Annotated in this window: 43 protein-coding genes, 2 tRNA genes and 2 pseudogenes (2 of these 47 cut by a window edge); 12 read left to right on the forward strand and 35 right to left on the reverse strand. The window is 70.6% G+C overall.

The annotated features are described in order from the left end of the window. The 3 genes in view from ACIA8K_RS03220 to ACIA8K_RS03230 are tightly spaced (at most 25 nt apart) and all read right to left on the reverse strand, a layout consistent with a single transcriptional unit that may run on beyond the window. Positions 1 to 253, reverse strand: partial view of an adenylosuccinate synthetase gene (locus ACIA8K_RS03220; RefSeq protein WP_396054360.1) — the 5' portion only. 1,097 nt of this gene lie to the left of the window's left edge; only the first 253 of its 1,350 coding nucleotides appear in the window; it begins with the start codon at positions 251 to 253; its stop codon lies beyond the left edge, outside the window. Continuing rightward, positions 254 to 1,297 carry a hypothetical protein gene (locus tag ACIA8K_RS03225; protein WP_396054362.1) on the reverse strand — a complete coding sequence of 348 codons (1,044 nt, stop codon included), beginning with the start codon at positions 1,295 to 1,297 and terminating at the stop codon, positions 254 to 256. A 25-nt stretch (positions 1,298 to 1,322) separates the two neighbouring features. Continuing rightward, positions 1,323 to 2,162, reverse strand: coding sequence for an NUDIX domain-containing protein (locus ACIA8K_RS03230; protein ID WP_396054364.1), 840 nt, complete (start codon positions 2,160 to 2,162; stop codon positions 1,323 to 1,325). A 179-nt stretch (positions 2,163 to 2,341) separates the two neighbouring features. On the opposite strand from ACIA8K_RS03230, the gene ACIA8K_RS03235 reads away from it, so the two are divergent. The 3 genes from ACIA8K_RS03235 (at position 2,342) to ACIA8K_RS03245 (ending at position 7,829) form a co-directional block, all read left to right on the forward strand. Beyond that, positions 2,342 to 4,648 (forward strand): putative bifunctional diguanylate cyclase/phosphodiesterase, encoded by a 2,307-nt coding sequence (locus tag ACIA8K_RS03235; protein ID WP_396054366.1) that lies wholly within the window; start codon positions 2,342 to 2,344, stop codon positions 4,646 to 4,648. 54 nt (positions 4,649 to 4,702) lie between these two features. Beyond that, a complete protein-coding gene (locus ACIA8K_RS03240; RefSeq protein WP_396054368.1) occupies positions 4,703 to 6,451 on the forward strand; it encodes a bifunctional metallophosphatase/5'-nucleotidase in 1,749 nt (582 codons plus the stop codon). Between the two features lie 127 nt (positions 6,452 to 6,578). Next, on the forward strand, positions 6,579 to 7,829 hold the full coding sequence (locus ACIA8K_RS03245) for an acyltransferase (protein ID WP_396054369.1): 1,251 nt from the start codon (positions 6,579 to 6,581) through the stop codon (positions 7,827 to 7,829). Between the two features lie 28 nt (positions 7,830 to 7,857). Here ACIA8K_RS03245 and ACIA8K_RS03250 read toward each other — a convergent pair whose 3' ends face one another. From ACIA8K_RS03250 to ACIA8K_RS03295, 10 genes are all read right to left on the reverse strand, one after another. Then, a complete protein-coding gene (locus ACIA8K_RS03250; RefSeq protein WP_396054370.1) occupies positions 7,858 to 9,942 on the reverse strand; it encodes a sigma-70 family RNA polymerase sigma factor in 2,085 nt (694 codons plus the stop codon). Positions 9,943 to 10,135: 193 nt separating this feature from the next. After that, a complete protein-coding gene (locus ACIA8K_RS03255) occupies positions 10,136 to 11,992 on the reverse strand; it encodes a carbohydrate-binding module family 20 domain-containing protein (RefSeq protein ID WP_396054371.1) in 1,857 nt (618 codons plus the stop codon). Between the two features lie 163 nt (positions 11,993 to 12,155). Beyond that, on the reverse strand, positions 12,156 to 13,790 hold the full coding sequence (ptsP, locus tag ACIA8K_RS03260) for a phosphoenolpyruvate--protein phosphotransferase (protein WP_396054372.1): 1,635 nt from the start codon (positions 13,788 to 13,790) through the stop codon (positions 12,156 to 12,158). Continuing rightward, complete coding sequence (locus tag ACIA8K_RS03265) at positions 13,783 to 14,070, reverse strand: HPr family phosphocarrier protein (RefSeq protein ID WP_396054373.1); 288 nt, start codon at positions 14,068 to 14,070, stop codon at positions 13,783 to 13,785. The genes ptsP and ACIA8K_RS03265 overlap by 8 nt, the downstream gene beginning before the upstream one ends. A 27-nt stretch (positions 14,071 to 14,097) precedes the next feature. Next, entirely contained in the window at positions 14,098 to 15,138 is a 1,041-nt protein-coding gene (locus ACIA8K_RS03270; protein ID WP_396054374.1) for a zinc-dependent dehydrogenase, read from the reverse strand. A gap of 85 nt (positions 15,139 to 15,223) precedes the next feature. Further along, entirely contained in the window at positions 15,224 to 15,670 is a 447-nt protein-coding gene (locus ACIA8K_RS03275) for a PTS sugar transporter subunit IIA (RefSeq protein ID WP_396054375.1), read from the reverse strand. Then, on the reverse strand, positions 15,663 to 15,971 hold the full coding sequence (locus tag ACIA8K_RS03280; RefSeq protein ID WP_396054377.1) for a PTS lactose transporter subunit IIB: 309 nt from the start codon (positions 15,969 to 15,971) through the stop codon (positions 15,663 to 15,665). Before ACIA8K_RS03280 ends, ACIA8K_RS03275 begins: the two co-directional genes overlap by 8 nt. Positions 15,972 to 16,067: 96 nt before the next feature. Beyond that, positions 16,068 to 17,237: a mannitol-specific PTS transporter subunit IIC gene (gene mtlA, locus ACIA8K_RS03285; RefSeq protein WP_396054379.1), complete on the reverse strand. Its 1,170-nt coding sequence runs from the start codon at positions 17,235 to 17,237 to the stop codon at positions 16,068 to 16,070. A 126-nt stretch (positions 17,238 to 17,363) separates the two neighbouring features. After that, positions 17,364 to 18,308 carry a 1-phosphofructokinase gene (pfkB, locus tag ACIA8K_RS03290; RefSeq protein WP_396054381.1) on the reverse strand — a complete coding sequence of 315 codons (945 nt, stop codon included), beginning with the start codon at positions 18,306 to 18,308 and terminating at the stop codon, positions 17,364 to 17,366. Continuing rightward, on the reverse strand, positions 18,305 to 19,066 hold the full coding sequence (locus ACIA8K_RS03295; protein ID WP_396054383.1) for a DeoR/GlpR family DNA-binding transcription regulator: 762 nt from the start codon (positions 19,064 to 19,066) through the stop codon (positions 18,305 to 18,307). Before ACIA8K_RS03295 ends, pfkB begins: the two co-directional genes overlap by 4 nt. 252 nt (positions 19,067 to 19,318) lie before the next feature. Between ACIA8K_RS03295 and eis the strand changes: the two genes are divergently transcribed. Further along, on the forward strand, positions 19,319 to 20,515 hold the full coding sequence (eis, locus tag ACIA8K_RS03300; protein WP_396054385.1) for an enhanced intracellular survival protein Eis: 1,197 nt from the start codon (positions 19,319 to 19,321) through the stop codon (positions 20,513 to 20,515). 72 nt (positions 20,516 to 20,587) lie between these two features. Here eis and ACIA8K_RS03305 read toward each other — a convergent pair whose 3' ends face one another. The 3 genes from ACIA8K_RS03305 to ACIA8K_RS03315 all read right to left on the reverse strand — a co-directional run bounded on the left by ACIA8K_RS03305 (position 20,588) and on the right by ACIA8K_RS03315 (position 25,735). Beyond that, positions 20,588 to 21,211: a hypothetical protein gene (locus tag ACIA8K_RS03305; protein ID WP_396054387.1), complete on the reverse strand. Its 624-nt coding sequence runs from the start codon at positions 21,209 to 21,211 to the stop codon at positions 20,588 to 20,590. A 492-nt stretch (positions 21,212 to 21,703) separates the two neighbouring features. Beyond that, positions 21,704 to 22,717: a LacI family DNA-binding transcriptional regulator gene (locus ACIA8K_RS03310; protein WP_396054388.1), complete on the reverse strand. Its 1,014-nt coding sequence runs from the start codon at positions 22,715 to 22,717 to the stop codon at positions 21,704 to 21,706. Positions 22,718 to 22,861: 144 nt separating this feature from the next. After that, on the reverse strand, positions 22,862 to 25,735 hold the full coding sequence (locus tag ACIA8K_RS03315; RefSeq protein WP_396054390.1) for a glycosyl hydrolase: 2,874 nt from the start codon (positions 25,733 to 25,735) through the stop codon (positions 22,862 to 22,864). A gap of 200 nt (positions 25,736 to 25,935) precedes the next feature. On the opposite strand from ACIA8K_RS03315, the gene ACIA8K_RS03320 reads away from it, so the two are divergent. Together ACIA8K_RS03320 and ACIA8K_RS03325 are read left to right on the forward strand one after the other, a co-directional pair. Continuing rightward, complete coding sequence (locus tag ACIA8K_RS03320) at positions 25,936 to 26,712, forward strand: hypothetical protein (RefSeq protein WP_396054392.1); 777 nt, start codon at positions 25,936 to 25,938, stop codon at positions 26,710 to 26,712. Positions 26,713 to 26,965: 253 nt separating this feature from the next. Further along, positions 26,966 to 27,700: a hypothetical protein gene (locus tag ACIA8K_RS03325; RefSeq protein WP_396054394.1), complete on the forward strand. Its 735-nt coding sequence runs from the start codon at positions 26,966 to 26,968 to the stop codon at positions 27,698 to 27,700. Between the two features lie 429 nt (positions 27,701 to 28,129). On the opposite strand, the gene ACIA8K_RS03330 is transcribed toward ACIA8K_RS03325, so the two are convergent. Next, positions 28,130 to 28,792, reverse strand: coding sequence for a cutinase family protein (locus ACIA8K_RS03330; RefSeq protein WP_396054396.1), 663 nt, complete (start codon positions 28,790 to 28,792; stop codon positions 28,130 to 28,132). A 186-nt stretch (positions 28,793 to 28,978) separates the two neighbouring features. On the opposite strand from ACIA8K_RS03330, the gene ACIA8K_RS03335 reads away from it, so the two are divergent. Beyond that, complete coding sequence (locus ACIA8K_RS03335; protein ID WP_396054398.1) at positions 28,979 to 29,620, forward strand: DedA family protein; 642 nt, start codon at positions 28,979 to 28,981, stop codon at positions 29,618 to 29,620. Positions 29,621 to 29,623: 3 nt separating this feature from the next. On the opposite strand, the gene ACIA8K_RS03340 is transcribed toward ACIA8K_RS03335, so the two are convergent. From ACIA8K_RS03340 to ACIA8K_RS03355, 4 genes are read right to left on the reverse strand one after another with little or no spacing between them, the layout of a single operon-like run. Continuing rightward, entirely contained in the window at positions 29,624 to 30,268 is a 645-nt protein-coding gene (locus ACIA8K_RS03340) for a response regulator (protein ID WP_396054400.1), read from the reverse strand. Further along, complete coding sequence (locus ACIA8K_RS03345) at positions 30,259 to 31,437, reverse strand: sensor histidine kinase (protein WP_396054402.1); 1,179 nt, start codon at positions 31,435 to 31,437, stop codon at positions 30,259 to 30,261. The genes ACIA8K_RS03340 and ACIA8K_RS03345 overlap by 10 nt, the downstream gene beginning before the upstream one ends. A gap of 34 nt (positions 31,438 to 31,471) precedes the next feature. Beyond that, a complete protein-coding gene (locus ACIA8K_RS03350; RefSeq protein WP_396054404.1) occupies positions 31,472 to 32,329 on the reverse strand; it encodes an inositol monophosphatase family protein in 858 nt (285 codons plus the stop codon). After that, positions 32,326 to 32,865, reverse strand: a complete 540-nt coding sequence (locus tag ACIA8K_RS03355) for a MarR family winged helix-turn-helix transcriptional regulator (RefSeq protein ID WP_396054406.1) — start codon at positions 32,863 to 32,865, stop codon at positions 32,326 to 32,328. The genes ACIA8K_RS03350 and ACIA8K_RS03355 overlap by 4 nt, the downstream gene beginning before the upstream one ends. Before the next feature lie 99 nt (positions 32,866 to 32,964). Between ACIA8K_RS03355 and ACIA8K_RS03360 the strand changes: the two genes are divergently transcribed. Beyond that, the gene (locus tag ACIA8K_RS03360) at positions 32,965 to 33,462 is read left to right on the forward strand and encodes a hypothetical protein (RefSeq protein ID WP_396054408.1); all 498 of its coding nucleotides are present in this window, start codon (positions 32,965 to 32,967) and stop codon (positions 33,460 to 33,462) included. Between the two features lie 272 nt (positions 33,463 to 33,734). On the opposite strand, the gene ACIA8K_RS03365 is transcribed toward ACIA8K_RS03360, so the two are convergent. The 9 genes from ACIA8K_RS03365 to ACIA8K_RS03405 all read right to left on the reverse strand — a co-directional run bounded on the left by ACIA8K_RS03365 (position 33,735) and on the right by ACIA8K_RS03405 (position 48,814). Continuing rightward, positions 33,735 to 34,283, reverse strand: coding sequence for a hypothetical protein (locus ACIA8K_RS03365; protein ID WP_396054410.1), 549 nt, complete (start codon positions 34,281 to 34,283; stop codon positions 33,735 to 33,737). Positions 34,284 to 34,312: 29 nt separating this feature from the next. Further along, positions 34,313 to 38,416, reverse strand: coding sequence for a TIGR02680 family protein (locus tag ACIA8K_RS03370; protein WP_396054412.1), 4,104 nt, complete (start codon positions 38,414 to 38,416; stop codon positions 34,313 to 34,315). Further along, positions 38,413 to 39,600 (reverse strand): TIGR02678 family protein, encoded by a 1,188-nt coding sequence (locus tag ACIA8K_RS03375; protein WP_396054414.1) that lies wholly within the window; start codon positions 39,598 to 39,600, stop codon positions 38,413 to 38,415. The genes ACIA8K_RS03370 and ACIA8K_RS03375 overlap by 4 nt, the downstream gene beginning before the upstream one ends. Continuing rightward, complete coding sequence (locus ACIA8K_RS03380; RefSeq protein WP_396054416.1) at positions 39,597 to 41,177, reverse strand: TIGR02677 family protein; 1,581 nt, start codon at positions 41,175 to 41,177, stop codon at positions 39,597 to 39,599. Before ACIA8K_RS03380 ends, ACIA8K_RS03375 begins: the two co-directional genes overlap by 4 nt. Before the next feature lie 193 nt (positions 41,178 to 41,370). Then, on the reverse strand, positions 41,371 to 42,717 hold the full coding sequence (locus tag ACIA8K_RS03385) for an AAA family ATPase (protein ID WP_396054418.1): 1,347 nt from the start codon (positions 42,715 to 42,717) through the stop codon (positions 41,371 to 41,373). Continuing rightward, on the reverse strand, positions 42,714 to 44,243 hold the full coding sequence (locus tag ACIA8K_RS03390; protein WP_396054420.1) for a hypothetical protein: 1,530 nt from the start codon (positions 44,241 to 44,243) through the stop codon (positions 42,714 to 42,716). Before ACIA8K_RS03390 ends, ACIA8K_RS03385 begins: the two co-directional genes overlap by 4 nt. Next, positions 44,240 to 45,328, reverse strand: coding sequence for a hypothetical protein (locus ACIA8K_RS03395; protein ID WP_396054422.1), 1,089 nt, complete (start codon positions 45,326 to 45,328; stop codon positions 44,240 to 44,242). Before ACIA8K_RS03395 ends, ACIA8K_RS03390 begins: the two co-directional genes overlap by 4 nt. A 94-nt stretch (positions 45,329 to 45,422) precedes the next feature. Beyond that, complete coding sequence (locus tag ACIA8K_RS03400) at positions 45,423 to 46,292, reverse strand: dienelactone hydrolase family protein (protein WP_396054424.1); 870 nt, start codon at positions 46,290 to 46,292, stop codon at positions 45,423 to 45,425. 248 nt (positions 46,293 to 46,540) lie between these two features. Beyond that, on the reverse strand, positions 46,541 to 48,814 hold the full coding sequence (locus ACIA8K_RS03405) for a putative bifunctional diguanylate cyclase/phosphodiesterase (RefSeq protein WP_396054426.1): 2,274 nt from the start codon (positions 48,812 to 48,814) through the stop codon (positions 46,541 to 46,543). 91 nt (positions 48,815 to 48,905) lie between these two features. Here ACIA8K_RS03405 and ACIA8K_RS03410 point away from each other — a divergent pair, with 91 nt between their 5' ends. Next, positions 48,906 to 49,967 (forward strand): YihY/virulence factor BrkB family protein, encoded by a 1,062-nt coding sequence (locus ACIA8K_RS03410; RefSeq protein ID WP_396054428.1) that lies wholly within the window; start codon positions 48,906 to 48,908, stop codon positions 49,965 to 49,967. Positions 49,968 to 50,030: 63 nt separating this feature from the next. On the opposite strand, the gene ACIA8K_RS03415 is transcribed toward ACIA8K_RS03410, so the two are convergent. Continuing rightward, positions 50,031 to 50,345: a hypothetical protein gene (locus tag ACIA8K_RS03415; protein WP_396054430.1), complete on the reverse strand. Its 315-nt coding sequence runs from the start codon at positions 50,343 to 50,345 to the stop codon at positions 50,031 to 50,033. A 231-nt stretch (positions 50,346 to 50,576) separates the two neighbouring features. On the opposite strand from ACIA8K_RS03415, the gene ACIA8K_RS03420 reads away from it, so the two are divergent. The 3 genes from ACIA8K_RS03420 (at position 50,577) to ACIA8K_RS03430 (ending at position 53,502) form a co-directional block, all read left to right on the forward strand. Further along, positions 50,577 to 50,649: transfer RNA gene (locus ACIA8K_RS03420), tRNA-Asn, on the forward strand. A gap of 572 nt (positions 50,650 to 51,221) precedes the next feature. Next, positions 51,222 to 53,318, forward strand: a complete 2,097-nt coding sequence (locus ACIA8K_RS03425; protein ID WP_396054432.1) for an MMPL family transporter — start codon at positions 51,222 to 51,224, stop codon at positions 53,316 to 53,318. A 107-nt stretch (positions 53,319 to 53,425) separates the two neighbouring features. After that, positions 53,426 to 53,502: transfer RNA gene (locus tag ACIA8K_RS03430), tRNA-Ile, on the forward strand. 285 nt (positions 53,503 to 53,787) lie between these two features. On the opposite strand, the pseudogene ACIA8K_RS03435 reads toward ACIA8K_RS03430, so the two are convergent. From ACIA8K_RS03435 to ACIA8K_RS03450, 4 genes and pseudogenes are all read right to left on the reverse strand, one after another. Further along, positions 53,788 to 55,361 (reverse strand): annotated as a pseudogene (locus tag ACIA8K_RS03435) (ISL3 family transposase). Positions 55,362 to 55,373: 12 nt separating this feature from the next. Next, positions 55,374 to 55,886, reverse strand: a pseudogene (locus ACIA8K_RS03440) (transposase); the annotation flags it as partial. Positions 55,887 to 56,094: 208 nt separating this feature from the next. Beyond that, complete coding sequence (locus ACIA8K_RS03445; protein WP_396054434.1) at positions 56,095 to 56,589, reverse strand: SUKH-3 domain-containing protein; 495 nt, start codon at positions 56,587 to 56,589, stop codon at positions 56,095 to 56,097. Then, on the reverse strand, positions 56,586 to 57,671 hold the 3' portion of the coding sequence (locus tag ACIA8K_RS03450; protein ID WP_396054436.1) for an RHS repeat-associated core domain-containing protein. Its footprint extends 5,490 nt past the window's final position; the window shows 1,086 of its 6,576 coding nt (coding positions 5,491–6,576); its start codon lies off the right edge, out of view; the stop codon is at positions 56,586 to 56,588. The genes ACIA8K_RS03445 and ACIA8K_RS03450 overlap by 4 nt, the downstream gene beginning before the upstream one ends.

Below are 57,671 nucleotides of genomic sequence, written 5' to 3' on the forward strand. Positions count from 1 at the left end.
CAAGCGCGTGCCGGGTGAGCAGCGTCGGCACCCCGGCGAACGTCCCGGCTCCGAACTGCGCGAACGTGTGCGACCGCCGGTCCGCCCGCACCACCGTGTGCGCCGCCTGCGCTCCCCCGTTGAAACGCAGCACGGCGCGGACCGGGCGGCCCGTTGCCGCGGACCGCCCGGCGAGCCAGTCGACGATCGTGCCTTTCCCCGCGTCGCCGAAGCCCAGGTCCGCCACGATCACGTGACGCGCCTCCGCAGGCATCTAGACCCACCTGGCTCCGCGCGTGTCCCGGCGGCGGACGACGCTGCGCCGCGCCACCGGGACCCGGCCCGCACCGTCGGCCCGGCCGGCGACCCCGGACAGCGCCCGCTCCACCGAGCGCCCCGCACCGGAGCCCTGCCGGCGCAGGTCGTCAAGCCCCTCGTCCAGGCCGATCGTGCCCTCGCCGATGCCGATGGTGAGCGCGATCGTCTCGCTTACCGCGTCCAGGTCGTCGAGCTCGATGACGTTCTGCCCGAGCAGGTCGCGCCAGTGGTCGAGCACCTGGCGATCACCCGCGTACGACGTACCGCTGGGCAGGATGTAGTAGGTGTCGTACATCTCGCGGACCTCGTCGAAGATGGCCCGGGTGTCGATGTCGCCCTGGAGGCGGTCGCCGATCACCTCGGCGACGCCGCGGCGGCCTCCCCGGTCGTACCCGGTGACCGGGGTGTTGGCGCCGCGGGCGTAGACGCGCGGGTACGCCATCTCGTCGCCGATCACGAAGAGGTAGCCACGCCTGCCGCGCTTCTCCCAGCAGTCGATCGAGGTGTGCCGGGCCATGAAGTACGCCGCGAGCTCGTAACTCTCCGTCTTCTGCCCGCCACCGCCGCCCTCAAGCAGAATCCGGCCGAGCTGCTCGTCCATCCGGTTGTCGGACTCGAACTGACCGACCTGCAGCGGCACCCGGTCGCAGGTGGCATCGCCGATCGCGCCGAACATCAGCTGCGGGTGCTGCACGTAGCCGCGGTCGAGGAGCAGGTCGAACAGCTGGGGAAGCTTCTCCTGGAGTCGGCGGGGCACGTAGCCCATCGAGCCGGTCACGTCGAACAGCACGGCGATGGCCAGGCTCTCCGGGTGCTCGGCGGAGTCGCGCGACTCGCGGACCTCCACCTGGTACGGGTCGAGGTCCGGGTGCGCGGTCCAGTCCTGCCTGCGGCGCGAGGAGCGCACACCGGCGTCGTAGTCGAAGGCGTCCCGCCCGGTGCGGGCCCGGTGGTCCTCGGCCGCGCCGTAGGCGTCGACCGACCAGCGTCCACTTCCCATGACAACTCCTCCTTGAATAGCGTTGTTACCGGATCTGTTCCTCGGTGACGGTCCGCAGCAGCGCGGGGTGCAGCAACGTGGCATCACCGGCGCGGTAGAGCTGGGAGCGCGGGCCGCCGCGTGCGCCGCCGCGCTCGGTGGTGGCACCGACGGACTCGACGAAGCCGGGCACCGAGAGGATCTTGCGGCGGAAGTTGGGGCCGTGCAGCTGCTCGCCCCAGACCGTCTCGTAGACCGCGCGCAGCTCCGCGATCGTGAACGTCTCGCCGACGAACGCGGTGGCGAGCGCGGAGTACTCAAGCTTGGCGCGGGCGCGCTCAAGACCGTCGAAGAGGATCTGCGCGTGGTCGAACGCGAGGCGGCGACTGGTGCCGGGCCGCTGCTGCACGGCACGGCCGGGAATCGCATCAAGCCCCTCCGGCAGGCCCAGGTCCGCGACCGGCACCCAGTCGGCGGACCGCGCGTCGGAGCCGGGCTCCGGGTCGGGCATCTGCGGGCCGAAGCCGAGATATGCGACGCTCACCACCCGCATGCGCGGGTCGCGGCCGGGGTCGCCGTACGTGCCGAGCTGCTCCAGGTGGACGCGGCCGAGACGCTCCGCATCAAGCCCGGTCTCCTCGGCCAGTTCGCGGCCGGCGGCCTCGACGAGCGTCTCCGCGAACGGCTCGCCGTCGTCGGACTGCTGCTTCAGGAAGCCGCCGGGAAGGCTCCACAGTCCCTCGTACGGCGGGGCGTCGCGCTCGACAAGCAGCACGCAGAGCCGGTCGTCGCGGATGGTCAGCGCCACCACGTCGACGGTCACCCCGACCGCGGGATAGTCCCGGGGGTCGTAGGCGGCGAGGAACTCGGCCTCGGAATCCGGCATGTCACGCTCCATCAATCTCAACGTCAGATTTTCTCTTTATGAGTCCATCTCGTTCTGAGCACAACCCTACTACCCGAGGGAGGCGCACGCAACGCCGATCACACCGGGATGTCCTCACCCGCGGCGACCACGAGTCGATACGACACTCAGCGACACGGCGACAGGAGGAGGCGGCCCGCGTGCGTACAGCGCTGTGGCGGGACCCGATCCTGCTCGGCATGATCGGCATCGTGCTGCTGGCCACGGCCGGCTTCTACCTGTGCGCCGGCACGCCGGACTGGCAGGTCCAGATCTTCTGGGTGGCACAGGTCCCGATGGACGCCGCGCTCGCCTACCACGCGTACCGGATGTTCCAGGCCACCTCGGCGCCGCGCCGCCGCTTCTGGGCCGTGGTCGCCACCGCCGGCGTGCTGTTCACGATCGCGGACACCATCCAGACCACCGTCAGCCAGCTCGAACCGGACTCGCACACGCTCGACGGCGGGCCGATCCAGTCCGCCCTGTTCGCGATCGGCCTGGGCAGTGTGGTGGTCGCGATGATCCTGCAGCCGCAGAACACCCGGACGCACCGGGAACGGCTTGCGCTGTGGCTCGACTCCACCACCGTGCTTGTCGCCGGCGCCGTACTCACCTGGTGTTTCGTGATCGACCTGGACGCGCCGGTGGACGCCGCGATGATCACTGTGATCGTGGCCGCGAGCGTCGTGATGGTCTCCGCGTTCGCGGCAGTCAAACTGATCCTCAGCGGCGGGCGGCCGATGAGCAAGCTCGCCGCGTGGCCGATGGCGTTCGCCGGCGTCAGCCAGGGCGTCGGCATCCTGATCCGGCCGGACACCCTCACCCCGGACTCGAACCCGGCCTACCTGGTGCTGGCCCTCCTCCCGTCGCTGCTGATCGCGGCCGGGCCCCGCATCCAGGTGGTGCAGACCCGGCTCAACCCCGAGGTGAACACGCCGCGCCGCCGGAAGCCCTACAGCCTGCTGCCGTACGGCATGGTCGTGCTCACCTTCGGCGTGCTGATCGCGGTGCTGCCGCGCGGCACCAGCCACCAGCTGTGGGGCGCGGTCGCCGGCGTCGCCATGATCACCGTGTTGGTGGCGGCCCGGCAGCTGGCCGCGCTGTACGACAACGGCATGCTCATCGAGCGGCTGGACACCACGCTCGACGAGCTGCGCAGCCACGAGTCGCGGTTGCGCGAGGCCGCGTCCGTGGACGGGCTGACGCTGCTGTCGAACCGTACGCACTTCGGCGAGCAGGTGGTGGCCACGCTGCGGGGCACGACCGATCCCGGCACCGTGGCGCTGCTGCTGATCGACCTGGACGACTTCAAAACGATCAACGACACGCTCGGGCACCCGGCCGGCGACGCGCTGCTTGTCAGCGTGGCCGAGCGGCTCCAGCAGGCGGTCCGCGAGCAGGACCTGGTCGCGCGACTCGGCGGCGACGAGTTCGCGGTGCTGCTGCGCGACGCGGACACGGACACCGCGTCACAGACCGCGCAGCGCATCCTGACCCTGCTCGGCAGGCCGGTGCGGGTGCACGACAACGACCTGATCGTGCGCGCCAGCATCGGCCTCGCAACGGCCGACTGCCAGGACGACCTGGACTCGCTGCTGCGCGACGCGGACATCGCGATGTACGCGGCCAAGGACCGGGGCAAGAGCAACTGGGTCGCCTACACGCGCGAGATGGGCGTGCGGATCCGGGACGGCGCGGAACTCGCCAGCCAGCTCCGCACGGCGATCGACGAGGACCAGCTCTACCTGGTCTACCAGCCGGTGATCCGGCTCGGCACCGGCGAGATCTCCGGCTGTGAGGCGCTGGTCCGCTGGCGGCACCCGGTCCGCGGCCAGGTGCAGCCGTCAGACTTCATCCCGGTCGCGGAGTCGAGCGGCCTGATCGTGCCGCTCGGCCGCTGGGTGCTGCGCGAGTCGGTCCGCCAGGCTGCCCGGTGGCGGGAGCAGGGCATCCGGATGAACGTGAACGTGGCCGGCCGCCAGCTGCGCGAGCCCGGCTTCGTGGACGAGGTGGCGGCAGTACTGTCCACCTCCGGCTACCCGCCGGAGCTGCTGACCGTCGAGGTGACAGAAACCGCGGTACTCTCCGACGACGAGGCGATCGCGGCGCTGCACGCGCTCCGGGCGATCGGCGTGAAGCTGGCGCTCGACGACTTCGGCACCGCCGCCTCCTCACTCGGCCTGCTGCTCACCTGCCCGATGACCACGCTGAAGCTGGACCGGTCGTTCGTCGAGGGCATCACCACAGTCACCCGGCAGGCCGCCGTGGCTACAGCGGTCGCGCAGATGGCGAACGCGCTTGACCTGAACGCGGTCGCGGAGGGCATCGAGACGCCTGACCAGGCCCGGCTGCTGAGCGGGCTCGGCTACGAATTCGGCCAGGGCTTCCTCTTCTCCCGCCCGCTCTCCCCCGCCGACTTCGAGAAGCTGCTGCTCACCGGCGTACCCGGGGAATTGATCTTCTCCTGAGGGGTTATCCACAGGCCTTGCCATCGATGTGCGCCCACGGCCAGGATCGAGGACATGAATTTCTCCCGTCGAAACGTGATCGTCGGATCGATAGCCGCTGGGGCGGCCACCGCCATCCCCGGCACCGCGCAGGCGCACGGCAGGACCACCTACGACCTGACCGTGCTCGGCACCTCGGACATGCACGGCAACGTCTACAACTGGGACTACTTCAAGGACGCGGAGTTCGACGACACCGCGCACAACGACGTCGGCGTCGCGAAGCTGGCCGCGCTCGTGAACACGATCCGGCGCGAGCGGCGCGGCAAGGCCACGCTTGTGCTTGACGCGGGCGACACGATTCAGGGCACGCCGCTGGCCTACTACTACGCGGTCCAGGAGCCGATCACCACCACCGGAAAGACCCATCCGATGGCCAAGGCGATGAACATCCTGCGGTACGACGCGGTGACGCTCGGCAACCACGAGTTCAACTACGGGCTGCCGCTGCTGGCGACGTGGATCAAGCAGCTCGGCTTCCCGGCGCTCGCCGCGAACGCGATCAACGCGAAGACCGGCAAACCCGCCTTCCAGCCGTACGTGATCAAGCAGGTCTCGCCCGGCCGTGGTGCGCCGACGCTGCGGGTGGGCATCCTGGGCCTGACCAACCCGGGCACCGCGATCTGGGACAAGGGCCACGTCGAGGGCACGCTTACCTTCGCCGACCTGGTGGCGACCGCGAAGAAGTGGGTCCCGGAGATGAAGCGCAAGGGCGCGGACATCGTGATCGTCTCCGCGCACTCCGGCGACAGCGGCACATCGTCCTACGGCCCGGGGCTCCCGGTGGAGAATGCGGCCGGCCTGGTCGCCACCACGGTACCGGACATCGACGCGGTGCTCTTCGGCCATGCGCACGTGGAGATCGCGCAGAAGTTCTACACCAACGAGGTCACCGGCAAGCAGGTGCTCACCTCCGAGCCGTCCAAGTGGGGGCAGCGGCTGACCAGGATGGACTTCACGATCTCCCGCGAGCGGGGACGGTGGGTGGTGGCGAGCGCCAGGTCCGCCACGCTGAACACGAACACGGTGGAGGCCGATCCGGTCGTGCTCGCCGCCGTGAAGGAGCAGCATCAGAAGACTGTCGCCTACGTCAACCAGGTGGTCGCCACGTCCACCGGGGAGCTGTCCGCGGCGGAGTCCCGCTACCGCGACACGCCGATCATCGACTTCATCAACCACGTGCAGACCGAGACCGTCGCGGCCGCGGTGGGCACGGCGCTGCCGGTGCTGTCGATCGCGGCGCCGTTCAGCCGGACGGCGGTGTTCCCGGCCGGTGACGTGAAGATCCGCGACGTGGCCGGGCTGTACGTCTTCGACAACACGCTTGAGGCGGTGGAGCTGAGCGGTGCCGAGGTGCGGGCCTACCTGGAGTACTCCGCGAAGTACTTCGTCACGCTCGCGCCCGGCGCGCCGGTGAACCCGGCCGCGATCAGCGACCCGGCCGTGCCTGACTACAACTACGACATCCTGTCCGGCGTCGACTACGACATCGACATCGCGAAGCCGGTGGGCTCGCGGATCACCCGGCTGGAGCGGGCCGGCGTCGCAGTCGCGGACACGGACCGGTTCGTGATCGCGGTGAACAACTACCGGCGGTCCGGCGGCGGCGCGTTCCCCGGCATCACGAAGACGCCTGTCTACAACGAGCAGAAGGAGATCCGTCAGCTGCTGATCGACTGGGCGCAGGCGCGCGGCACGATCGACCCGGCCGACTTCTTCGTACCGAACTGGAAGCTGGTCCGCGAGGGCGTGTCGGTCTTCTAACACCGGAAGGATCGTTCGTCCCCCTCGCCCGGGGGACGGACGGTATCCAACGGATTACTCGACCTTCCTCGGCGTCACGCGGCACGGCTACCGTTGCGCGGCCACAGCCCCGAGCACGAAGGACACCATGGCCGCCCGCGAACGCTACTTCGACCTGTTGCGAGCGATCGCGATCGCCCGTGTCGTCACGTACCACATGTTCCCGCTCACCGCGCTTGAGCTCGGCTTCCCGTCGATGGGCGTGATGTTCGCGCTCGGCGGCTCGCTGATGGCGCTGTCCCTGGACAAGGCCGCGGCCCGCGCGGCGCAGGGCCACACTGTGATCATCAGTCGGCTGCGGCGCCTCCTGCCCGCGCTCTGGGTGCTCGGCGCGGTCGCGGTCCCGGTCATGCTGCTGCACGGCTGGGAAGACCCGCCCTGGGCGCAGCTGCTCTTCTGGGTGCTGCCGCTCGCCGACCCGCCGTCCAACGAGTTCGGCGCGGAGGCGGCCGGTCCGCTCTGGTACCTGGTGACGTACCTCTGGCTGGTCGTGTTCTCCCCCGGCCTGCTCTGGCTCTACCGCCGCGCGCCGCTGCCGGTGCTCGTCGCGCCGCTTGTGCTGCTCGGGCTCATGCTTGTCACGCCGCTCGGGCTGCCCGAGCTGGTGGAGCGCACCGCCGGCACCGTGCTGGCGTTCGCGACCAGCTGGATGCTCGGCTTCGCGCACCGGGACGGGCATCTGCGCCGGCTGCCGGGCGCGGCCACTGTCGTCATCGCGGTGGCCTGCGTCGTCGGCGCGCTCGCCTGGTGGCAGGCCTACCCGGACGACGAGGGCGGCGGCATCACCGACCTGCCACTCGCCTACGCGGTCTTCTCGGCCGGGTTCACGCTGATGCTGCTGCGCTGGACGCCGCCGACCGGGTGGCTGGCCCGCGCGCGGTTCCTCGACGCGCTGGTCACGTTGATCAACGCGCGGGCCGTGACGATCTACCTGTGGCACAACGTGGCGATCACCGCCGCGATCGTCGCCGGAAACGCGCTTGAGCTGTGGAATCTCGGGCCGGTCGGCGAGCAGGGCGGCACGTTCCTGATCGCGCTCGGGCTGCTGTCCGCGGTGGTGCTGATGATCGGCTGGGTCGAGGACGTCTCCGCCAAGCGGCCGCCCCGCCTGCTCCCCCGGCCGACAGCGGCATCGACACCGGAACCGGCACCGGCACCGGCACCACACCAGCCGCAGGCAGCTCACGGACCGGCGGCACATCACGGATCGGTAGCCACACACGGGCCGGCCGCCGCACACGGGCCGGCCGCGCCACATCAGCCGTCCCCGCCGGGCCCGGCGCCGGCGACGGCACGGATCGAGGATCAGCCCACGCAGCGACTGACGCCCCGGCCGTGAGGACCGGGGCGTCAGGAGCGACAGTCGATCAGCCGGCTTCGGCGTACGCGCGGCCGCCCTCGGTAAGCGTCTTCGCGCCCGGGTCGTAGAGCCCGTTGCCGAAGTCGGCCGCGACCGGCAGCGAGAACCAGGCGTACCGCTCGACGTACGGCAGGCGCTCCATCATCGCGGTGGACGCGTCGATGAACGCGGCCTGCTGCGCGCCGGTCGGGAACTTGGGCGTGCCGGAGAAGTTGATCAGGCCGTACTCGGTGACCCAGATCGGCAGCCCGTACCTGTCGTGCACGCTCTTGATGTACTGCTCCAGGTGCCCGGCAGCGGCCACGCTGAAGTCCGAGCCGTACCAGTGCAGCGTGATGAAGTCGACCTTGTAGCCCTTCGCCTTCGCGCCGGTCATGAACCGGTCCAGCCAGCCGCCGGCCGCGTCGCCGCCGTAGGCCACGGACGGGCTGCCAAGCCGCTTGCCGGTCGCCTGGATCTGCGGCCACAGCTCCAGCGCGCGCTCGACGCTCATCTCCGCCTGCCCGGCCAGGTCCGGCTCGTTGAAGCCGAGGATCGTGTCCCCGTTCGCCTTCGCCTGCGCGAGGTTGCCGGCGTTCACCGAGTCAGCGCCCCAGATCATCGGCACGAACTCGACACCGGCCGGCGCCTTGACCTGGTCGGGTCCCGCGCCCCAGGTGTAGTACCAGGACGCGCCGACAGCTGTCATGCCCGGTCCGACGCCGGCGACCTGCCAGGTGCTCACGCCCTTCTTCGACGACGCCTCCACGGCCACCGGCGCGGCCGGGACCTTGGTGCTCGGCGTCGCGGACGGCGTCGGGCTCGCGCTTGGCGACGCCGACGCCGACGGGCTGGCCGACGGGGACGGCGACGGGCTGGCGCTCGCGGACTCGACCGGCAGCACCACGGCCGGCGGCGGCTCCTGCGCCGTGGTGTCCGGCTCCTCGTTCCCGGTCAGCGCGAAGACGCCGCCCGCGGTGATCACGGCGGCCGTCGCGATCGCCGCCGCGATCGGCTTCAGGGTCAGAAAACCCCCAAAAGCAGCCTTCGCGGGTACGGCGTGCACGCTCGCCTGCCCGGCGGAGGCGAACTCCGGGCGGGCGAGCACGTGGGTGGCGGTGGTGCCGGGGTCCCCGGCCATGCTTATCGGCGTGGTCGCATCGTGCGGCACCGCCTCGTACCCCGGGTGGTGGCCGAAGGCCTGGTCATGCCCGAAGGCCTGGTCATGCCCGAAGGCCTGGTCGTTGCCGAAGGCCTGGTCGTAGCCGTGGCCGTCGAGCCCGGGACCGCCGGCGTGCGCCCCCGCCGCGGCCGCCGCGCTCTGCAGCGCCGGCTCCAGCAGGTAACCCGGGATCGGCACCAGCGCGAGACCGGCCAGCAGCCGTTCCGCGTCGACAAGCTCGACCCAGGCGCGGGCGCACTGCTCGCACTCGCGGGTGTGCCGGGCGAAGCGCTTCCGCCACAGCGGCTCGGGCCGGCCGTCCCAGCCGATCGCCAGCAGTGTCAGGTCCGGGCAGGCCGGGTGGGCGCGCAGCGCACGGACCACCACGCGGGCGGCCTCCAGCTGCGCCTTCATCCGCTGGACGCGGACCGCGGTGTGCTGCTTGGTGAGGCCGAGCGCGGCGGAGACCTCCTCGCGGTCCAGCTCGCCTGCCGCCTCCAGCCACCAGAGCGACAGCAGCTCACGGTCGTCCGGGTCGAGCCAGCGGGTGGCCTGGGCGACCTCCTGCCGCTGGCCGGACAGGCCGAGCCGGACGATTGTCAGGTCGACGAAGTCCGCACCCGGGTCCGCCACGTCGTCCGGCATCGCGTCCGCCGGGTAGGCGCGGGTCAGGTCGCGGTGCCGGTCGCGGACCAGCCGCATCGCGATCGCCACCACCCACGACCGGAACGCGGACGGGTCGCGCAGCTCGGGCAGGCTGTGCACGACGCGGAGCATGGTCTCCTGGACCACGTCGTCCACGTCCGCGTGGCCCTGCAGCGACCGGCCGACGATGTTGTAGACGAGCGGCAGGTAGCCGGCGATCAGCCGGTCCAGTGCCGCCGCGTTGCCCGCCCGGGCCGCCTGCACGGTCGCCGGATCGACGCCGTCACGCCCCTCTGGAGTCCACATCCCGCACCCTCTCCTCGGTTGGCCATCCTGGCGCAACTCGCTGGAACTGACCAGGGCCGCGCGGACAGGAGACGGGTCGCCCCGGCACCGATAACAGGAAACTGGACGAGATTTTTTCGCGGGACGTACGACGGTGGCCGTCTCCGGTCCGGAAACGGCCACCGCCCTCGAGCCGGGATACGGAGCGTTTCCGCTACTTCCAGGTGTCGCTGCGGGTCAGGGCGCCGCCCGCGCCGGTGGTGAAGGTGCGGTTCGCCCCGGATTCCCAGGTGACGGTGCCCGTCCCGTCCTTTTTGAGGTATTTGTACTCCACCGCGGTGTTCGGCGGCAGGCTCACCGTCCCGGACCAGACCGGGTAGGCGGCCGAGGAGAGCGGCACCGCGGCCGCGGTGTTCCAGGCGCCGAGCGCGGACACGCTTCCGACCACGAACACGTTCTGGCCCCAGATCGTGGTCGCGTTCGCGTTGAACGTGACCGCGACGTTCGAGGCCGGCGGCGGGGTGGTGCTTCCCCCACTTGACCGCGAGCCCGCGTGGATCGCGAACGCGCCGTTCGCCGGAATCGTGACAGCGGCGTTCCCGCCGGAGACCGCGACCGATGAGCCGGTGCAGCCGCTGCCGGTCGCGGCGCCGGAGATCACGTCGCAGTAGACACCGTCCGGCAGCCCGGTCCGGTAGGAGGCGGTGGACGCGCTGCCTGACGCGTTCAGCCCGAACCAGCCGAGCGCGCCGCGCCGGAACCCGATCACGTTGCTCGCCGTGGTGGTGAAGTCGGAGACAGTTGTGGCGGCCGCTGTCGCGTTGTGCCAGCCGACCATGCCCTTGATCGCCGGCGACCGGTGCAGGCACTGCCATGTGCCGTTCGCGCAGTTCGCGTTCGTGACGACGCCGTTGCCGCCCGCGGGCGGGGACGCGCCGGTGTTCGAGGTGCTGAACGTGAATCCGTCGTAGAGGAACGGCTGCCCGTACGGGTAGGCGAGCAGGAAGTAGTTCGCAAGCGTGTACCGCGCGCCGTCCTGGTAGCGCAGCGTGGTGCCGTCCCGCTCCAGGTCGTGGTTGGTGATCATCGCGGCGGTCTGGTCACCTGTCGCGTCCAGGCTCCAGGACGGGATGCTCGCCAGGTTGTTGAGCGTGCCGTTGGTGAACTGCGTCTTCAGCCCCATCGCGTAGGAGAAGCCGAGCACGTCGCCGTTGGACGTGAACGCGGCCGGCTTCAGCTCCGGGTTGGTGGCGCCGGTGAAGATCTCCTGCGCGATGTACGGCGCCCGGCCCTCCGCCGTGGTGGTGCGCAACTGCGCCCGGATCGCGGCGAAGTCGGCGAGCGCCACGTGCTTGGCCGCGTCCACCCGGAACCCGTCCACACCCAGCCCGATCAGGTCGTTCAGGTAGGCGGCGATCTTCGTGCGTACCGTGGCGCTCTGGGTCTTCAGGTCCGAGAGCGAGAGCAGCATGCAGTTCTGCACCTCGGACGTGTTGTTCCAGTCGTCGATCACCGCGTCCTCGTCCGCGCAGTAGCCGTCGTTCGCGTGGTGGAAGTCGTCATACGCGTACGGCACCGCGGGGTAGCTGTACGCCGACGGGTTGAACGTGGACCCGCCGTACGTGCCGGTGGTGGTGTTTGTCGCGCCGGCCGTGTGGTTGATCACCGCGTCCACGTAGACGCGCACGCCCGCGGTGTGGCAGGCCGTGACCATGGCGGCGAACCCGGCCCGGGTGCCGAGCCGGCTGGTCAGGTTGTACGAGACCGGCTGGTAGACCTCCCACCACGGGTGTGCGCCGCCGTCGCTCGTGGGAAGGCTGATCGACTCGGCGGGCGGCGCGACCTGGACCGCGCCGTAACCGGCCGGGCCGAGGTGGTCGGTGCACGCGGCCGCGACCGAGCCCCAGTTCCACTCCCAGAGATTCGCGGTGACGTCGCCGCCGTTCAGGGTCGCGGCGGCGGGCGCGGTGCTGGTGCCGGCGATTCCGGTGGCGTGCGCGGTGCCGATGCCGGCAAGTCCGGCGGTCGCCACGGCCAGCGGGACGAGTGCTCGTGCGATGAGTTTCTTCATGTGCGGACTCCGTCCACGGAAACTTCTTGCAGGAACAGTGCAAACCTTGCAAGGCGTTTCAGCAAACTACCGCAACTGTTACCGGCACGTAAAGATGCCCATCCATAAATAAACCCCGCCCCGCCGAGGGGGGATTCGGCGGGGCGGGGCGGGTGAGGAAGGGTCAGGAGACGAGCTTGCGCGCCTGCGCCGGGTCGTCCGCGTCGAGCACGGCCGCGGCCAGCTGCTCGCACTCGGCAAGCGTGCGGGATGCCAGCGAGGCACGCACCGCGGGCAACGACCGCGCCGACATGCTCAGACTGGAGATGCCGAGCCCGGCCAGCACCGGCGCGAGCGCCGGGTCGGACGCGGCCTCGCCGCAGATGCCGACGGACTTGCCGGTCTTCTTGCCGGCCGCACCACAGGCCGCGATCAGCTGCAGCAGCGCGGGCTGCCACGGGTCGAGCAGCTCGGCAAGGGTGCCCACCTGCCGGTCTGCCGCGAACGTGTACTGGCTCAGGTCGTTGGTGCCGATGCTGAGGAAGTCGACCACGCCGAGCAGGCGCTCGGCCCGCAGCGCCGCGGCCGGCACCTCGATCATCACGCCGGCCTTCGGCAGGCCCGCCTCGTGCACGAGCGCGGCGAACTCCGCGGCCTCGGCCACCGTGGAGACCATCGGCGCCATCACCCAGACGTCCGCGTCCGTCTGCATCGCGGCCTGGGCGATCGCGGCCAGCTGGGTGGTGAGCACCTCCGGACGCTGCCGGGCGATGCGCAGGCCGCGCACGCCGAGCGCCGGGTTCGGCTCGCCGTCCTGGTGCAGGAACGGCAGCGGCTTGTCCGCGCCCGCGTCAAGCGTGCGGATCACCACGCGCCGGCCGGCCATCGCGGCGAAGACCTCACGGTATGCGCTTACCTGCTCGTCCAGGCCGGGCTCGCGGGTCCGGTCCAGGAACAGCAGCTCGGTGCGGAACAGCCCGACGCCCTCGGCCTCGGTCGCCTTGGCCGCGTCCTTGCCGGAGCCCACGTTCGCCAGCAGCGCGACCGCGTGGCCGTCGGAGGTGCGGCCCGGGCCGGTGGAGCCCTCGATTGCCGCGGCCTTCTCCTCGGCCGCGGCCCGGACCGATTCCACGGTCTCGGCGGAGACCCCGGTCTCGACGCGGCCGCTCGTCCCGTCAAGCGTGACGAGCGTGCCGTCCTCGATGTCCAGGACGCCCTTGCAGGACACCACCGCGGGCAGCCCGAGCGCGCGGGCCAGGATCGCGGTGTGGCTCGTCGGCCCGCCGTCCGCGGTGATCAGGCCGACGACCTGCTCCGGGTCGAGGTCCGCGGTGTCGGCCGGGGCCAGGTCACGGGCGGCCAGCACGTACGGGTGGCCCGGCTGCGGCACGCCCGGCATCGGCCGGCCGAGGCAGACCGCCACGGCCCGGTCGCGCAGGTCGTCCAGGTCCGCGACGCGCTCGGCGAGGTAGCCGCCGGCCGCCTCGAACGCCTCCCGGTGGGTGGCGAACGCGGCGTCGATCGCGTGCACCGCGTCCGTACCGGCCTCGATGCCCTCCTGCACGGCCTCGCGAAGCATCGGGTCGTCCGCCATCATCGCCTCGGCGCGCAGCACCTCGGCGACTGTGGCGTCCTTCGCCCGGTCGGCCCGCCGGCCCAGGTCGGCGACGACCTCGGCCAGCGCGGCGAACGCCTTCTCGACCTCGGCCGCGGTGTCCGCGACCGGCGCCGGCTCGGGCAGCGCCGGAACGGCGGCGATCCGCAGCAGCGGACCGGCGGCCGCACCGGCGCTGACGCCTATGCCGGTCAACTCAGCCATTGGCCGGCTCCTCGGCGTCCAGGTCGCTGGCGAGCAGGTCGGCGAGGCTGTCCAGCGCCGCGTCGGCGCCCTCACCCTCGGCCGCCAGGACCACCTCGGTGCCCTTCTTCGCGCCGAGCGACAGCACGGAGAGCATGCTGTTCGCCGGGACGGCGCGCTTCTCCCCGACCTGGATCGTCACCTTGACCGGCGCCGCGGCGGCAGCGGCCTGAACGAAGAGCGCGGCCGGGCGGGCGTGCAGGCCGCTGGCGGATCCGACGGTAACGGTGCGCGTAGGCATCGGTGCCTCCTAAAAGTGGTGGACGGCTCAGGGCTCGATCGTGACCTTGATGGCTTCGCCGCGCGCGACGATGCCGAACGCGTCGATCGCGCTGTCCAGCGGCAACCGGTGCGTGATCAGGTCGGCGACCGGGACGGCGCCGGTGGCGATCAGGCGCAGCGCCTCCGCGTTGTGCGCCGGGCTGGAACCGTTCGCGCCGACGATTGTCAGCTCGCGGTAGTGCACCAGGTTCGAGTCGACGGTGACGGTCGGCTTGTCCTTGGGCAGACCGCCGAAGAAGCTGATCCGGCCCTGGCGGGCGACCATCTGCAGCGCCTGCTCCTGGGCCGCGCCGGAGGCGGCGGCCGTGATGACCACGTCCGCGCCACGGCCGTCTGTGGCGTCAAGCACGGCCTTGACCACGTCGACCTCTTCGCCGGCGATCGCCAGGTCCGGCTTGACCAGGTCGGCGGCCATGTCCAGCCGGGCCCGGTTCAGGTCGACGAGGAAGACGCGGGCCGCGCCACGCGCCTTCGCCAGGCGGACGTGCAGGCAGCCGATCGGGCCGGAGCCCACGACCACCACGTCGTCGCCCTCGCCCACCCGGGCCAGCTCCTGGCCGTTGAGCACGCAGGCAAGCGGCTCGGCGACGGACGCCTCCGCGAAGCTGACGCCCTCCGGGATCCGGTTCAGGCCGTCAACAGCCAGAACCTTCGCGGGTACGACCATGAACTGCGCGAAGCCACCCTCGTAGTGGTAGCCCATCGACTCCTGGTTCGGGCAGATGGTCATCCGGCCGCGCTTGCACTCGTCGCACTTCCCGCACGGGATCGCGGCGATAACCTGCACGCGGTCGCCCTCGGCCCAGCCCTCGACGCCGTCGCCGAGCGCGACGATCTCGCCGGCGATCTCGTGGCCCATCACCCGCGGCGGGTGGATGTGGTGGTGGCCGAACTTGGAGATCTTGACGTCCGTGCCGCAGGTGGAACAGTTGCGCACCCGGATCTTGACCTCGCCCGGGCCGGCCTCCGGCTCGGCGACGTCCTCGAAACGGATGTCGCCCGGGGCGTGAAAGCGCACTACCTTCATGGTGAACCTTTCCTCATCGCGGCCCCAGCGGGGGACGCGAGTACGCGGGAACCTGTCGCGAGGCACTGTGGCCCCGCGAAGAGGCTCACTCCTGTTCCGCTCCGACCGGCTGCAGAAGCCGGAGTACCTCGTCGACCTCGGTGGCCTCGCGCAGCGCGGCGGCCTGGTCCGGGTCGAGCAGGATCTCGGCAAGCGCGGAGAGCAGCTCGACGTGCCCATCGCCCTTGGCCGCGATCGCCACGCAGACGGAGACGGGGTTGCCGTCCCAGTCCACGCCCTTCGGGAAGCGCAGTACCGCAAGCGCGTCCCGGTTCACCAGTTCCTTGCCGCCGAGCGTGCCGTGCGGGATGGCCACGCCCTCGCCGACGAACGTGGAGACGGACTGTTCACGCGCCAGCATCGTGTCGATGTAGCCGGCCTCGGCCGCACCGATCGCGACGAGCGTCTCGCCGCAGAGCCGAATCGCCGCGTCCCGGTCGGCCGCGACCGCGTCGAGGCGGATGGCGCGCCGGTCGAGCAGAGAGTCAGCCATTGATGTCGGCACCCGTCTGGATGGCCTTGACGACCTTGGCGACGGCCGGGTCGCCAAGGAACACCTGGAACGGCACGATGATCTTGTCGGGCGCACCGGCCCGGGCGCGGGCGGCCAGCCCGTTGTGACAGACCACCACGTCGGCGTCGGCGGGGATCGAGTTCACCGGGGTGTGCTCGACTGTCACGTTGTTCTTCACCAGCTGCTTGCGAAGCGTGCTGGCCAGCATGACGCTGCTGCCCATGCCCGCGTCACAGGCCACGACGAGCTTCTTGACGTCGCTGCCGTTGATCGTTGCCATTGGTCGTGCCTTCCGTTGTAGGTGCGGCGGATCCGCCGGTCCGCCCCCGTCGTGCACAAGCGTGCGCCGAACGGGAGCGGACCGGCGAGTGAGCTGTCAGGCAGTGCCGGGCTCGGCGACGCGGTGCGCGACGACCGGGCTGTCGGACTTGGTGGAGTCCTCGACCGGCTCGGCGCCCATGGCCTCGGCCGTGGCGTCGTCGACCTCCTGGTCCTCCTTCAGCCGGCCGAAGCCGAGCAGCGCGGAGGCCACGATGAACGAGACGGCGGCGGCGATCAGGATGCCGGCGATCATGCCGATCCAGTTGCCGACGCCCTTAGGCGTGACGGCGGCGTAGGCGAAGATCGAGCCCGGCGACGGGCTGGCGACCAGGCCGGCGCCGGTGATCATGAACGTGGTCACGCCGGCCGCGCCACCCGCGATGGTGGCCAGGATCAGGCGCGGCTTCATCAGCACGTACGGGAAGTAGATCTCGTGGATGCCGCCGAAGAAGTGGATGATCATCGCGGCCGGGGTGGACGGGCGCAGCAGCTTCGGGCCGAAGAAGAAGTAGGCCAGCAGCAGACCGAGACCCGGGCCGGGGTTCGACTCGATCATGAACATGATCGACTTGCCGTTCTCGGCGACCTGCTGGACGCCGAGCGGGGTGAACACGCCGTGGTTGATCGCGTTGTTCAGGAACAGCACCTTGGCCGGCTCGACAAGGATCGACACCGCGGGCAGCACGCCCAGGTCGACAAGCCAGTCCACGCCGTTGCCCAGCCAGGTCATGATGTTCTGGGTGACCGGGCCGATGATCCACTTCGCCAGCAGCGCGAACGCGCCACCGATGATGCCGGCCGAGAAGTTGTCGACGAGCATCTCGAAACCGGGGCGGACCTTGCCCTCGATCAGCTTGTCGAACATCTTCAGGACGAACGCGGCGAGCGGGCCCATCAGCATCGCGCCGATGAACATCGGCATTTCCGCACCGACGACGACGCCCATGGTGGCGACCGCGCCGACGACCGCGCCGCGCTGGCCGTGCACCAGACGACCACCTGTGTAACCGATGAGGATCGGCAGCAGGTACGTGATCATCGGGCCGACGAGCGCGCCGAAGTTCTCGTTCGGGATCCAGCCGGTGGGGATGAACAGGGCGGTGATCAGGCCCCACGCGATGAACGCGCCGATGTTGGGCATGACCATGCCGGCGAGGTAGCCGCCGAGGCGCTGGACCCCGGCTCGGAAGCCCGAGCCCTGTACTTGTGGGGTGTATGTGCTCATTGGAGGGGGACTCCGTTTCTGGAGGGAGACGCGCGGTGCCGCGCGGGTTGATGCAGGTCTTGCCATTCCCCGTAATGCAGTTGTGTGTAGTGCTGTGGTGCGGCTGGAGTTGAGCGCTGCCGGCGCTCAGCCCCGGGGGTGAAGCCGCCGGCCCAGATCGGGCCGGGGATCGAGGTGAACGGTCTCCCGTTCCATGTCGGCCGGACCCGGCATCCGGCTGCCCGGCTGACGCACCGCAGCGGCGCCCCAGGCCAGGCCCTCGGCCAGGGCGGACTCGCCGGTCGCGCCCGCGGAGAGGAATCCTGCCAGTAGTGCGTCGCCGGCGCCGACCGTACTGCGCGGCGCACTCACCGGGGACTTGCCGGTGACCACGCCGGAGTCCTCGATCAGCACCGCGCCGTCCGCGCCGAGGCTGGCCAGGACCGCGCCCGCGCCGGCCTTACGCAGCTTGTTCGCCGCGTCGACCACGTCGCCGAGCGTCAGCAGCTCCTCGCCGGCCGCCTCGGCCAGCTCCTCGCGGTTCGGCTTGACCAGGGCGGCGCCGGCCGCGGCCGCGGCGCCGAGCGCGGGACCGCTGGTGTCGACAGCGAGTCGCACGCCGGCTGCCACGAGCCGGGCGCACAGCTCGCCGAACGCCGCCACGGACGGCCCCGGCGGCAGGCTGCCGCAGAGCACGACCCATTCGGCGGTACGCGCGGCGTCAAGCACTGCGTCGGTGACCGCGACGAACTCGTCGGGCGCCAGCTCGGGACCGGCCTCGTTGATCTTCGTAACCGTGCCGTCCGGCTCGGCAAGCGTGATGTTGGACCGGGTGCGGCCGGCGATCGGCACCGCGACCATCGCGACGCCCTCCGCCTCAAGCATCCGGACCAGCTGCGCGCCCTCCTCGCCGCCGCACGGCACCACGGCCGTGGACTCGACGCCGTTTGACAGCAGCGCGCGGGAGACGTTGACGCCCTTGCCACCCGGGTCGATGTGCGTGCTGGTGGCGCGCAGCACCTCACCGTGGGTGAGCGTGTCGATCTCCATCGCCCGGTCCAGGCTCGGGTTCAGCGTGACTGTGACGATCATGCCCGGACCACCCGCACGCCCGCGGCCTCGACCTCGTCGGCGAGCTCGGCGTCGAGCCCGTTGTCGGTTATCAGCAGGTCGAGATCGGACATCGAGCCGAACCGCGCGAGGTAGTCGTTGCCGACCTTGGTGTGGTCGGCGAGCAGCACCACCCGGCGGGACGCGTTGATCATCGCGCGTTTCACCGCGGCCTCGGCCGGATCCGGTGTCGTCATTCCGCGCTCGGCCGAGAGCCCGTTGGTACCCATGAAGGCGACGTCCACGTACATCTCCTCGAGAGGACGTAGCGCCCAGTCGTCGACGGTGGCCAGGGTCTTGCCCCGGAGCCGGCCGCCGAGAAGCAGCACGCTGAGGTTGGACTTGAGAGCCAGCGAGGCGGCGATGACCGGCGAGTTGACCACGACGGTCAGCTCCCGGTCGGAGGGGAGGAGCTGGGCCAGACGCGCGGTGGTGGTGCCCGCGTCGAGGATGATCGCCCCTTCGGCCGGCACCTCGGCCAGCGCCGCCTTGGCGATCCGCTCCTTCTCACTGATCAGGACGGAGTCACGGGCGGCAAGCGCCGGCTCGAAACCGATCCGCTCGACCGGGATCGCCCCGCCGTGAACCCGGCGCAGCACGCCGGCCCGCTCCAGAACGGTGAGGTCGCGCCGGATCGTTTCAGCCGTTACGTTGAGGCCGTCGGCGAGCGCCATCACGTCGACCCGCCCGTTGGCGCGAGCGAGCCGCAGGATCTCCTGCTGGCGCTCTTCCGGGTACATCGCGTTCCACCGCCCCGCTTCGTGTTTGGCTTTGCCTTTGTTTACGCCCGACTGTGTGGGAAGTCAACACCACTACGTAACTTCTCTGACATCTAAGGGTTGCCAAGTCAGTGATCTCGGACATATAGGGCAGCGATAACCAGCGTGAACTCGGCCCGGGTGGTTGGGCTCACGCCGTACCCCCTCATGTTGGATTCTGTGGTTTTGGCTTTATCCGATGGCGGCGAGGGCGCGAACGGGGTGGGATGAGGCATGGAGATTCGCCAGATCAGTGCCGACGAGGTGGACCGGATCATGCCGATCCGGGTGTACGCGTTCGAGGCCTCGCCGCTCACGCCCGAGAAGACCGACGAGATCGCCCGGTTCATGAGCTTCCGCACGCAGAACACCACGCTTACCGCGGAGGAGGACGGCGAGATCCTGGCCAGCGTCTCCGGCATCCCGATGCGGCAGAACGTGCGCGGCGCCGTGCACCGGATGCTCGGCGTGGCCGGCGTGGTCAGCAACCCGCTCGCCCGGCGGCGCGGGCACGTCCGCACGCTCATGCACGAGCTGATGCGCCGCGGCCGCGAGGACGGGCGGTCGGTCAGCACGCTCTACCCGTTCCGCGGCACCTTCTACGGGCGGCTCGGCTACGTCGGCCTGGCCTCGGCGAAAACGGTCACGCTGCGGCCCACGGACCTGGCGTCGCTGCTCGCGCTCGACCTCCCCGGCGAGGTGAAGGTGCGCCGGATCGCGGACGGCTGGGACGACATGATCACGCTGCTCGACCGCGCGCTGACCAGCCGGCACGGCTTCGCGGAGTTCCCGGACTACAGGCGTCACCAGTTCCGGGATGAGAACCGGCACTGGCTTGTCACCGCGCACGCCGGCGGCGAGGTGGTGGGCGCGATCCCCTACCGGATCACCGACTACGGCGGCGAGCTGATCGGCGACCTGATGCTCCACGACGGCGCGATCGCCCGCGCGCTGCTGCTGCGGTTCCTGGCCACGCACGCCGACCAGGTCGAGACGATCACGCTGGGCGTGGGCCCGTCCGAGACGCCCGAGCTGTGGAGCACCGACTTCGCCGGCACGGTCACCAGCACCGTCAAGATCCCGCACCCGGCGCCGCCGATGGTCCGGGTGCTCGACCTGCCCGCACTGGCCGGGCTGCCGGCCGGCGAGGCCCGGGTGGCGCTGAGCGTGGTGGACGACCCGTTCCTCGGCGGCGACTGGGTACTTGACGGTGCCGGCGGCGCACTCACGGTGTCAGGCGGGTCATCCGGCTCGGCCGGCTCGTCGGCCGAGGTTCGGCTGACCGCCGCCGCGCTGTCCGGCCTGGTTTACGGCGTACTCGGCCCGGAGGAGATCGTGGCGCGCGGGCTCGGCGTCGTGCCGCCGTCCGCCTGGGACGACCTCGCCACGCTCTTCCCGCGCGCCGATCCGTGGGTCTTCCTGAACTTCTAAGCGCTGTATCGACGTGGGATGCCGGGCTGCGGCGCAGTCCAGGCGCCGCCTGGCCGCACGTCGATACAGCGCCTAGATGTAGGCGGTCGCAAGCGTGAACCGGTGCTCCGCGGTCTCCGCCTCCAGGCGCTCCTGACCCTCGGCCCACGACGGCACCGCGCCCTCGGGGTCAAGCACGCGCGCGATCGTCAACGTCAGGCCACCGGCCGTGATCACCGTAGGGTCGCCGTCCTTCACGGCCGGCCGCGTGTTCACGGCCGGCGCCTGCGACGCCGTGCCGGTCCCCCTCGCCCTGCAGTCCGGCGTGCGCTCCCGCCGGTCCTCCGCGAAGATCTCCGGCGCGTTCCCGGCGCCGGTGAGCACCGCGTGCGCCAGCGCGGTCGCGTAGACCGGGTCACCTGCCGCGTCGTAGATCCAGCGGGTGCCCAGCACGGAATGCTCACTTGTGCCGAGCAGATGCGCGTCCGCCCCGGCCAGCGGCGCACCCCGGTAGGTAAGTGGCACGTGGTAGATCTTCTGGTCTCGCACCAGAAGCACCTCGACGCCCGCCCTGCCCGCCGGATCGTCGAACCGGAACGCCGCCACCCGCTCGACACCTGCCGCCGCCGAGCCGTCGAACCAGGGCCGGGACGGCAGCCAGCCGTTGAGCAGCTCAAGCTTCGAGGGAACGAGTTGCGCCTTGTGAAGGATCGCCATACCTAGAGCCTAGAGACGGGCGCCACGCGCGCCGAGACCGCCATCGTCATGATCGTTTCACCGGATACGGAGACCCACGCTCAGGCGAATCACTGTCACTGACAGGATCGTCGATCCCCGCGGCAGAGCGCCACACGGAGGCGACACACCAAGCCGCCGGAAAGGCGATATTCAAGCCGCGCGGATGTTGCACCAACAGAGACTCGGAGAATGCGCTTCATTGGCACCACCGGACCGCATTGTGCAGGCATTTCCCCTGCCTGGAGCGCTCCGGCCGCCATGCGAAATCCTCTCACCGCATCACGGCCGACAGCACAGCATGCAGTCACACCGCGACCACTCATTCATCAAATGACAATTGCGCGGGAACGCATTCAGCAACATAGCCGCGTGTCGCGCGGCAGCACGCGGTAAACGGTGGCATACGTCGCAGTCGAACAGCACAGGGCCGGCACGGAACCGGGTCACCCGATCGGTGAGGCGGCGAGCGCGTCAGGCGGACTCGCGGAGGATCAGGTCGGTGGGGAGGAGGACCGCGGGAGCCACCGGCTCGCCGGCCAGGATGATGAGCATCTGGCGGGCGATCTGGCGGCCCAGGTCCACGATGGGCTGGCGGACAGTTGTCAGCGGCGGGTCGGTGAACTGGGCGATCTCGATGTCGTCGAAGCCGATCACGGCCACGTCGTCCGGGACGCGGCGGCCGGCGGCGCGCAGGGTACGCAGCGCGCCGTGGGCCATCAGGTCGGAGGCGATGAAGACCGCGTCGATGTCGGGGTCCGCGTCGAGCAGCTCGCGCATGGCGACGGCGCCGGACTCCCGGGTGAAATCGCCATATGCGACACGCGGGATCTGGCCGTCCGCGACCACGGCGTCCCGGTACGCGGCCAGCCGGTCGATGCCGGCGATCATGTCCTGCGGGCCGGCGATTGTGGCGATCCGGCGGCGGCCCGCGGCGAGCAGGTAGTCCATCGCGGAGGAGACGCCGGCGATGTGGTCAACGTCGACGTACGGCACGCCGCTGTTGTTCTGTAGCGGGCGCCCGCTACAGACGACCGGGATGCCGAGCCCGGCAAGCGCGGCGGGAAGCGGGTCAGCACCGTGCATCGAGGCGAACATGACGCCGTCGACGTGGCCGGCCATCGCGTAGCGCTCGACGCGGCTGTGCCCGGCGGTGGAGCCGGCGAGCATCAGGACCAGCTGCCGGTCGCCGGCCTCGAGCTCCTGGCTGACGCCGCGGATGATGCCGGGGAAGAACTGGTCGTCGGAGAAGACCCGGTTGGGCATCTCGGGGAGGATCAGCGCGATCGAGTCGGTCCGCTGGGTGACCAGGCTGCGGGCCGCCTGGTTGGGCACGTAGCCCATCTCCTGGACGGCCGTCTTGACCTTCTCCTGGATGTCCTCGGCGACAGTTGTGGAGCCGTTGACGACGCGGGACACGGTCGCCCGTGACACGCCGGCCCGACGGGCCACGGCCTCCAACGTCGGACGCTCCCGAGCCGCCGTCACGTGCACACCCGCTCTCTCAAGATTTGCGGAAAGATCGTTTCAGAACCGTTTCAGCGCTGCCTGTGCAGCGTACCGGCCGAGGTCGAGGACGGGTGTCCCGCCTGATCGGACCAGAAGGTCCACCAGGCAGGACACCCGGAAATCTCAGGACAGCGGGAGGCGGATGATCGACTGGTTGCCGACGCCGAGCGTGGAGGCGCCGTTTCCGATCGCGTTCCACACCTCGACCCTGACCGTGCCGTTGCGCAGGTCGCCGAGCGCGCCGGACGAGGAGACGAGCCCCGCGGCCTGCGTGTAGTGCTCGTAACCGCCCACCGGATCGGTGGCGAAGTACCTGTAGGTCTCCACCCGGTCGGCAGTGCCGTCGCCGGTCAGGTCGTAGGAGACCCGGACCTGGGTGCCGTTGCCGACGCCGGTGCCCGCGTCCACGAACAGATCAAAGGCGGTGCTGCCTCCGTTGTACGTGTTGGTGACGCCGGTCGCGGTGAACGTGGCCGGGTTGTGCGGCGTGCCGTCGTAGTTGCCGCCGCCTGCCGAGCTGACCGACACCGACCCGGCGCCCGTGGCCGTGCCGTTCAGCCCGCCCCCGGAGGTCAGGTAACGGCTGGCCGCGCCCGGCGGCACCGTCGGCGTGGGTGACGGCGTCGGCGACGTGGTGGGCTGAGTGCCACCCCCGCCACTGCCGCCGGTCCAGACCCAGGCGCCGGTGGTCGCGGTCTTCCCGGCCGGCACGGTGAGCGTCGTACCCGTGGAGAACGTGACGGTGATCGGGCTGGAGCTGACGTTCGACGCCACGTAGGTACGCGCCCCGTTCTTGACGAACGTCGCGGTAAGCGGGTGGTTGGCGGTGACTGAGGTGTCCACGGTGCCGAGCGCGGACAGGTTACGCAGCCAGTGGAACGTGTGCGCCTTGCTCTCCCCCTCCTCGGAGGTGAAGCCGTTGTTGGCCCGGAAGTTGGCAAGCGCCTGGTCGGGGTTGCCGAGCGCCAGGAACTCCCACAGGATGTCCTGCCACACGGTCGGCGCGCCGCCGTTGTTCCGTACCAACTCGTTGTAGTTGGTGGTCACATAGGACGGGTTGTAGCCGAGGTAGAGGTGGCCGCCGGTGACCGGCAGCATGTTGATGCCCTGGATCATCTCCGGATCGGCGGTGAACCAGGTGGCGTACGCGCCGCCGCTCCCCCAGACCATGCCGACAGTGCTGTGCCCGAACGCGGCCGGGAAGTTCGTGTCCGACGAGTCGAACCAGTACTCCTGGATCGCGGCCGCCTGCGTGGTGTAGATGAAGACCCCGGCGTCGCGAACGGCGGTGTTGCCGGTGACCTGGCCCCACTGGATCAGCGCGTTCGCGAAGTTCATCCCCTCGGAGCTGGACTCCTGGTTGTTGCCGGAGCCGAACGAGCCGTGCCCGGACGCCCAGTCGTGACCGGCATAGATATCGAAATCGCGGAGGTACGGGAAGCGCGTGTCATTGCGGTCGTAGTTGTTCGCGTCCCGGATCAGCAGGTCGATCATGCCGCCGTACTGGCCGCTCGAGGCCCACGACGGGTCGAACCGGGCGAGCGTGGCCGCGGCCGCGATGTAGTACCCGTAGTGGAAGTGGTGGTCGTTGAGCTCCTGGTCGGAGCCGTACGACGCCGGGTAGCCGATAAGCGTGCCCCAGTTGGCGTTGTAGTAGAACAGCGACTGCGACTCGCCTGACGACGCGGTCAGCCAGTTCGTCAGCCGGGACTTGATCGCGGCGAGCGCGCTTGTCCGCACCGCCGTGTTGCCGACCTGGTCCGCGATCTCCGCGATCCGGGCCGCGCGTCCGAGCCCCTTGCCGGTCCAGTACGTGTCCGGCCCGCGGTTGTCCTCCGGGTTCGCCTGTGCCGCGCTCAGGTAGTTGTTGAGCGTGGTCAGGTCCGCGCCGGAGTTGCCGACGCCGGGGATCTCCGGAAGCGTGCCACGGAACGTCATGGCGGTCCGGAAGCTGCTGACGCCGGTCAGCACCTTCATCGCACCGCGCGCGGAGACGTAGGTGTCCGCGATCGGCGTCGACCCGCTCAGGTACTTCCACTGGTGCGGGTAGAGCGAGACCACGGTGCCGGTGGCGCTCCCCTCCCGTGCCGTGGTGGTGAAGCTGTAGGTGGTGCTCAGCGCGTTGTTGCTGTTCGGGCTGTAGGTGTAGGCGATCCTCGTGCCTGTCACGTGCGCGTGCGCGTAGGTGCCGTAGGACGATGCCAGCGCCTGCTTCGCGGCCGTCGAGGTCGAGGACGTGGTCGGCAGCACCGCCACCGAGAAGTACCCGCGCCCGGCCAGCGCCGACGTAATCGACGTGCCGCTGACCGCCCAGCTCGCACCGGACGGCGCATAGGCCACGTAGTCGCTGCCGCCGGCCGTGAAGCCGATGACGTTGCCGCTGTTCGACCACACGCTCGGCGTGCCGGCCGTGGTGAGCTGCGCATTGCCGCCGGTCACCTGGTAGTAGGAGAACGGCAGCCCGTGCCCGATGGTGGCCTTGAGCGTGCGCGCGCCGTCACTCCAGTAGGGCGTGACGGTCCAGTCGCTCCAGCCGTCCACCTTGACGTCCGGCGAGTTCAGTCCCGCGACGCCGACGAGCAGATCCTGCTGGTACGGATAGTGGTACTCGCCCACGCCGGTCGCGGTGCCGCTTATCGTCGGCGTGGTGGTGTAGGAGACGCCGAGCCCGCCCGCGGACGGGTCGAAGGAGAGCGGGTGCGCGTGCAGCGGCTCGCTGTAGGAGCAGTCGGTGCGCTTGAAGAGCAGGGACGACCACCAGTCATTCGTGGGTACGGCGCCGGACGGGGCGTTCGCGGTCACGTACTGGCGGGGGTTCGTGGTGAGCGCGCCGCAGCCGTTGGGCAGCGCCGCGCCGGCCGGGAGCGTCTCGGCATAGCTGCCGGCGCCGACGACCGCGGCGTCCGCGGTGCCGGTGATCGCGACGGTGAGCAGGCCGGATGCGAGTGCGAGGACGGCGCCGGCGGCGATGGACCGCCGGCGTTGTGGTGAGGACATAGGGACCTCTTCCTGGCGGGACACCGGAGGACGAGCCGGTGGCCGCGCTCTCTGAGAGCGCTTTCACGGGGGTGGCATCAGAGTGACGTTCGTCGCTGCACCTGTCAAGAGAGCGCTCTCAACATTGGCGTACGCCGATAGCGACGAACATCGATCCCGGGGTACGGTGGAAGCCCGTCGCCTCGAAGGAGGATCAGCGCGTGCGCAGTCGTACCCTCGCCGGATCTGCCCTGGTCCTTGCTCTTCTCGCCGGTTGCGGTGGCGGCGATCCCGCGCCGGAGAACACCGCCGACGCGGCCCGGGAGTCCGCGATGACCGCGCTCGCCCACTCCGACGACCACCTGCAGACCGAGAGCTTCACTGTCGAGGTCGAGTCCGGCGACGCCATGCGCACCACGAGCAGGATGGACGTGCCGAACCGGCGCGCGGAGATGGCGCTCCGCCAGGCGACAGGCGAGGAGCAGTCGATGACGATCCGCACGCGACTACTCGGCGACGACGTCTTCATGCAGATCGAGGGCGCCTCGATCCCCGGCGTCGACACCCGCTGGATGCGCATCGACAGGTCGAAGATCGGGCGCGGCCTGGAGGTTGGCTTCACCCCCGGCACGAACGACGCGGGCGGCGCCGGCCGACTGCTCGCCGCGATCACCGATGCGCGGCGACTGCCGGACGGCCGGTACAAGGGCACGGTCGACCTCGCCCAGGTCGGCACCGGCACCGGCCTGTCCTTCAGCACCTCCGACATCGCCGGGCTGGGCGACGCGGCCCGCGCGGTCCCGTTCCTGGCCACTGTGGACGAGCGCGGCCGCCTCACCCACCTGCAGATCGACCTCCCCGCGATCACCGCAGGCAAGGCACCCACGATCGAGACCCGGTACACCGCCTTCGGTGAGCCGTTCGACGTGCAGGCGCCCCCGGCCGGCCAGGTGGTGACCCCACCGGACTCGGTGTATCGGTACTTCGGCGGCCGGTGACGCCGTCGCGCATGCGACACCCGCGTGTTCCCCCTGGTCACCCACCTGGGCGACGCCCTTGTCCGGCAGCGGCGAGGGCTCGAACACTTGACGTGAGTGATACCGGGGAGAGCGTGAGTGAGGGGTGCCGTCATGGGGTCGTACAACATTCCGGGGTGGATGGGGTGGGTGGTCGCCGGGGTCGGGCTGATGGTGATCACGGCGAGCGCGATATTGCTGGCGTGAGGTTGCGCCGGTAAGCGAAGATCTCTCTGTGACCACGCTCAGCCAGATCATCGCGATCACCAAGGGTGTCAAGGCGCAGAGCCTCCGCGACTTCACCGACGCGCACCGGAACACGCAGAAGGCCCCGTTGCTGTCCGGCATCTCCCGGAAGTACCGGCCGAAGGACGAGGAGGGCGAGCAGCTGCCGCCCGAGTCGACGCGTGTGCAACTGTCCGCGGAGGACGTGCTGGCCGAGACCGCGAAGACGCTCACCCGCCTCTTCGACCTGGTGCTGACGCAGGACACGGCGAACACGGTGGCCAAGGCGGACGTGGTGGTCGACGGGCAGACGCTGCTGCGCGACGTGCCGGTGACCTACCTGCTGTTCCTCGAGAAGCAGCTCACCGACCTGCACACGTTCGTGGACAAGCTGCCCGTGCTGGACCCGGCGGAGAGCTGGTCGTTCAGCCCGGAGATCGGGGCCTACGCGTCGGACCCGGTGGAGACGGTGCGCAGCCGCAAGGTGATGCGAAACCACGTCAAGGCCGAGGCGACAAAGGAGCACCCGGCGCAGGTCGAGGTCTACACCGAGGACCAGCCGGCCGGCTACTGGACGACTGTGAAGCTCTCCGGCGCGCTGCCCGCGACGAGGGTGAAGGAGCTGCGCGAGCGGGTGGAGAAGCTGCAGCAGTCGGTGAAGTTCGCCCGCGAGCAGGCGAACTCGCACGAGGTGACCGACTACAAGGCGGGGGACGCCGTCTTCGGTTATCTGTTTGCACGGTAAGTGCACATAGGACTCCCCGCTGTGGAGCGGCGGGGCAGGGCGCCTGACCGGCGTCTACAAAACTGAGACTGAACAGATCAAGCTGAAACGCCGCAACGGTGACAGTGAAGGTTCGAGTCCTTCCCCCGCGACCACACGCCGCGGGGTAGCCCAATCGGTAGAGGCAGCCCGAGGGCACCATCACGCTCAGATTCTCGCTCCAGGCTCAGCATTCGCCACCGATCGCCAGATCGAGCGGCCGCGGAACTAGTCACGTGATACCGGTTCGAGTCCGGTTCGCACCTCCAAACACGGTGCGGTAGCTCAATGGCAGAGCACGATGACCTTCAGATTGAACCGCGGCCTTAAACGTCACTGGCGTGCGCAACTGGGTGGCACAGCGGGGGCCCCGGGTAGGGTAACCCGGGGCTCCTCCATATCCAGATCTTTCTATGAGACCCGATCCGCGGTGAACGCGACCGCCTCGTCCTGGAAGCCGGCGTAGTTGAGATGCGCGGCGAGGCTCGTGCCGGACTGGCAGAAGCGGTCGTTGCGGTTGCAGTACGACTGGATGCGGTCGGCGAACTCGTCCAGGCGCCCGGCGCCGCGCGGGAAGACGCCCTGGCGGGTGCCGTCCGTGACGTTGAAGTCCTCGCCGCGGGTGAACGACGGGTCGCCGAAGAGCAGCACTGACGCCACCTTCCCGGCCAGCTCGTCGTCCAGGCCGGCGAGCGTGTCGCCGACCACGTCCGCACCCTGCGAGTAGCCCATCAGCACGAATCGCGTGTCCTCGCACTCCGCTGCCGTCGCCGCGAGGTCGTCCTTCAGCTCGGCGACGCCGGCCCGCACGCTCGCGGTGTAGTTGAAGTTCGCCGGGTAGTCGAGCGCGGTCGTGCGCACCGTTTCCGGTATCTCACGGGTCATCCGGTCGGCCAGGGGCGTGAGCACGATGCCCAGGCCGGGGCGTTCGGTGGTGCCGCGCGCGCCGATGATCTCCACGTCCGCGCACGCGTTGCCGGGGGCCACTGCGGCGAACGCGTACGGCCCGGCGACCACGCCGCCGCCGACGATCAGCGCGCCCGCGAGGACGACGGCCAGCTTCTTGCCCTTCATGACGATCTCCCATCCACCGGAAGTTATGTGAGCGCCGGTGCACATACTTTTACGGGCACCGGCGCAGCAGGGGTTCACACCGAACGGGTGACACTGCGCTACCTGACATACCTGCGGTTTTCCGCAGGGGAGCCGGGTGGCCCGCCACATTCCGGAGCGAGGCCTCCGTTTCTACGGTTGTCAACCATGGCCATAACCAACGAACCGATGGACGGGGTCCCCGGCTGGGCGGTCTCGATCATGGAGACGCTCGGCGCGCCCGGCGCCGGACTCCTCATCGCGCTTGAAAATCTGTTCCCGCCGCTGCCCAGCGAGGTGATCCTGCCGCTCGCCGGGTTCGCCGCCTCCCGCGGCGACCTCAGCCTGGCCTCGGCGCTCTTCTGGACCACCGCCGGCTCCGTGGCCGGCGCCGTGGTCCTCTACTGGATCGGCGCGGCGATCGGCCGTGACCGGCTGCGGGCGATCGCGGACCGGCTGCCGCTGATCAAGCTCTCCGACATCGACCGGGCCGAGGCGTGGTTCGCGCGGCACGGCGGCAAGGCGGTGCTGTTCGGCCGCATGATCCCGATCTTCCGCAGCCTGATCTCGGTGCCGGCCGGGGTGGAGCGCATGCGGTTCGGCCTGTTCCTGCTCTACACCACGCTTGGCAGCGCGATCTGGAACACCGTCTTCGTGGTCGCCGGGTACGTGCTCGGCGAGAACTGGCACGTCGTGGAGCAGACCGTCGGCGTCTACTCCAAGGGCGTGCTTGCGGTCGTCGCGGTCGCGGCCGTGGTGTTCGTGCTCTACCGCATCCGCAAGCGGGTGCCTACTCGCCCGGGTATCTAGTCTTTACTCGCCCAGGTATCTGAGGACGGCCAGGACGCGGCGGCTGTAGCCGTCCGCGTCCGCCAGGCCGAGCTTGTCGAAGATCGACCGGACGTGCTTCTCCACAGCACTCTGCGACACGTGCAGGCGTACCGCGATCGAGGCGTTGTTGTGTCCCTGCGCCATCGCGTCGAGCACGTCCTTCTCCCGGCCGGTCAGCCTGGTCAGCGGGTCCGTGTGCGTGGTCCGGCGCAGCAGCTGCCGGACCACCTCGGGGTCGAACGCGGTGCCGCCCGCACCCACCCTGGCCAGCGCCTCAAGGAACTCCCCCACGTCCGCGACCCGGTCCTTGAGCAGGTAGCCGACGCGGGTCCCGTGGCCGGTGAGCAGCTCCACCGCGTAGCGCTGCTCGACGTACTGGGACAGCATCAGCACGCCGATCGACGGCCAGCGGCGCCGGATCTCCAGCGCCGCGCGCAGGCCCTCGTCCGTGTGGTTCGGCGGCATGCGCACGTCCGCCACCACCAGGTCCGGCAGGTGCTCCGCGACGGACTCGACAAGCGCGGCGCCGTCGCCGACCGCGTCCACAACCGTGTAGCCCTCGTCCACAAGCAGCCGGCGCAGACCGTCCCGGAGCAGCGCGGAGTCCTCCGCAAGGATCACCCGCACGGCAGCGTCACCCGCACCTCGGTCGGGCCGCCCACCGGGCTGATCACCGCGAACCGGCCGTCAAGCGCCGCCACCCGCCGCGCCAGGCCGGTAAGGCCCGCGCCGCCCGGGTCCGCGCCGCCGCTGCCGTCGTCCGTCACTCTGACAGTCATCGTCTTCCTCTCCCGCGTCACAAGGATCTCGATGCGGGAGGCGGACGCGTGCTTGACCGCGTTCGTCACCGCCTCGGACACCACGAAGTAGGCAGCGGTCACCACCGGCGCGGGCGGCGTCTCCGGCACGTCGTACCGGACCGTCACCGGGATCGGCGCGCGCTCGGCCACCCCGGCCAGCGCGTCCCGCAGGCCAAGCGTGTCAAGCGCGGCCGGATAGACCCGCCAGGCCACCTCGCGCAGCTCGTCCAGCAGCTCCCGGGACTCGTCGTGCGCCTGGGCCAGCAACCCGGCGGACTTCACCTCGTCACCTGCCGCGGCGCTGCGGCGGGCACGGCCGAGCAACATGCCGAGCGCGACAAGCCGCTGCTGCACGCCGTCATGCAGGTCCCGCTCGATCCGGCGGCGCTCCGCGTCGACCGCCTCCACCACGTCCGCACGGGTGGCGGAGAGCTGTTCGATGCGCAGGCGCAGCAGGTCGGCCGGGGTCGGGCCGAGGAAGCGGCGGGCGACACGACGCTCCAGCCGGACCACGCCGATCAGGCCCTGCACGCCGAGGAAGAGCGCGAAACCGCAGGCCACGGCCAGGTAGGTGATGATCCAAGGGCTGGGCGGGATGTTGTCCGGATGCCGGCCGGTGAGCCAGTACCAGGCGAAGACCACGACCGTGGCGGCGCCGTAGACGAACAGCAGCAGGATGCCGCCGCCGAGCAGGCCGACCGGCCAGCGCACACCGAGGTAGGCGAGCGCGCGCTCCGGGCCGTACCCCCGATAGGTCTTGGCATTGGCATCGCCGAAAAGGCGGAAAAGGCGAAACCGCTCGAATTCCACGAACGCCAGCACGGTACGGGTGAGGCGGTGCATCGACACCTCACGCGCGGACGGCCAGGCCAGCGCCGGGGCCAGCACCACGCCGGCGGCGGCCAGCGCGAGCACTGTGGCGACCGCGGTGAGCGCGCCGGCGATCAGCCCCAGGACCAGGCGCGCACTCGCGGTGGCCATGCTCCAGATCCGCACCGGGTCAAGGCTAGCGGCTGCGGCTTTCCTCAGTTCAGGCTGTGGTTTTCCGCAGGTCGTGGGCCGCGATCCGGGACGCGAGGCCGTCGGCAAGCGTGCGCGGCGCGGCCAGCAGCACCGAGCCGACAAGCCGGACGTCAACGCCCGCCTCGGTCGCGATCGGCCAGCCCGCCGAGTAGTCCCAGCGCTTGGTGTGGTCCTCGACGTAGATGTCGAGGCGCCCTGCCCCGATCCAGCAGAGCGCGAGCGCGGTGGAGCCGACCATCCGGACGCCGCGCACCTCCGGCGCCAGCCCGGCGAGGAAGGCGGACTGGTGCGGGCGGCGGCCCAGGTCGTAGGCGAAGCCGGTGGAGAGCACCGCGTCCGCGAGCGTGGGATCCGGCCCGCGGCGCATCGGCTCGCCGCCGCGGTAGGCGCCCGCACCGGTGACCGCGTGGAACAACTCGTCGTGCACCGGGTCATAGATCACGCCCAGCCACGGCTTCCATCCGTCGCCGTCGCGCCGTTCGCAGCCCACGCTCACGCACCAGAACGGGATGCCGCTGAGGTAGTTGACAGTGCCGTCAAGCGGGTCGACCACCCACCGGTAGGCGGAGGCGCCGTCGTGCGATGCGCCCTCCTCGCCGAGCACGGAGTCGTCCGGCCGGTGGCGGCGCAGGTATGTCAGCGCCACCTCCTCCGCGGCCCGGTCCGCGTCGCTGACCAGGTCGGTCGCGCTGCTCTTGACGTCGATCCGGGCCGGCCCGCGGAAGCGGCGCAGCAGCTCCGCACCGGCCAGCCGGGCGACCCGCTCCGCGACCGCGAGCGCCGGTGCCGCATCGGCAGCCGCTTCCGGGACGCGTGGTGCCGCGCCGGTCACCGTTGCCGGGCCGCGCGCTGCCGTGCCGGTCACCGCTTCCGGGCCGTGTTGTCCACGCTGGGGGTGTCGCCAAGCGCAAGCAGGACCTCGCGCAGCGCGTCGGCGGCGGCACGGGCGGCTTCCGGGCTGACCCGGGCCAGCACCGCGTGCTGCGCCTCGGTCTGCGCCCGCACCGCGGCCTCGGCCGTCTCCATGCCCTGCACGGTGAGCCGGACCCAGGTCGAGCGCGCGTCGCGGTCGTCCGCCTCCTTGACCACCAGGCCGTCCACCACCAGGCGGCGGAGCAGGTTGCTGGTGCCGCCGGAGGAGAAGCGCAGGCGGTCGATCAGGTCGACGGGACGCAGCCGGTACGGCTCACCGGCGGCGCGCAGCACGTAGAGGACCTCCTGCTCGGCCTTGGTGAGACCGAGCGCGGCCAGGCTGGCGTTGGTCGCCTCGTGGATCAGGATGCTGAGCCGGGAGGCGCGCTTGCACAGCTCCAGCTCGACACCGGCGAATGTGGGCAGGTCCGACCGCCACGCCTCGACAAGCGCGTCGACAGCGTCCCGGCGTGCGGTGGCCTCGTTCACGTGACAAGCATACATTTCACCTTGCATCCGGAAAGCTTTGCCGATAGCTTTTCAAAAAGCTTTCCTGATTAGCGCTCCACTCGAGGGAGGGACAGCATCATGATCGTCCTCCGCAACGGCCACGTCATCACCATGGATCCGCAGCTCGGCGAGCTGCCCGCGACCGACGTGCTCATCTCCGGCGACCGGATCCAGGCCATCGGCCCCGCGCTCCCCGCCGAGGGCGCCACCGAGATCGACATACGCGGCGAGGTCGTCCTGCCCGGCTTCGCCACCATGGCCGGGCCGGACACGTTCCGCCAACTGCGCGCCGCACTCCGCGTCGAGCGGACCGGCAGCGCCTGCGCCCCCGCGCCCGGCACCCGCCCGGTCACCGAGGCCGCCACCGAGACGCTGCGCACCGCCGGAAACGGCTCGATCAGCGTCGGCGGCCGCGCCGACCTGGTCACGCTCGGCGGCCTCGAACACGTCATGGACGTCTCCCGCCTGGCCGGCGCCGTCGTCACCTCCCTCGGCCCGGACGACGTCCGCACCGTCATGATCGGCGGCCGCATCGTGCGCGGCGGCCTGGCCCCGGCGGAGACCATCGCCGCCTGACCGGCCATGCCGTTTCGGGTCGAAGCGCGGTCGCCGGCGCTTCGCACCCCCGAAGCCGGCGTTCCTCAACCGGCAACGTCTCGACGTGCCGGGCGCCGCGCGCGGTCCTTGCCCACCTGCAAGAGCTTCACAATCACGACCCGGCCGGGGGTACGCGGTCTGCCGCTCTCCCACGGCCGGAGCGGACCGGGTGGGTCTTTGCCCGGCCACCGCGGAACCGGCGGCCCGCGGGAGCATGCGGGCCGGACCACCGCGGTAGCGGGAAAATCTGCTTATCGGACGTCTCTGACCAGGCCGGCGGCGGGCAGTCCGGCGGCGGTGAGAAGCGCGGACTCCAGGCGGGGGTCGGCCGCGGCGTGCTCGGCGACCAGGCGGGCCAGCAGGCTCGGCGACAGCGTGGCGGCAACCCCGGCGAGGCGGCGGACCGCGGACTCCGGTGACTCGGCCTGCGCGGGCGCGCCGGTGGCGGGACGGGCCGCGGGCACCGGTGGCGTGGCGGGATCGTCGAGCGTGTCCGGAAGCGCGGGCGCGGCGGGCCAGCGGAACGCCTCGTTGAGCGCGGCGATGATCACGGCGACGATGTGGACGCAGAAGTAGTCCGGGTGGAAGCCGGCGGCGCCGCAGTCGCAGCGGCCGGCGAGCGTGCCGCCGACGAAGCCGGCCCAGGCGCGGTGCGGGACCGGGTTGTCCTGGCCGACGGTGCCGAGCGCGCCGCCCTCGAACGGGCGCAGGTCGTCCAGCTCCTCCGCGACCGTGAGGGCCGCGTCGAAGATCTCCGGCGCCAGCGCGCGGTGCAGGAAGTCAAGATCGAGTCCGGCCATGCGGCCCACGGTACCCGCTTGGGCGCGCGTTACTCCCGGGGCTCGTCGGCGGGGAGGAAGTCCTGGCCGGTCCAGACGAACCGGGCGGTGGTGACCGCGTCGTCGCCGTCCGCGTCGCCGGCGATCAGCTGGTGGATGGCGATGCCGTCGACCTCGGAGTAGGTGCACCACTCCTGGTCGGAGGTGAGCATCAGGTCCAGGTCCAGGCCGGTCAGCACCTCCATCAGCTGGCCGCGGTTCATCTGGTCGACGCCGACGAACACCTCGTCGAGCAGGATCAGCCGCGGCGCCTCCGGTGCGGCCCGGTAGTGCGCGGCCGCGGCGGCGAACAGCGGCAGGTGCAGCACGATCGCCTTCTCGCCGCCGGACTTCGCGCCGTGCTGCTTGCGGGTCACCGGGGCCCACTCGTCGCCGCCGGACCGCATCTGCACCACGAACCGGTGCCAGCGCCGGTAGTCGAGCACCTCGCTGAGCTGCTGGTCCCAGCCGGACGCGGCGCCTGTGGTGCGCAGCTCGTCGATCCGCGCGCGGAAGAAGTCGTGAAGCACGCCGCGCTCCGCGTCGGAGAGCGTGCCGGGATCGGCAAGCAGCAGGTCACGGGCCTGCTTGAGGTCCGGCCCGAGCTCCGGGTTGACCTCCCAGACCAGGCGCACGCCGAGGCCGGAGACCGTGCGCACCTGCTCCAGCTGCGCGCTCACCTGCCGGACCAGGCCTGTCGCCTGCCGGATCCGCTCCGCCACGTGCCGCCGCGTGTCGCCGGTGAGCGTGCGGTCGAACAGGTCGCGCTCCTCACCGCCGAGCATCGCGTGCGTCTCGTCCCGCTCGGTCGTCACGCGCGCGGCAAGCTGCGCCGGGCTGATCCGCAGGCCGTCCACGGAGGCGGAGACGACCTGCACGTCGCACTGCTCGTCGGCCTCCATGGAGAGGTCCGCGTAGCCGGTGAGCGACTCGCGGATGGTGTGCAGCACGTCGGCCAGCGCGCTCTCGTCCTGGCGCAGGTGCCGGGGGCCGTGCGGCAGCGAGCCGCACTCCTCCGCGATCGCGCGGGCGGCCTGGAGCGTGGCCGTGGCCGCGCCGAGGCCGGTCAGCCGCGTCTCCAGGCCCGCGTCCGGGCCGAGCAGTCCGGCCAGCCGGGCCAGCCGCGCGACCGCCGCGTCCCGCTCCGCCGTCGCGGCGTCCCGGGCACGCTCCGCGGCGTCGGCGCGCGCGTTCAGATCGCTGATCCGGCTGATCAGCTCGTCGTGGCGGGGGCGCAGCGTGCGCTCGTCCCGCTTCAGGCTCACGGCGCGGGCGCGCAGCACGTCCACCTGGTCCAGCACCGCGCTGAAGTCCGTGCCGACCGCGCTCTCAACCGACTCAAGCCGGGTCTGCGCCGCGTCCGCCTTCTCCCGCGCGGCGGCAAGCGTGTCCTCCGCCTCGGCCACCGCGGCCGCGGAGCGGCCCTCCGCCTCCTCCGCGTCGGCCAGCCGCTCGGTGGCCGCGTCGCGCCGGGCCCGGTCCGCAAGCCAGCCCTCGCCGGCCTGACGCAGCGCGCGGAGCGCGTCCGCCAGCTGCTCCAGGTCGCCGGGCGTGGTCGGCAGGCTCTGCCGGGAGCCGGTAAGCGTGAGATCGCGAAGCGTGGCGCGGGCCGCCTCGTCCGCTGTGGCCAGGTCCGACTCGGCCTCGTCCAGCTGGTCGTGCACGGCCGCCAGGCGCAGCTCCGCCCGCTGCACCGCCTCCAGCGCGCGGGCGCCGTCGGCAAGCGACGGTCGGGCGGCCGCCTCCGCATCAAGCGTGGCGCGCTCGGTGCGCAGGCCGGCGATCGCGACCGCGACCTTCTCCCGGGCCGCGTCGAGCGCGGCCAGCTCACCGGCCAGCTCGGCGAGGCGGCGCTGGCGGGCGCGCTCACGGGCGTCCGGGCCGAGGAACTCCGCGGCCGGCTTCGACCAGCTGCCGTAGGCGAGGCCGAGCCGCCAGGTGCCGTCCGCACCGACGCCCACACCCTGCCGGGGCGCGGACTCGGCATATCCGATCGCGTTCAGGATCTGGCGGACCGCGGTCGGCGCGACCACGGGCACCGTGCCGCGCTCGGGCGCGACCGCGTCCAGGATGGACAGCAGCGAGTCGCCGGCCGCGGGCAGCGCGCCCATCGAGGCGACAGAGGTGTCGTGCCCGTCCACGGCAAGCGCGATCGCGCCGTCCGGGCGGATCCACGCGTCAAGCAGACCTGAGGCCTGCAACGCCGCCTCCACCGCGGCCTGGGTGGCCGGCGGGACGCCCTCGTGCCAGGTGACCACGCGCCACAGCGGCGCGCCGGGACGGTTCTCGTCGCGGGCCGCGGTGCGGTGCACCGGCGCGGGCGGGCCGGCCGGCGGGCGGCGGGTGAGCGCGGCGTACTCAGCGGACAGCGGCGTGCGGGTGGCAAGCAGCTCCCGGTCGCGGGCCATGCCCGCGGTGTGGTCGGCCGCGATGCGCTCCCGGACCTCCGCGGTCACGTCGCCGATCAGCGAGGCAAGCGCGACCTCGTCCGCGCCGAGGTCGGCCAGGACCGGGGCGACCGGCGCGACCGGCAGCACGGTGCAGGCGGACGCCCACGCGGCGATGCTCTCCCGGTGCCTCGCGACGCGCTCCTCGTACGCCGTGCGCGCCGCCGTAAGCGTCTGCTGCGCCTCGTCCCGGTCCGCAGCCCGGGCCTCACGGCGCGGGGCCGCCCGCTCCCGGTCCGCCGCCGCCCGGCGATGCGCGTCTATCACGGCCCGGACCTCGTCGACCTGGCCCTCGCGGCCGAGCAGCACGCCGCGCAGCAGCGCCCGGGCCTGCTCACTCGACTCGTTCGCAAGCGGCTCGACCAGGCCGGACAACCCGGCACGCCGGGCCAGCGCGATCGTGTCGTGCCAGGACCGTTCCATCGCGGCGGACGCGGACGCCAACTCGGCGCGGCGCGTCTCGGCGCGCTCCTGGTCGCGGTCCGCGTCGGTGCGCCGGGCCCGGCAGATCTCCTCGGCCGCGAGCGCCGCGTTCCTTGTCTCGCGCAGCCCGGAGCGGAACTCGTCGAGCTGGCGGCCCTCGCGGAAGGCGGCGCTGTCCCGCAGGCCGCCGATCGCCTCCTCGGTCAGTGCGGCGTCGCGTTCCAGTTCCTCGCGCCGGCCGGTCACCTCGGCAAGCTCCGCGACAGCAGTGGCGTGCGCCTCGCGCTGGCGGGTCGCCTCCCGGGACACCTCGTCCAGCTCGTCGGTCGCGTTGATCAGGTCACCGGCGCCGCGGCGCAGCGCCCGGCGCGCGTACTGCTGCTGGCGCTCGGCAAGCCGGGTGGCGGCGTCGACCTCCGCGTCAAGCGCGCTGAGCCGTTCCCGGCTGTGATCCAGGCGTTCGAAGCCCTCGGCGATCTCGGTGAGCCCGGACGGGTCGAGCGGCGGCAGCGCCTTGGACAGCACCTCGGAGAGCGCGTCCGGGTTCAGGTGCTCGGAGAGCTTCGGCGTGCGCAGCTGGAGCAGCGTGGCGATCAGCGCCTCGTACTGCGCGTCGGAGAGGCCGTGGAAGACCGCGTCCCGCACCGCGGTCCGGTACGCCTCCGCACCCGCGTGCACCGTGCCGTGCCCCTCGATCGCGGCCGTCAGGTCCGGCTTGGTAAGCGGCACGTTGCCCGGCTTGACCAGGGAGAACCCGCCCGGCACGCCGACCCGGGAACCTGTGGTGAAGTAGGTGGCGTCGACTGTGCGCGTGTTCGAGGACGCGGCCAGCCGGGCCCCGCAGGTGAACCACCGGGCCGCGCCGGTCTCGTCGGTACGCCCGAACTCAAGCCACACGTAGCCGACGCGCGTGGTGTGCGGGTAGCCGTCGCCCATCAGGTTCCAGTGCATGGTGCGCTCGGAGCCGCCGAACGTGGACAGCCGCGACGGGCGCAACGACGCGTCGAAGAGGAACGGCAGCAGCAGCTCTAGCGCCTTCGACTTGCCGGTGCCGTTCGGTCCGCGCAGCAGCAGCCGCCCGTGGTGGAACGTGAAGATCTCGTCGAAGTAGCGCCACACGTTGAGCACGCCGGCCCGGGTCGGCGCCCAGCGGTCGGAGCGCAGCTGGCCGGCGAGCTGCCGGGCGACCGCGCTTGCGAACGGGTCCTCGGACGGCTGGTGCGGGGGCAGGGTCAGCAGGGTCAACGCGCCCTCCTGGGCCTCGGGGTCTTCGCGCCGGTGGCGGGCGCGTCCGCATAGCGTGCGGCGGCGGGTCGGGCGCCGATCCCGTCGTCAGTGGTGCGCACCAGGCCGAACCGTTCGAGTACGGCCACCGCCTCGGTCAGCAGCCGTTGTGCGCCGCCGTCCGAGCGGTAGGTCCGCGCCCAGGCCGGCTGCTCGGCGAACCGGGCCGCCAGCTGCTCCGCGAGCGCGTCCGGAGGTACCGGCGACGGGTGTGCGGCAAGGATCGTGTCGAGCAGCAGCAGCGCGGTCTGGGCGGGCACGCTGTTCTCGGCCGGGAAGCGCTCGTCGGTGGCGACCGCGTCCGGGTCGATGGCGAGCATCCCCTCGGCGCGCTCCTCGAGCTGCAGGCCGGCCTCGGCTATCGCGACCCGGATCAGCTGGCGGCCGGTGAGTCCGGTCGCGTACGCCCGCTCCGCCTCGGGCAGCTCGCCGAAGTAGACCACCGGGTCGTCGAGCAGGCGGCGGACGACCGCGTGCCGCAGCCGGTCCTCGGTGCCCTCGTACTGCGGTTCGTCGACGAGCGCGGACACGTCCGGGCCGGCCAGCCGGGACGGTGACTGCGGCGCGGCAAGCAGCCGGGCCAGCCGGGTCGCGTCCACCCGGTAGAGCACCTTCGCGTCCGCGTACTCCAGGTACGCGTCCGTGCTGCCGTCCGTGGCGGTGAGCACGCCGAACCGCTCCAGCAGCAGCAACGCGTCCACGTAGGCGCGCCGGTCCTCGCGGCTGGCGCTGTCGAACGTGGGTATCGACGCCTCGACCGCGGTGGCCTGGGCGAGCAGGCCGGCCAGGATGCCGATCGTGGTGACCTGGCCGGGGAGCAGCTCGGCCGCGAGCATGCAGAACAACGCGTACCTGCGGCGGTCGAACGGGTCCCGGTTTCCGCGCAGGCGGCGGGCCGGGCGGGTGCCGTCCGGCGTCGCGGACACCTTGGCCAGCCGCGCGTAGCCCTGCCGGGCCTCGATCGACAGCCGCCACCCGGTGTGCGTGCCGAACCACGGCACCAGCTCGGCCGCGTGCCGGGCGACCAGGAAGAAGTCGTCGGGGTCAGCGGCGCGGGTGAGCAGCGGCTTGGCCAGCAGCGCCCGGATCGCCTGGGCCCGTTCGGTGCCGCGCTGCCGGTCGAGCTCGGAACGCAGGTCGGTCACGCGGTCGCCTCACGGCGGAAGTCGGGGCGCAGCGGAACCGGTGCGGCCTGGCCTGGGCGGGACTCGCTGATCGAGACGATGAAGTCCGGCGCGACGAGCACGCCGCGCGCGGTGCGCAGGTAGGCCAGGTGGTGGTCCGGCGGCGGCAGCAGCGTGACCACCAGCCGGCCGTCCGCAGTGGACGCGCGCCGCTCGCCGCCGCGGGCCGGCACGGTAAGCGCGCGGGCCAGCAGCTCCAGCAGCCGGGAGAAGCTGCCCTGGTCGAGCCGGGCGAACGAGGAGAGCCGCACCGGGCCGGGTGTGGCCAGCCGCGACCACGCCTCCTCAAGCTCCAGCCGTTCGCGCTGTGCCCGCTGACGGCGCTGCTCGCGGATCTCAGTGGTGTCCCGGACCCGCGCGGTCCGGGCGGCCCGGTCGGACTGCCCGTGCGTGCGCAGCAGCGGCGACACGTGCACGCCTGGCGCGGCGAACCAGGACGTACCCGGCCCGACCGCTGTCGGATCGTCCGGCGCCAGGTGCGTGTGCCGCGCGGACCACAGCCCGGTCGCCGCCGCCCACAGCTCGTGCGCGGCCTCGTCCGTCTCGGCCGCGGAGAACCAGCGGGCGAGCGTGCGGAAGTCCGAGGCGGTGCCGGACCCGCGCCGGCGGCTCTCGCTGAGCCGCTCAAGCGCGCGCATCAGCTCCACGATCGCGCGGCGGGCCATGTCGGCCAGGTCGTCGGCCCGCGCCCTGGCCCCGTCGGCCGGTAGGAACCAGTCGCGCAGCCCGGTCCAGCGCGCGGCCCGCTGCTCAAGGAACCGTGGCGCCGGGTCCGCCTGGCCGGGCAGCGTGGGCAGGTCGGCGCCGCGGAGCGCCCGCGCGTGAAGCGCCGCCACGCCGTGCCGGTCGATGCGGGCCACCGCGTCCGCGATGGTGTGCCGCCGGGCGTCCAGATCTGTCACGAAGTCGGTCAGGTACGCGATCGTCGCCTGTTTGACCTCCTGGAACGTAGCCGCGTCCGCGCCCTCGTCACGCAGCAGGCTCTGCAGGTCGCCGTGGAACCTGACCACGCCGGACCGCAGCCCCTGCAGGTGACCCTCAAGCTCGGCAAGGGCGGCGTGGACCCGGCGGTCGTCCGCGCTCTCGTCCGTGAGCAGCAGGTCAAGCTCGCCGAGGCGGGCCGCGATCGCGTCAAGCACCGCGGTCTGCAGCGCGCCGGACTCCTCGAGCCGGCCGATCGCGTGCAGCACGCCCTGGTAGGCGGCCTCGCCCTTACGGCTCAGCGCGTAGTGCAGGTTGCGCCGCTCGTACTCGGCGGCGGAGGCGTAGTGCGCGGCATGGTTCTGGGTGCGCTCGATCAGGCCGTGCTTGTGAAGCGCGCCGAGCGTGTACTCCAGGGACTCGTCGGAGACCGGCTCGTACCACCCGATCTCCGGCAGACCGGCCAGGACCTCGTCGAACGTCAGCACCGCCCGAAGCCGCTCCGCGGCCTCGCCGAACACCTGCATGACCGCGGTGTGCAGGTCGGCCCGCTCGGTGGTGGTGAAGGCGAACATGTCCGCCGGCACGCGCCGAAAGACAGGGCGTGCGTCGCTCACCCGCGCCCCCTCCTCCGCCGGCGTTTGAAAGACGAGTGTCCGATCGCGGACCCCAGGGCAGGCTACAGGTCCGGCCCGGGTTGCGCTTTTCCCCGGAGTCCCCCAAGCCGGACAATGGGCGCGATTCCCTAATGCCCCCGGCGGGGAAACATCCACGAACACGAGTTGGCACGGTACGCGTGCCAAGTTCTGATCAACGCGGTGCGATCACCCGATGGGTGGTGAGGTGCGCCAGGATCGAGTGGTTCGCCTCCCAGCCGTCCGGAAACTTGACAGGCACGTTGAGGTGCACCGGGTCCGTCGACGGGTGGGCGTCGAGAAGGTCCGGGATGCCGGCGCGGGCCACCACGATGCAGGCGTGCCGGTGCCGGGACGTGAGCACGCACAGGCGGCCGGACTCCAGGTGGAACGCGGTGGCGTCGCGTCGGCCGGAGAGCGGGTGCAGCACGATCGTCACGTCGTACTCGCGGCCCTGGAGGCGGTTGGCGGTGTCCACGGTGATGGTCTCGCCGGGCGTGCCGCGCAGCAGGTTGCGGATGACCGCGGCCTGGTCGCGGTGTGCGGTGCCGATCGCGATGCGGCCCGCGTCGACCGGGGCACCGTCCCGCGAGCGTTCAGAGACCGCTACCGCGCTGGCCTCCAGCACGCGCAGCGCGAGCGCGGCGCAGGCGGCAGCGGCCTCGCCGTCGGTGCGGATGGTGTGCCGGGCCGGCAGTTCGTAGAGCGCCCAGCCGGTCGCGGCGGCCTGCGCGACGGCGGCGTCCACCGCGTCCGGATCCGGCACGAGCGAGGTGCCGGAGCGGGCCGGGCCGGCGTCGAGCACAAGTGACCTGTCGCCCGGCTCGGTCCCGGCGCGGAAGCCGGTGAACGGGTAGAACGCCGGCGCGACCACCTCCGCCGCGGACGGGGGCAGCCGCCAGGACACCGGCAGCCGGTGGACCGGCAGGTCCGGATTGTGGCGGAGCAGCACGTTCACCGCGCTGAGCATCGGGTCCCAGGTCAGTCCGGTCCAGCGCGCCGACTCCACTGTGGAGAACGGGTCGAGCTGACCGGGGTCGCCCACGAACAACGCGCGGGAGAACCGGGACGCCACCCGCAACAGGGCATCGGAGCGCATCTGGTACGCCTCGTCCACGATCGCCCAGGCCCAGGAGCCCTCCGCGACGGTGGCCCACTTCGCGGCCGTGGCGATGATCACCGACCCCTGCGCCACGTCGCCGATCTTCGCGCCGACAGTGACCGACCGGTGCTGCTGCACCCGCTCCGACGCCCGGTAGTCGCCGGCCGAGAGCCGCCCGATCGGCAGGTCCGGCGCCGCGACCGCGAGCCTGTCGATCAGGTCGTCGACCTGTTCGTTCGTCTGCGCGATGACGATCAGCTGCTCACCGGCCGCGGCAAGCACCTGCGCGGCCTTCACCACAAGCGTGGACTTGCCGGCTCCGGGCGGCGAGTCGACAACCACGCCGCGGTGCGAACCCTTGCCCAGATCAGCGAGCACCGCGTCGACGACCGCGTTGGCAGCAGTGCCGGGAGCGGTCACGACCAGTCCTCGGTCGCCGCGTGATCACCCTGGTCGAGCGGGTCGTCGGCGATCGAGTACTGCGGCGGGCCGCCGTGCGTCCACGGCGTCTCCTCGCGGGACGGGAACGTGCCAGGCGGCGCGTAACCGAGGCTGAGGCTTGTGTACGTGATCCGCTCCCCCACCTCCGGCACGCTACCGGCCGGCGCGCGCAGGCCGCGGCCCATGCCCCCGTTCAGCTCGAGCACCACCTCGGTCTTGTCGCCGTCCTCGACCGGCGTCACGAAGATCACGCGGGCCTTCTGCTGCGGCTTGGACGGGGAGACGAGCGTCGTACCCTCGGGAAAGAGCACCGGATCTGTGGTCACGACCTGGATCCGCGGGCGCAGGACCGGGCGTTTGCCGGTGTCGTCCACCCGGTCCGGCGCGGCGAGCGTGACCTCGCCGACGATCGCCTCACCGCCCAGCCGGTGCTCCGCCATGATCAGCGGGTCGTCGAAGGCGCGCTCGATCGCGTACGACTGGCCGGCCCGCTCCAGCTTGTGCAGCCGGGTGGCGGCCGCGACCGCGCCGTCCCGCCTCGCCTGGGGTGCGCCGCCGCCCTGCACGTAGAGCGAGAAGTCGCTGAACACGTCGCGGTCCTGCGCCCACCGTGCCTCGACGGACGCGCCCGGCGGCATCGCCCGCATGACACGGAGGCCGCGCCACATCAGCTCCCAGGTGGGCGCGAGCTGGCCGTGGAGAAGATCCTCGAGCTCCTGGTACGCCGCGCGCTCCGCCTCCGGATCGCCTGACTCGGCCGCGGCCCGGTAGATGTCCATGGCCGGGCCGAGCACGTCGTTGTCGAAGCCCGGATCGGTCGCCGGGCCGGCCGGTGGGCACACGTCCGGGTCCTCGGCCAGCCGCGCGGCCTGTGCACCTGTCATGCCTGGCGGCGGCGCGATCCAGTTGACGAGCGACCCGAGGTGGGCGTCCTCATGACCGCTCTGCCCGGTCGCCCAGTGCGCGGAGAGCAGCTCGGTGAGCGAGAGCAGCATCGACGATCCGGGCTGCTCCGCCCGCTCCGCGAAGAACGTCAACCATCGACCCAGCAGGGGTACGGTCGGGAGCACCGGATAGTCGCCGTCGGTGCGCCGGAAGCGGGTGGACCGCCCGAAGAGCCGGACGAAGCCGATGCCGGCCGGTGCGGGCACGATGATCTGCGGCGCTTCGAGATAGCGGTAGCGGACGTCGCGCTTGCGGTCGGTGGGGACGGCCTCGGTGGCGGAGCAGAAGCCCTCCGCGTACGGCAGCAGCACCTCGGCGAGCCGCGCGGCGAACTGGAAGCGCAGCCCGCGGTCCCGGGGCTGCGGCACGATCAGCAGCTCGGGGGCGTTCTCGTCGGTGCCGACCATGACCGCGAGCGGCGCGTTCGCCTCACCGGCCATGGTCAGCGGGATGAACACCAGCGGCAGGTCGGAGAGGTGCGCGTGCCGTACCGTGGCGATCTTCTGTGCTCTGCCCGCCGCGACCGCCTGCGCCTTGGCAAGCGCGGTGAGCGTGCTCACGGCACGAGCTCCGCGCGGAGTCGATAGGCGGCCTGGAGCATCGCGGCGGCCTCGGCCTGCTCCGGGGTGGGCTCGATCGTGCCGTGCGCAAGCGCCAGCACTGTCTGCACGTCCTCGATGCCGCCCAGCTCCTCGCGCACGGACCGGCCGAGCACCGCGGTGGAGGTGCGGGCCTCGCTGCGGCAGAAGAACGACAGCTCACAGGTGGCCAGGCAGTCCGGCGCATAGCGGGCGGGCACGGCCTCGATGTCCGCGGTGAGCGCGTCGGGGTCGCGTGCGGGCTCGCCGTCGTCGCCGACCTCCAGGTCGAACGTGAGGCCGGGCGGCAGCTGGTCGAGCAGCTGTTCGATGCGGGCCATCCGGGACAGCTGGCGGCGCAGCACGGAGAGCTGGCGGCGCACGTCGATCATGCTGGCAACCGGCTGGTTGGAGAAGTCCTTCGGGCAGACGAGCAGCACGTCGTGCGAGACGGTCGCCGGGTCGCGCCCGGCCTCGGCCAGCGCCTCCCGGAGCGCGAGCACGTAGACGGCGGCCTGGGTGGCGGCAGCGGAGACCTTGCCCGGGTCGGCCTGCTCGTCGATCACCGGGAACGACTTGATCTCGACGATGTGGTACTTGTCGTCGAGCTGGAAGGCGACCAGGTCCGGCTCCAGGTAGACGCGCCGGCCGGCGATCTCGAGCCGCAGCATCGGGTGGTCGAGCAGGGTGTCCGGGTTGTCCTTCAACGCTTCGAGGGTACGGGCGTACCGCTCCTCGTTCGACGCCTTGGGCCCACCCGAAAGGTCCAGATATTTCGGGACATCGACGCCGAGGAGTCCGACGAGCGCCTCGCCCTCGTTCGCCTTGAGCCGCGCCTCGAACACGTTGCCGCGCACGATCGCGAACGACGACTGGCCGAAACGGCCGGGGAAGCCGATGTGCTCGGCCACCCGCATCTTGTCCACGCCCGCGCCGTCCAGGACCGCGCGGCGGGTGCAGCCCGGATTTCCGGTGAGCGCGGCGATCGTGCGCGCGTTGTGGCGGCGGGGGGCCGCCGGGCCGCGAAGCCGGTCGAGCCGGGCGTCTGGCGTGCTGGTCTGCGCCATCCGAGCAAAGTACAACCTTGTGGCGGGAATGCCAGGAAGAGACGCGGCGTGTCGCACAAATGTACGGCACGCCACGTCTATGGATATTTACGTCTTAAAACGGGCAAGTGCTCCGATACTCCTCCACGCTCAGGCTCACACCCGGGCCGGGGCAGAGGAACTGGTTGTACCTGGTGTCGTCGTCCACGAACCGCTTCAGCCAGGAGATGCTGTACTTCGCGATCGTGGTGTTCGACGAGTTCGGCGTGAAGTGCGTGGCGTTGTTCAGCTCCAGATACGCCTTGTCGAGCGACGACGGCAGCGTGGTGTAGAACGGCTCGGAGTGGGTGGCGACAGGCGCCACCGTGTCGCCGTCCGCGCCGATGACAAGCGTCGGCACCCGCAGCGAGGACCACGACTTGGTGGTGTTCCAGCCGGTAAGCGGGATCGCCGCCTGCAGGGCCGGCCGGCTGCGCGCCGCCTCGAGCGTGCCGCCGCCGCCCATCGAGTGGCCCACCACCGCAACCCGGCTCCCGTCGATCCGGCTCCGCACCGAGCTGGACCCGGTGAGGTAGTCGGCCGCGGCAAGCAACTGGCGGCCCCGGCTGTCCGGCTGGTCCAGCGTGGTGATCGTGTCGATGGTGAAGACCACGAAGCCCTGCGATGCGAGGCGCGGACCGAGCCACGCGATGCTCGACTGGTACGCGGTGAAGCCCGGCGCGATCACGACCGCGCCGAACGTCCCCTCGGCCGTGCTCGTCGGATAGTAGATGGTGCCGCCGCCGAACCCGCTCACCAGCAGCGAGGACACGCTGATGTCGGCGGTGGCGAACGGCCCGCGGAGCGCCTCGACGCTGGCATTCGTCGGGTCGGGGCCGCGCTCGTACGGCCCGGCCGCGGCAGACGCCGGCGCGGCACCGGCGAGACTGCCGGCGACCAGGGCGAGCGCGAGGACGGCCGCGCTCAGGAATCGTGGCTTCTGCACGTCGTTGTACTCCCTGCCTCGATGCGAGAACCGCAGCTCGGGGGCGGCCGCGATTCGATGGACATCGATAACAGTGCGCGCGGGAGCGGACCGCACGCATCGGCGAAATCACCTGTCTCGCCCGGGTATCACCCGCGCGTCGGGTCGTGCCCTGCGTCGCGTATTGCCCTGCGCCGGACCACCCACGGATCCGGCGGCCCGCGGGAGCACGCGGGGCCGGACCCCGGCGGAAGCGGGACGATCGATTGTCAGGAGACCCGCGCCGCGATCAGCGGGAGCACCTCGCCGGACGGGACCGGCCGCGAGACCAGGTAGCCCTGGATCTGGTCGCAGCCGAGGTCGCGCAGCGCGTCCCACTGCACGGTCTGCTCGACGCCCTCGGCGATCGTGGCCATCCCGCAGGAACGGGCAAGCGCGACAAGCGCCGCGATCATGTCGCGGCCGCGCGGCGTGCCCAGGTCGTCCACGAACTGCTTGTCAATCTTGAGCGACTCGACGTTGAAGCGGTTGAGCCGGGCCAGTGACGAGTAGCCGGTGCCGAAGTCGTCGATGGCCAGGCCGATGCCGAGCGCCTGGATCCGCCGGATCGCGGTGACGACGCAGTCCGGATCGTCGGTAAGCGCGGTCTCGGTGATCTCCACGACCAGGTTGTGCCCGTGCAGGCCGCGGCTGGCGAGCGCGTCCCGGAGCCGATTCGGCAGGTCCGGGTCGCTGATCTCGGCCGCGCCGACGTTCACGCTGACCTTGAGGTGCGCGGGCGCGCCCGCCTCGATCCAGCCGTGCAGGTCGCCGAGCGCGCTGTCAAGCATGGCCGCGGTCACCCGCCGGCTGAGGTGTGCGCGCTCCGCGATCGCGATGAACCGGTCCGGACGGACCGGGCCGAGCGTGGGGTGCGTCCAGCGGGCGAGCGCCTCGAAGCCGCGGATCTCGCCGGTGGCGACGTCACAGATCGGCTGGTACGCCGCGTGCAGCTGCCCCGCATCGAGCGCACGGACCAGATCGGCGCGCAGCTCCAGCTCCTCGGACGTGGTGTGGTGCAGGCCCGGGTTGAACAGCTGGACGTTGTTCTTGCCGCCGCGCTTGACCGCGTACATGGCGACGTCCGCGTCCCGCAGCAGCTCGGTGGCAGAGCGCGCGTCACCGGCCTCGACCTCGACCAGCCCGACGCTGCAGCCGAGCGCGATCCGCCGGTCGCCGAGCTCGAACGGCTCCTGGAAGAGTTCAAGCATCCGGCGGGCCAGCGCCTTCGGGTCGCCGTCGAAGTCCTCGATGAGCACTGCGAACTCGTCACCGCCCAGCCGGACGACGGTGTCGGCGCGCCGCAGCACCGTGCGCAGCCGCGCCGCGACAGTAGTGAGCACCAGGTCGCCGGCCGGGTGGCCGAGGCTGTCGTTGACCTCCTTGAAGTCGTCCAGGTCGAGGAAGAGCAGGCCGAGCCGCTTCGGCGGCGCGGGCAGCAACTCCTGCAGGCGTGCGGTGAGCATCGCGCGGTTGCCGAGGCCGGTGAGCGAGTCGTGGGTCGCCTTGTACCGCAGCCCGTGTTCGCTTGCCGCGAGCCGGCGCAGCAGCGCCCGGTTGTCGCCGAGCACAAACACCTGGCGGATCAGGATCGCGGTGAAGAGCACCACGAGGCCGGCCATCTCCGCGGCGTGCGGCGCCCGTCCGGAGGCGATCTGCACGGTGAGCGTGACGGCCGCGGGGAAAATCGGAAGGTACGGCCCGTAGACCGCGAACCTGGAGGTCAGGCCGGGCTCCCGGCGGACCGTGGCGCCGCGGTACCTAAGCGCGGCCAGCCCGAAGAACGCGAACGCGATCGTCCACAGGCCGGGGTTCAGCGCGTCGAACGGCAGGCCCTCGTAGAGCACCCGGTAGGCGAACGTCGCGTCCGCCACCGTGAGGACGGTCAGGCTCGACATCAGCAGCAGCGGGCCGCTCCGGCGGCCGGGCGGGAACTCGGAGGCGACAAGCACCGCCAGGAAGATCAACAAAACCATGTCGCTGAGCGCGTACGTCAGCCCGAACGCGACGCCGGCCCGGCCCGAACCCGACCGGCACCAGATCTCGCCGAAGATGCCGCCCCACGCCACGATGAACACCGCCGCGGCCGCGACCACGGCGTCCAGGCCCATCCGCAGCCGAGCCCGGGGGTCGGCGGCCCGCGACATGCCCCACAGCCCGGCGAACATCAGCGCGAAGAACGCCAGGCGGATGACGACCAGCCACGGCGACGGTTTCGGAGACGCACCCTCGACCAGGTCGTACCAGGCCCAACTGGCCGGGCCGACCGACCAGAACAGGCACGCGACGCTGTGCAGGCGCCAGCCGATCCGGTTGCGCGGGTGCGAGGCACGCGTTGCCGCGCGCAGCCCGAGCACGGCCGCGGTCCACACCACCACGAGCGTGAGCAGCGAGGACAGGCCCCGGCCCGGTGCACCTCCGGCCGCGGGCAGCAGACCGGCCGAGAGCCCGGCTACGAGCACCACGAGGGCCGCGATCGTGACGGTCCGCCGGGCTCGAGTCATGCCCGCACAGGTCGGCACCGGTCTGCCCGGGGTTAGATTTTCGCTGCTCAGGGCAGTCAGACGGGGAGGTACGTAGAGAGGGAGGACAGCGATGTCGCTGCTGCACCGGCACAGTAACGAGGACAAGAAGGACAAAGACGACAAGGAGCAGCCGGTACGGAGCGCAGCGGACCACGAGTCGAGTGCAGCGGACCCGGAGTCGACGGCGCCCGCCGCGCCCGACGAGGGCCCGGACAGCCCGGCGGAGCTGAGCGGCAATTCGCTGTGGAACGCGGTGAAGCGCACCGTGACCGAGTTCCAGGACGACAACCTGTCGGACTGGGCGGCCGCGCTCACCTACTACGGCGTTCTGTCGATCTTCCCCGGCCTGCTGGTACTCACCGCGGTCCTCGGGCTGCTCGGCGACGACACGCTCGACCGCGTCGTGACAAGCGTGGAGCCGCTGCTCCCGAACGAGACAAGCGACCTGCTGAACAGCATGGTGGGACAGCTCGGGGAGGCGAACACGTCGTCCGGCCTGGTCGCGATCCTCGGTCTGCTCACCGCGTTCTGGTCCGCCTCCGGGTACGTGGGCGCGTTCATGCGCGCCTCGAACGCGATCTACGAGGTGCCCGAGGGCCGCCCGGTCTGGAAGACGCTGCCGATCCGGGTCGGCGTGACAGCTGTGGTCGGCGTCATGCTCGTCGCCTGCGCGATCATCGTGGTCTTCAGCGGCGGGCTGGCCGACACGGTCGGGTCCGCGATCGGACTCGGCGACGCCGCGGTCACGGTCTGGGAGATCGTGAAGTGGCCGGTGCTGCTGGTCATCGTGAGCCTGATGTTCGCGGTCCTCTACTGGGCCTCGCCGAACGCGAAGACCGGCGGGTTCCGCTGGGTCTCCCCGGGCGGCGTCATGGCCGTGCTGCTCTGGGTGGTCGCGTCCGCCGCGTTCGGCTTCTACGCGGCGAACTTCGGGTCGTACAACAAGACCTACGGCACGCTGGCCGGCGTCATCGTGTTCCTGGTCTGGCTGTGGATCTCCAACATCGCGATCCTGCTCGGCGCGGAGTTCGACGCCGAACTGGAGCGGCGGCGGGCGATCGCGTCCGGCACGCCCGCGGACAAGGAGCCGTTCCTGGAGCTCCGCGACGACCGCAAGGTCAAGAAGCACTGACCGCCGACATGAAGAAGGGGTTCCCCGTTCGGGGAACCCCTTCTTCATGTCTACCGCGATGTGTCAGATCGTGGAGTTGCTGCTCCGGGTACCGGCGAACGTGTCGTCCGTCGCGGTGAGGGAGGACGTGGGGGTGGTCGAGCTGGTGGACGTGGTCGACAGCTTCTCGCCGAGCTTGCTGTTGGCCAGCTTGTCCTTGCCCTCGCTGTACAGCTTGGTCGCCTGCGCCTGTGCGACGCCGGTGGCCTCCTGCACGGTCGGGTGATCCAGAACCTTACGGGCCTGAACCCGCAGCTCCTCGTACTTCTCCCGGCCGGCGCGGGCGCCCAGGACGAACCCCGCGGCCAGCCCGCCGATGAACAGAAGCTTTCCGCGCATGGTGGCGGCTCCTCTCGTACTGTGACGCAGTGCTCGCGCCTGTCGTGTGATGCTGCGGGGATACGTACCCATCCTGCCCCCGCACCATGCACCGTGTTCGGTAGTCACTGAAATGTCCGAAAACCGGCCGGTACCCCCATCGGTAACCCGGTGGCGCAACCCCCCTGGGTCTCCTGTAATGTTGTCCGCGTCGCAAGGGAACGGCCCAGCCGGTCCGGAGCGGTGGCACGATCCCCTGTAGCTCAATTGGCAGAGCAGCCGGCTGTTAACCGGCAGGTTATTGGTTCGAGTCCAATCGGGGGAGCGAGATTCCAGAGGCCACTCTGTCCGCGGAAAGCGCGGACGGGGTGGCCTCTCGCCATGTCTGCTCCGGGGCCGAGCCCCGGAAACCCCACGGTGTGGTGGTGGCGCCGGGTGGGATGGTGCGCGTTCAAGGCAGGACCGGTCCGGGGCCGAGCCCCGGAAACCCCACGGCGTGGTGGTGGCGCCGAGTGGGATGGTGCGCGTTCAAGGCAGGACCGGAGGGCGCCTTCGAGGCCGAAGACCCCACGGTGCGGTCATGGCGCCGGGTGGATTGCGCGTTCAAGGCAGGACCGGAGGGCGCCTTCGAGGCCGAAGACCTCACGGTGTGGTGGTGGCGCCGGGTGGGATGGGCCGGCTTCAAGGACTGGAGACGCCTCGATGCGGCCGTGGCGCCGGACCGGGTGACTTGATTTCGGCTTGAGGGCGAGAACCCGCGGGTTTCACGTGTGCGGAGTTTGGCGCTGCGTGCTTCGGGGGGCGTCGTTCGGGGGTGGGCGGAGCGCGTTGTTTCTGTTTGCCGCTAACCTGTGGGCCGTTGCGTCGTTTTCTGCGTCGGTTTGGGGAGTGGGCGTCATGCGCACCCGAAGTGCGGTCCTGATCGCGTTCGCCGTGGTGGTCGGATGGCTGGTGGTGGCCGGGGTGACCGGGCCGTACTCCGGCAAGCTCAGTGAGGTCTCGACGACGGACAGCACGGCGTTCCTGCCCGCGGACGCGGAGGCCACCCGGGCCGCGGACGAGGCGGCCCGGTTCACCGATCGGGGGACCACGCCGGCGATCATCGTCTACGAGCGCGACTCGGGCATCACCGGGGACGACCGGAAACGCGCGGACGCGGACGCGGCGGAGCTGCCCGGGCTGGACGGCGTGGTGGGGCCGCTGCCGGGCGTACGCGCGAGCGACGACGGCAAGGCGCTGCAGCTGATCGTGCCGGTGGACAGCACCCGGGATGCCGACGAGATCGTCACCGCGGTCCGCGCCGTGGTGCAGGACGCGGACACCGGGCTGGCCGTGCACGTGGCCGGACCGGCCGGGCTGCGCGCGGACCTGAAGGAGGTCTTCGGCTCGCTCGACGTGACGCTGCTGCTTGTCACGGCCGGGGTGGTGCTTGTCATCCTGCTGATCGTCTACCGCAGCCCGGTGCTGTGGATCATCCCGCTGCTCTCCGCCGCGGTCTCGTTCGGGCTGGCCGCCACCGCGGTCTACTTCCTGGCCAAGAACGACGTGGTGAAGCTGGACGGACAGGCGCAGGGCATCCTCACCGTGCTGGTCTTCGGCGCGGGCACCGACTACGCACTGCTGCTGATCGCGCGCTACCGGGAGGAACTGGGGCGCTTCGACCGTACCGCCGACGCGTTGTGGGCCGCCTGGCGCGGCGCCGCGCCCGCGATCATCGCGTCCGCCGCCACGGTCATCGCGGCCCTGCTCTGCCTGCTCTTCTCCGGCCTGAACTCGAACCGGGCGCTCGGCCCGATCTCCGCCGTCGGCATCGCCGCGACCCTGGTCGTGATGTTGACGTTCCTGCCCGCACTGCTGCTGCTCGGCGGCCGCTGGGCGTTCTGGCCGCGCCGGCCGCGTACCGGCGGCGCCTCGGAGGACTCGAAGCTGTGGACCCGGGTGGCCGGCACTGTCGCCCGCCGCCCCCGCCTGACCTGGATCGGCACCACGCTTGCGCTTGCCGTCTGCACGCTCGGCATCCTGCAGGTCGGCGGCACCGCGCTCGGCCAGTCCGACCTGTTCACCGCGGAGACCGACTCTGTGACCGGCCAGGAGTCGCTCGCCCGGCACTTCCCGGGGGGCTCCGGCTCCCCCACCACGATCTTCGTGTCCCAGGCTTCTCTTCCCGCCGTCACCGCGGCGGTGGAGGGCGTTGCCGCCGTCGACAGCGTGCGTGCCGTCGGCGAGGGCGGCGCGCCGGCCGGACCGCCCAAGGTCGTCGACGGGCGGGTCCAGCTGCAGGCCACACTCTCGGACGAGCCGGACAGCGCCGCGGCCGAGGAGACGGTACGGCTGATTCGGGCGGCCGCACACGCGGTGCCGGACGCGGACGCGCTTGTCGGCGGCTACACAGCGGTGCAGCTGGATACGCAGGAGACCACCGAGCGGGACCGCAACGTGATCATCCCGCTGGTACTCGCCGTGATCGCGGTGATCCTTGCGCTGCTGCTCCGCTCGCTGCTGGCTCCGGTGCTGCTGATCGCGACGGTGGTGCTGTCGTTCGGCTCCACGCTCGGCATCTGCGCGCTGATCTTCCGGTACGTGTTCGGCTTCCCCGGCATCGACGCGTCGATCCCGCTCTTCGCGTTCGTGTTCCTGGTCGCGCTCGGCATCGACTACAACATCTTCCTGATGAGCCGGGTCCGCGAGGAGTCCGCCGCCCACGGCACCCGCGCCGGCGTACTGCGCGGCCTGGTGGTGACCGGCGGCGTGATCACGTCCGCGGGCGTGGTGCTGGCCGCCACCTTCTCCGCGCTGGCCGTGGTGCCGCTGGTGATCCTTGCCGAGCTGGGCACCGCGGTCGCGGTCGGCGTACTGCTGGACACCGTGATCGTCCGCTCGCTGCTGGTGCCCGCTCTGGTGCACGACCTCGGGAACCGGGTCTGGTGGCCGAGCCGCCTGTCCCGGCGCCCGGAGAATTCGCCCGAGAAGGACGGCCGGTTGATCTCTGTTTAGCCGAAATTCGGCCGATATAGACGTGGTACTGCTTGATCAAAGAGCCCCGGTCCCCGGCTGATTGCCGGTGGCCGGGGAAGCGGCGTACGGGATACGATCCCCGCGCTGGGGCGGTAGCTCAGCCGGTTAGAGCAGGGGACTCATAATCCCTCGGTCGCGGGTTCGAGTCCCGCCCGCCCCACCAGCAAAAACGTCGTTTTCGCAACCCCCGTCAGGCGACCCGGCGGGGGCACGACGACAGCAAAAGCATTGAGATCAATCTTCATTCCCCGCATTACGAGGGTCCGTTAAGTCATCGACGTCAATGCGCTTCATGAGATCTACGCCACTCCATGATCGATATTACGCCCAAATCGGACTATCTGCGCTTTTAGGCTGGTTTTACGAGAGACCGCAGTCCAACGTTCGATCGACGTCAAGTCGTATGCTTCAGAGACCGTGATGGGAGTTCGTCAGCCTATGTGAGGCATCAGAACTCCGGCTCTGGCGCAGAAACGGTGGTTACGGTGAGTCCCGCGAGGGGGATGCGTCGACGGAGCAGGTCGAAGCCAGCACGTCCATACATCTGCCGTTTCAGGTATTGGACCTTCGTATTGGCGCCTTCGATCGGGCCGTTGCTGTAGGGCAGGGTGAGCCCGGCGGTGACGACGGCCAGGTCTTTGCGCAGTCCGTGGACGAAGCTGTGCAGGGCGGGCAGGTCGTCGGTGTCGACCGCGGTCATCCACTGGTCGAGGTCGATGCCGCGGCGTTGGGTGAGCAGGCCGGCGAATTCCCCGATTCGGTTGGCCAGGATAGTCAGGTGGCCGCAGGCGGTGAGTAGATCGCGCAGGTGTTCGGCGTGGGGAGCGGGCAGGTCGGCGGGCGCGGTCATCAGCCATGACACGAGCCGGCGTGGCGGCGGTGGTGTGCGGGCAGCGTCCGCGCGGCCCTGGTTGAGGTAGCGGACCAGCAGATTCGCGCTGCCGGTGTAGCCGAGCTCGCGGATCCCGCCAGCAGGTGGGTGACGGGGACGCCGGGTTCTTCGGCGCGGCGCCGGCGCAGGTAGTCACGGAACGCATCGACGAGGGTGGGGCCGCATCGGGGCGGGCGTTTCAGCTCCTCGGCGGTCTGGGCGCAGGCATACCGTTTCCCGCCATTCAAGGCCCAGCCGAGTTGGCGAGCGCATTCGAGCAGCCCGCAGCCTTGCATGAGGAGGTCGTCGACGGACCGGTGGCGTTCGCGGGTGCGGGCGCCGACGGGCTGGTCGGGCCGGACCGGGCCGTCATGTCAGCACCCCTGGTGGGTGATCACGGTCTTCTCGACTGCTTTGGCGAGGTTCGCCCAGAGATGCCATCGGTCGCTTACCTGCACCGCATCCAGGGCACCTGCCCGGATCCCTTCCGCGTAGGCGGCGGAGCCGTCCCGGCAGACGACCTCAACTCCGGGACGTTCGCGCAGCCAGGCGGCCAGGGTCTCCGCTTTCCGATCAGGAAGGACGTCGAAACGGCGGTGGGTGACCGCATCGATGATCAACGTCGCGTATTTACGGCCGCGGCGCAGCGCGAAGTCGTCGACACTCAGCACCGCCGAGATCGACCCGGCCGGGACGGACATCGCCATCAACACCCTCAGGACCGTGCACCGCGAGACCCGCACACCCAGCCTGGCCAGCACCGCGGCACCAGCACGACCGGCCACCGCCACCGCGAGGTCACCCACCAGCGCGGACACTCGGCCGGTCCGCCGAGTCCACCGGCCGGTCAGCCCAGGCACCTGCTCCCGGAACGTTCGCCGCCCACACTCGGTGGTCACGCACCGCAGCCGCCGGACCCGTAACTCGAGCATCACACCACGACCACCGGCAGGCAGCCCCGCGAGCCGGCGACGGCGATAAGCGTGCACCCGCCTGGTCGACTCACCACACTCCGGGCACGCGGCCAGTGACTCCGCAGTCCGCGCCAGAACCAGAACCGTCTCTCCCTGATCGATCACCTCGTCGATGACCAGCGAAGAGAACTCGGGGCATCCTCGTCCTGCACCACATCCAGGCCCACCGCTACGCAGGATGAAAAGGCTCAGCGTGTCGAGATAGATGATCGGATAGATCTCTTCCAGGGGCTTCGACTGCCAGGCCTTGACCTCGTCCAGAACCGCGTCGGTGATCTTCGAGATCGTCTGGTGCGACAACTCCGTACCCAAAGTGTGCTGCAGGTGGTGGCCAATGTCCCGGATCGTCATTCCACCCGCATACGACGGGATAATCATCTCGTCGAGGCCACCGGCCCGCCGGGCACCTTTGGACACCAACCGCGGCTCAAACGTTCCGGCCCGGTCCCGCGGCACCTCCAGGCCCACGTCCCCGACCTCGGTCGCGAGCGTCTTGGCACTATGGCCGTTACGCGAGTTCGGGCTTCCCCGCCCCGCCGGATCACCCTTCTCATAGCCCAGATGCCCCGTCAGCTCCGCCGCCAGACCACGTTCCAGCACCGCCTTGACCAACTCCGGCAGCAGGCCATGCTGCCCCGTCAACGCCAGCCCACCCGCGTCGACCCGATCCATCAGGTCATCGAGCAGACCGGCCTCGATCATGCCGTTCACGCGTCCCGCGCCGGCGCCACCGGCCCGGCTGCATCCCGATCGTCAGTCATGGTCGCTTTGTACTCCTCGACATGGAAGTCGATCAATTAGACAAACCATCAGACGCGCCCTATGGCATGCCTGACGTTGCAATTGGAATCGTCCCAATTCGATTGGCTTTTGACCTGTAAGACCCGGAGTCTGCGAGTGGGCATGGAGATCATGCGGGCGGCCAAGGGGTTACACCCGGATCGGAGTACAGACAGAGCAGCGGGCGGTTCGCGCAAACCGCCAACTCCAAAGATTCTTCGAAGCTCGAACCCATCTCCCAGAACCATCCCATGCCAGCAGCAACCACCCTTCCTCTAGATTCCAGGAAAACGCTTGAGTAGCTTAGCCATTCGCCGATAGGGAAATAATGCCCACCAAGAACAGCCTCTACCTCCAAAGCCAAAGCGCGCTGACCCGATCCGGCCGCAAGTGGATCGAAACTGTAAGGTTCATCATTAGCGAAATTTGGACCAACCGCATTTCCCGGATCAAGCGAAAGCCCTCCCAGTGCAGACAAAACGGCTGTGGCCAATGGATGCACCCTATAGCCCTCTTTCTCCAAAGGTTCTACCCATTGCCTAGTGTTAACGGCGCGGTTCACGCTCCACCCAGAGGCATCAAGTGCTCTAAGCACATCTTGGCTGAGCGAGCCGAAGTTGATCATAAGGTCCACCCGATTCGGAGATCTTCCAGCAGCCGAACACAACGACCACAGGGGCGCGCCGGTTCACCATGATTAGTCGTATTGGACGTCGGCTGAGAATTATTTCTTGTCTGCACAGTGCGCATATCTCCACCCGTGATAGCGCCGGGACCTTCCGCTGCCTGAGCTTGGATCAGGCAATCCACCTCCGCACACCCCCCATGATGCCCCACCCTATCAAGCACATTTTTTAGCGGCCCATTTGCCTGCTTTCCATGTCGGTTACGACCATAGTACTTCTCACCTAAAGGCGATGTGTACTCCGAGGCAAACTTGACTCCGGTATTATTTCGCACTTTGTCGGCATATTCCAAAAGGGGGTCGGCGGGTGCCGGAGCCCCCTCGTCAGCAGCGCGTACCGGTGAAGGGCCTTTGGTCGGCTTGGGCATCGCCTTCGGCGCACGCACCGGCAGTTTGAGTTTCATAAATGGAATGACAGCGAGGCCGATTTCGATTCCTCTACCGGCGACTACCTCGGTCATTCCCTCGACGTCACCGTTGCGGGCGGCATCAATAAATTTGGACGCTTCGGCGTAGTCCGTTTTCAGCTGAGTGCATATTAGGCACATCATTGCATGCATTGACTCGAATGCCAGATTGCCGGTAGATATCAAGCCTACGCCGACGCCTTTGTTTTTGAAATCGTTATAGATCCCAACGAACGGGTCAACGCTGCTGTGGTATACATTTTTGCCTGCGTTGACTATTCCGCTCCCCACCTGCTTGTACCAGGGGGTTCCGCCACCGGAACTGCCGCCGCCGGAGTTGCCGCCACCGCCGGAGCCATTGTTGGAACCGCCACTTCCGGAGGTGGTGCCGCCTGGCGTGCCGCCGCTGTTGCCAGAACCCGAGGCGTTCCCTCCGCAGCAGGGGTCGAAGTAGTCGGTGCGCAGGCCGGTGGGGTCGGAGAAGGTGATGGGGTTGTTGTGGGCGTAGGCGTAGGCGTTCCATTGTTGGGGGTCGGCCAGGTCCATGATGGGGTCGACGGAGATGAAGCGACCGAGGTCGGCGTCGTATTCTCGGGCACCGATGTGGACGAGGCC

It is taken from the genome of Catenuloplanes sp. NPDC051500 (assembly GCF_044454585.1).
Classification (GTDB): Bacteria; Actinomycetota; Actinomycetes; order Mycobacteriales; family Micromonosporaceae; genus Catenuloplanes.

Excerpts from the sequence above, each read along its gene's own strand:
- ACIA8K_RS03225 (WP_396054362.1), bottom strand. The coding sequence starts at position 1,297 with ATGGGAAGTGGACGCTGGTCGGTCGACGCCTACGGCGCGGCCGAGGAC.
- ACIA8K_RS03230 (WP_396054364.1), bottom strand. The coding sequence starts at position 2,162 with ATGCCGGATTCCGAGGCCGAGTTCCTCGCCGCCTACGACCCCCGGGAC.
- ACIA8K_RS03240 (WP_396054368.1), top strand. The coding sequence starts at position 4,703 with ATGAATTTCTCCCGTCGAAACGTGATCGTCGGATCGATAGCCGCTGGG.
- ACIA8K_RS03245 (WP_396054369.1), top strand. The coding sequence starts at position 6,579 with ATGGCCGCCCGCGAACGCTACTTCGACCTGTTGCGAGCGATCGCGATC.
- ACIA8K_RS03250 (WP_396054370.1), bottom strand. The coding sequence starts at position 9,942 with ATGTGGACTCCAGAGGGGCGTGACGGCGTCGATCCGGCGACCGTGCAG.
- ACIA8K_RS03255 (WP_396054371.1), bottom strand. The coding sequence starts at position 11,992 with ATGAAGAAACTCATCGCACGAGCACTCGTCCCGCTGGCCGTGGCGACC.
- ptsP (WP_396054372.1), bottom strand. The coding sequence starts at position 13,790 with ATGGCTGAGTTGACCGGCATAGGCGTCAGCGCCGGTGCGGCCGCCGGT.
- ACIA8K_RS03265 (WP_396054373.1), bottom strand. The coding sequence starts at position 14,070 with ATGCCTACGCGCACCGTTACCGTCGGATCCGCCAGCGGCCTGCACGCC.
- ACIA8K_RS03270 (WP_396054374.1), bottom strand. The coding sequence starts at position 15,138 with ATGAAGGTAGTGCGCTTTCACGCCCCGGGCGACATCCGTTTCGAGGAC.
- ACIA8K_RS03275 (WP_396054375.1), bottom strand. The coding sequence starts at position 15,670 with ATGGCTGACTCTCTGCTCGACCGGCGCGCCATCCGCCTCGACGCGGTC.
- ACIA8K_RS03280 (WP_396054377.1), bottom strand. The coding sequence starts at position 15,971 with ATGGCAACGATCAACGGCAGCGACGTCAAGAAGCTCGTCGTGGCCTGT.
- mtlA (WP_396054379.1), bottom strand. The coding sequence starts at position 17,237 with ATGAGCACATACACCCCACAAGTACAGGGCTCGGGCTTCCGAGCCGGG.
- pfkB (WP_396054381.1), bottom strand. The coding sequence starts at position 18,308 with ATGATCGTCACAGTCACGCTGAACCCGAGCCTGGACCGGGCGATGGAG.
- ACIA8K_RS03295 (WP_396054383.1), bottom strand. The coding sequence starts at position 19,066 with ATGTACCCGGAAGAGCGCCAGCAGGAGATCCTGCGGCTCGCTCGCGCC.
- eis (WP_396054385.1), top strand. The coding sequence starts at position 19,319 with ATGGAGATTCGCCAGATCAGTGCCGACGAGGTGGACCGGATCATGCCG.
- ACIA8K_RS03305 (WP_396054387.1), bottom strand. The coding sequence starts at position 21,211 with ATGGCGATCCTTCACAAGGCGCAACTCGTTCCCTCGAAGCTTGAGCTG.
- ACIA8K_RS03315 (WP_396054390.1), bottom strand. The coding sequence starts at position 25,735 with ATGTCCTCACCACAACGCCGGCGGTCCATCGCCGCCGGCGCCGTCCTC.
- ACIA8K_RS03330 (WP_396054396.1), bottom strand. The coding sequence starts at position 28,792 with ATGAAGGGCAAGAAGCTGGCCGTCGTCCTCGCGGGCGCGCTGATCGTC.
- ACIA8K_RS03335 (WP_396054398.1), top strand. The coding sequence starts at position 28,979 with ATGGCCATAACCAACGAACCGATGGACGGGGTCCCCGGCTGGGCGGTC.
- ACIA8K_RS03360 (WP_396054408.1), top strand. The coding sequence starts at position 32,965 with ATGATCGTCCTCCGCAACGGCCACGTCATCACCATGGATCCGCAGCTC.
- ACIA8K_RS03365 (WP_396054410.1), bottom strand. The coding sequence starts at position 34,283 with ATGGCCGGACTCGATCTTGACTTCCTGCACCGCGCGCTGGCGCCGGAG.
- ACIA8K_RS03395 (WP_396054422.1), bottom strand. The coding sequence starts at position 45,328 with ATGGCGCAGACCAGCACGCCAGACGCCCGGCTCGACCGGCTTCGCGGC.
- ACIA8K_RS03405 (WP_396054426.1), bottom strand. The coding sequence starts at position 48,814 with ATGACTCGAGCCCGGCGGACCGTCACGATCGCGGCCCTCGTGGTGCTC.
- ACIA8K_RS03410 (WP_396054428.1), top strand. The coding sequence starts at position 48,906 with ATGTCGCTGCTGCACCGGCACAGTAACGAGGACAAGAAGGACAAAGAC.
- ACIA8K_RS03415 (WP_396054430.1), bottom strand. The coding sequence starts at position 50,345 with ATGCGCGGAAAGCTTCTGTTCATCGGCGGGCTGGCCGCGGGGTTCGTC.
- ACIA8K_RS03425 (WP_396054432.1), top strand. The coding sequence starts at position 51,222 with ATGCGCACCCGAAGTGCGGTCCTGATCGCGTTCGCCGTGGTGGTCGGA.
- ACIA8K_RS03445 (WP_396054434.1), bottom strand. The coding sequence starts at position 56,589 with ATGATCAACTTCGGCTCGCTCAGCCAAGATGTGCTTAGAGCACTTGAT.